General features: G+C 63.7%; 35 protein-coding genes (1 of these 35 only partly in view). 10 read left to right on the forward strand and 25 right to left on the reverse strand.

The window, feature by feature from the left end; genetic code table 11:
* The 6 genes from FJV80_RS04695 to cysG all read right to left on the reverse strand — a co-directional run.
* A protein-coding gene (locus tag FJV80_RS04695; RefSeq protein ID WP_142875663.1) for a GMC family oxidoreductase N-terminal domain-containing protein crosses the window boundary here: on the reverse strand, positions 1-1,425 show its 5' portion. It extends 183 nt beyond the left edge of the window; the window shows 1,425 of its 1,608 coding nt (coding positions 1-1,425); it begins with the start codon at positions 1,423-1,425; the stop codon falls past the left edge of the window.
* A gap of 96 nt (positions 1,426-1,521) precedes the next feature.
* On the reverse strand, positions 1,522-2,052 hold the full coding sequence (locus FJV80_RS04700; protein ID WP_142875664.1) for a DUF934 domain-containing protein: 531 nt from the start codon (positions 2,050-2,052) through the stop codon (positions 1,522-1,524).
* Between the two features lie 109 nt (positions 2,053-2,161).
* Positions 2,162-2,932, reverse strand: a complete 771-nt coding sequence (locus tag FJV80_RS04705; RefSeq protein ID WP_142875665.1) for a phosphoadenylyl-sulfate reductase — start codon at positions 2,930-2,932, stop codon at positions 2,162-2,164.
* A complete protein-coding gene (locus FJV80_RS04710; RefSeq protein ID WP_142875666.1) occupies positions 2,907-4,577 on the reverse strand; it encodes a nitrite/sulfite reductase in 1,671 nt (556 codons plus the stop codon). The genes FJV80_RS04705 and FJV80_RS04710 overlap by 26 nt, the downstream gene beginning before the upstream one ends.
* A gap of 44 nt (positions 4,578-4,621) precedes the next feature.
* On the reverse strand, positions 4,622-4,915 hold the full coding sequence (locus FJV80_RS04715; RefSeq protein ID WP_095772463.1) for a DUF2849 domain-containing protein: 294 nt from the start codon (positions 4,913-4,915) through the stop codon (positions 4,622-4,624).
* Positions 4,912-6,366, reverse strand: a complete 1,455-nt coding sequence (gene cysG / locus FJV80_RS04720) for a siroheme synthase CysG (RefSeq protein WP_142875667.1) — start codon at positions 6,364-6,366, stop codon at positions 4,912-4,914. Before cysG ends, FJV80_RS04715 begins: the two co-directional genes overlap by 4 nt.
* Before the next feature lie 382 nt (positions 6,367-6,748).
* On the opposite strand from cysG, the gene FJV80_RS04725 reads away from it, so the two are divergent.
* Both FJV80_RS04725 and FJV80_RS04730 read left to right on the forward strand, forming a co-directional pair.
* Complete coding sequence (locus FJV80_RS04725) at positions 6,749-7,198, forward strand: host attachment protein (RefSeq protein ID WP_095772461.1); 450 nt, start codon at positions 6,749-6,751, stop codon at positions 7,196-7,198.
* Positions 7,199-7,411: 213 nt separating this feature from the next.
* The gene (locus FJV80_RS04730) at positions 7,412-9,196 is read left to right on the forward strand and encodes a cation:proton antiporter (RefSeq protein WP_142875668.1); all 1,785 of its coding nucleotides are present in this window, start codon (positions 7,412-7,414) and stop codon (positions 9,194-9,196) included.
* Here the strand turns inward: FJV80_RS04730 and FJV80_RS04735 are convergent, their stop codons facing one another.
* The gene (locus tag FJV80_RS04735) at positions 9,197-10,003 is read right to left on the reverse strand and encodes a helix-turn-helix transcriptional regulator (RefSeq protein ID WP_142875669.1); all 807 of its coding nucleotides are present in this window, start codon (positions 10,001-10,003) and stop codon (positions 9,197-9,199) included. It abuts the gene before it with no gap.
* A 102-nt stretch (positions 10,004-10,105) separates the two neighbouring features.
* Between FJV80_RS04735 and FJV80_RS04740 the strand changes: the two genes are divergently transcribed.
* Positions 10,106-10,801: a zinc-binding dehydrogenase gene (locus FJV80_RS04740; protein WP_142875670.1), complete on the forward strand. Its 696-nt coding sequence runs from the start codon at positions 10,106-10,108 to the stop codon at positions 10,799-10,801.
* Positions 10,802-10,826: 25 nt separating this feature from the next.
* Here FJV80_RS04740 and FJV80_RS04745 read toward each other — a convergent pair whose 3' ends face one another.
* The 9 genes from FJV80_RS04745 to FJV80_RS04785 all read right to left on the reverse strand — a co-directional run bounded on the left by FJV80_RS04745 (position 10,827) and on the right by FJV80_RS04785 (position 18,147).
* Entirely contained in the window at positions 10,827-11,579 is a 753-nt protein-coding gene (locus FJV80_RS04745) for an SDR family oxidoreductase (protein ID WP_019861229.1), read from the reverse strand.
* 90 nt (positions 11,580-11,669) lie between these two features.
* Complete coding sequence (locus tag FJV80_RS04750) at positions 11,670-13,925, reverse strand: transglycosylase domain-containing protein (protein ID WP_142875671.1); 2,256 nt, start codon at positions 13,923-13,925, stop codon at positions 11,670-11,672.
* Positions 13,926-14,279: 354 nt separating this feature from the next.
* The gene (locus FJV80_RS04755) at positions 14,280-14,660 is read right to left on the reverse strand and encodes a hypothetical protein (RefSeq protein WP_095772457.1); all 381 of its coding nucleotides are present in this window, start codon (positions 14,658-14,660) and stop codon (positions 14,280-14,282) included.
* A gap of 113 nt (positions 14,661-14,773) precedes the next feature.
* Positions 14,774-14,974 (reverse strand): hypothetical protein, encoded by a 201-nt coding sequence (locus FJV80_RS04760; RefSeq protein ID WP_185975135.1) that lies wholly within the window; start codon positions 14,972-14,974, stop codon positions 14,774-14,776.
* A gap of 187 nt (positions 14,975-15,161) precedes the next feature.
* The gene (locus FJV80_RS04765; RefSeq protein WP_019861232.1) at positions 15,162-15,308 is read right to left on the reverse strand and encodes a hypothetical protein; all 147 of its coding nucleotides are present in this window, start codon (positions 15,306-15,308) and stop codon (positions 15,162-15,164) included.
* A 25-nt stretch (positions 15,309-15,333) separates the two neighbouring features.
* Positions 15,334-15,588 (reverse strand): GlsB/YeaQ/YmgE family stress response membrane protein, encoded by a 255-nt coding sequence (locus tag FJV80_RS04770; RefSeq protein ID WP_142875673.1) that lies wholly within the window; start codon positions 15,586-15,588, stop codon positions 15,334-15,336.
* Between the two features lie 192 nt (positions 15,589-15,780).
* The gene (locus FJV80_RS04775) at positions 15,781-15,978 is read right to left on the reverse strand and encodes a hypothetical protein (protein WP_142875674.1); all 198 of its coding nucleotides are present in this window, start codon (positions 15,976-15,978) and stop codon (positions 15,781-15,783) included.
* An 85-nt stretch (positions 15,979-16,063) separates the two neighbouring features.
* Positions 16,064-16,684 carry a ribonuclease D gene (locus FJV80_RS04780; RefSeq protein ID WP_095787082.1) on the reverse strand — a complete coding sequence of 207 codons (621 nt, stop codon included), beginning with the start codon at positions 16,682-16,684 and terminating at the stop codon, positions 16,064-16,066.
* A gap of 77 nt (positions 16,685-16,761) precedes the next feature.
* Positions 16,762-18,147 carry a M20/M25/M40 family metallo-hydrolase gene (locus FJV80_RS04785; RefSeq protein ID WP_142875675.1) on the reverse strand — a complete coding sequence of 462 codons (1,386 nt, stop codon included), beginning with the start codon at positions 18,145-18,147 and terminating at the stop codon, positions 16,762-16,764.
* A gap of 420 nt (positions 18,148-18,567) precedes the next feature.
* Here FJV80_RS04785 and polA point away from each other — a divergent pair, with 420 nt between their 5' ends.
* Positions 18,568-21,531, forward strand: a complete 2,964-nt coding sequence (gene polA / locus FJV80_RS04790; protein ID WP_185975136.1) for a DNA polymerase I — start codon at positions 18,568-18,570, stop codon at positions 21,529-21,531.
* A gap of 31 nt (positions 21,532-21,562) precedes the next feature.
* Here polA and FJV80_RS04795 read toward each other — a convergent pair whose 3' ends face one another.
* Complete coding sequence (locus FJV80_RS04795; RefSeq protein WP_032931728.1) at positions 21,563-21,967, reverse strand: Fur family transcriptional regulator; 405 nt, start codon at positions 21,965-21,967, stop codon at positions 21,563-21,565.
* Positions 21,968-22,211: 244 nt separating this feature from the next.
* Between FJV80_RS04795 and FJV80_RS04800 the strand changes: the two genes are divergently transcribed.
* From FJV80_RS04800 to amrB, 5 genes are all read left to right on the forward strand, one after another.
* Positions 22,212-24,413 carry a caspase family protein gene (locus tag FJV80_RS04800; RefSeq protein ID WP_246688901.1) on the forward strand — a complete coding sequence of 734 codons (2,202 nt, stop codon included), beginning with the start codon at positions 22,212-22,214 and terminating at the stop codon, positions 24,411-24,413.
* A 119-nt stretch (positions 24,414-24,532) separates the two neighbouring features.
* Positions 24,533-24,913: a hypothetical protein gene (locus FJV80_RS04805; protein WP_142875677.1), complete on the forward strand. Its 381-nt coding sequence runs from the start codon at positions 24,533-24,535 to the stop codon at positions 24,911-24,913.
* Positions 24,910-25,617 carry a hypothetical protein gene (locus tag FJV80_RS04810; protein ID WP_142875678.1) on the forward strand — a complete coding sequence of 236 codons (708 nt, stop codon included), beginning with the start codon at positions 24,910-24,912 and terminating at the stop codon, positions 25,615-25,617. Before FJV80_RS04805 ends, FJV80_RS04810 begins: the two co-directional genes overlap by 4 nt.
* A 56-nt stretch (positions 25,618-25,673) precedes the next feature.
* Positions 25,674-28,652, forward strand: coding sequence for a caspase family protein (locus FJV80_RS04815; protein WP_246688902.1), 2,979 nt, complete (start codon positions 25,674-25,676; stop codon positions 28,650-28,652).
* Positions 28,649-30,334, forward strand: a complete 1,686-nt coding sequence (gene amrB / locus FJV80_RS04820; RefSeq protein WP_142875679.1) for an AmmeMemoRadiSam system protein B — start codon at positions 28,649-28,651, stop codon at positions 30,332-30,334. Before FJV80_RS04815 ends, amrB begins: the two co-directional genes overlap by 4 nt.
* A gap of 85 nt (positions 30,335-30,419) precedes the next feature.
* Here amrB and FJV80_RS04825 read toward each other — a convergent pair whose 3' ends face one another.
* Together FJV80_RS04825 and FJV80_RS04830 are read right to left on the reverse strand one after the other, a co-directional pair.
* Positions 30,420-32,228, reverse strand: a complete 1,809-nt coding sequence (locus FJV80_RS04825; RefSeq protein ID WP_246688903.1) for a hypothetical protein — start codon at positions 32,226-32,228, stop codon at positions 30,420-30,422.
* 166 nt (positions 32,229-32,394) lie between these two features.
* On the reverse strand, positions 32,395-33,489 hold the full coding sequence (locus FJV80_RS04830) for a serine protease (RefSeq protein WP_142875681.1): 1,095 nt from the start codon (positions 33,487-33,489) through the stop codon (positions 32,395-32,397).
* Between the two features lie 401 nt (positions 33,490-33,890).
* On the opposite strand from FJV80_RS04830, the gene FJV80_RS04835 reads away from it, so the two are divergent.
* Entirely contained in the window at positions 33,891-34,988 is a 1,098-nt protein-coding gene (locus FJV80_RS04835; protein ID WP_142875682.1) for a trypsin-like serine protease, read from the forward strand.
* Between the two features lie 108 nt (positions 34,989-35,096).
* Here the strand turns inward: FJV80_RS04835 and mgrA are convergent, their stop codons facing one another.
* From mgrA to FJV80_RS04865, 6 genes are all read right to left on the reverse strand, one after another.
* On the reverse strand, positions 35,097-36,143 hold the full coding sequence (gene mgrA, locus FJV80_RS04840; protein WP_142875683.1) for an L-glyceraldehyde 3-phosphate reductase: 1,047 nt from the start codon (positions 36,141-36,143) through the stop codon (positions 35,097-35,099).
* A gap of 133 nt (positions 36,144-36,276) precedes the next feature.
* Positions 36,277-37,416, reverse strand: coding sequence for a Gfo/Idh/MocA family oxidoreductase (locus FJV80_RS04845; protein WP_142875684.1), 1,140 nt, complete (start codon positions 37,414-37,416; stop codon positions 36,277-36,279).
* Between the two features lie 11 nt (positions 37,417-37,427).
* Positions 37,428-38,174 (reverse strand): sugar phosphate isomerase/epimerase, encoded by a 747-nt coding sequence (locus FJV80_RS04850; protein ID WP_095787094.1) that lies wholly within the window; start codon positions 38,172-38,174, stop codon positions 37,428-37,430.
* Positions 38,175-38,228: 54 nt separating this feature from the next.
* Positions 38,229-39,332 carry a sn-glycerol-3-phosphate ABC transporter ATP-binding protein UgpC gene (ugpC, locus tag FJV80_RS04855; RefSeq protein WP_095772717.1) on the reverse strand — a complete coding sequence of 368 codons (1,104 nt, stop codon included), beginning with the start codon at positions 39,330-39,332 and terminating at the stop codon, positions 38,229-38,231.
* 2 nt (positions 39,333-39,334) lie between these two features.
* Positions 39,335-40,270 carry a carbohydrate ABC transporter permease gene (locus FJV80_RS04860; RefSeq protein ID WP_095772441.1) on the reverse strand — a complete coding sequence of 312 codons (936 nt, stop codon included), beginning with the start codon at positions 40,268-40,270 and terminating at the stop codon, positions 39,335-39,337.
* Complete coding sequence (locus tag FJV80_RS04865) at positions 40,263-41,156, reverse strand: sugar ABC transporter permease (RefSeq protein ID WP_027047408.1); 894 nt, start codon at positions 41,154-41,156, stop codon at positions 40,263-40,265. Before FJV80_RS04865 ends, FJV80_RS04860 begins: the two co-directional genes overlap by 8 nt.
* Positions 41,157-41,187 lie beyond the last annotated feature (31 nt).

Below are 41,187 nucleotides of genomic sequence, written 5' to 3' on the forward strand. Positions count from 1 at the left end.
GGCCGGGTGATAGATCGTGTCGGCGCGGGCACGGATGTGGGACATCAACTCCGCGTCGCTCGAAACACCGGCGGTGTAGATTTCCTTGTGGCGATATCTGGCCAGCGCCGGCGCCTCCAGGATACCGCGCATCATCCTGACACCCTGGAGCAAAAGCCCGGCGTCGCGTTCGTCCGAAAGAAAGCGCGGATCGATGCGCGGTGGTGCCATGGGATCATGAGTCGACAGCCCGACCTCGCCGCGCGAATGTGGCCGCAGCACGCAGACATGGCAGGAAAAGCCATATCCCATATGCAGCTTGCGGCCATGATCATCCACGATCGCGATGCAGAAATGCAGTTGCAGGTCGGGCCGTTCCATCGCCGGATCGGATTTGAGGAAGGCACCGCCTTCGGCATAGGGCGTGGCGATCATACCGCCGCCATCTTTCCGCCAGCGCAGCATGTGCCGCAGCAGGCCAGGTAGGCCGCGCAGACCGATGCCCATCATGTCGGCATCCCTTGACGTCCAGCCCATGATGAAATCGAGGTGGTCTTGCAGGTTCTTGCCAACACCGGGCAGTTCATGAATGACCGGAATGCCATGCATGGCAAGCTCGGCGGCCGGGCCAATGCCCGACAGCAACAGGAGCTGAGGCGAACCGAAGGCGCCACCACAGACGATCACCTCGCGCCTGGCTTTCGCGACGGCTTCGCCCTTCCCCGCGCGATACCGCACGCCGGTGGCGCGCTTGCCATCGAGGATGACCGCCGTGGCATGCGCACCAGTGATGACGGTAAGGTTCGACCTGTTCATGGCCGGTCGCAGATAGGCAGCGGCCGCCGAGCAGCGCTCGCCATTACGACGTTCGCCCCAGAATTGCGTCACCTGGTAAAGTCCGGCACCTTCCTGTTCGACGCCGTTGAAATCATCGTTGCGGCGGATCTGGTTTTCGCCGCAGGCCTCGACAAAGGCCCGGGAGAGCGGACGTGGCTCTTGCTGCTCGGCAACCCGCAGCGGCCCCTCACCGCCATGCAGGGCATCAGCGCCGCGTTGATTGCCTTCAGCCCGCCGGAAATACGGCAGCACCTCGTCCCATGACCAGCCGTCGCAGCCGAGTTCGGCCCATTCGTCGTAATCGCCGCGGTGCCCGCGCGTATAGAGCATGGCGTTGATGGCGCTGGATCCGCCCAGCGCCTTGCCGCGCGGCTGGTAACCCTTGCGGCCGCCAAGGCCCTGCTGCGGCACCGTCTCGAACGCCCAGTTGTTGATCTTTGGCCGGCCCGGCAACAATGCAATGATGCCTGCCGGCGCGCGGATAAGCAGGTTGCTGCCCGCGCCGCCGGCTTCGATCAGGCAGACCGTTTTCGATGGATCTTCGGACAGCCGCGCGGCAAGCGTGCACCCGGCGGACCCGCCGCCGGCGATGACATAGTCGAAATCCATGACTTCCTCCCTCGCACCCGGCGGATGTTTCCGTCCGGATGACCAAGAGAAGGCTCGATTACGGCCTATGTAAAGATGGGTGGAATTACCCCAACGTCAGCTGCGAACGCGCCGCCAGGAATATTTCGGGCCCTTGGGCTCCGGCACGGCGGCTGGCTGGTAGTAAAGCCCCAAGCCGCCGGTGCGTTCCTCTTGCAGGCGCTTCAGCAGCACCGGGTTGGAAATCTCGAACTCGTCGAAGCCGAGACGCAGCATATGCGGCAACGGATCGACCAGCACTTGGCCGGTGGCGCGAACGGCACCCTCGAAGTGGTAGCGGCCGCGCAGCAGTTCGGCCTTGGAGAAGGAGCGCCCATCGCTGAAGGCCGGGAAGACCAGCGCCACCAGCGACAGCTGGTCAAGCAGGTCGGCTATCTTCTCGAGCTGATCGCCGGGCTGCAGCACCACGCCGAGCCGCTCCTTGGCGGACCGGCGCACCTCCGGATCAAGGTCGAGGAACGCCTGCAGCGGCAGGATGAAGCGGCCATTGCCCGAAAGCGCGTCGGCACTTTCGGCATGGGCCCACTCGTCCTCGCGAAAACCCTGCGGGGTCCAGAGCCGGGTCTCCGGTGTCGCCGTTTCGGTCATCAAAATTCCTAAAGTCCCAAGATCCAGGTCCGCTGAGAGCCCCTCCCGCACAAAACCGGCGGCCTCCGGGGAGGTCGCCGTTCGCAGGCCGGCTGGATATCAGCATACCCTATAGTGATGCGTCGGTCAGCGACTTCTCCAGTCCCGACAGGTGAATGCCGCACTCGGTCTTGGCATGACCGGCCCAGCGGCCGCTGCGCGCATCCTCGCCCGGCTGCACCGGTTGCGTGCACGGAAAGCAGCCGATCGACAGATAGCCATAAGCGACCAGCGGATTCTCGCGCAGCGCATGCGCCCGCATGTAGTCTGCCTGGTCCGAGGTCGTCCAGTGGGCCAGCGGATTGATGCGGATGCGCGGGCCGACCGCCTCGAACACCGGCAGCGCTGCCCGCGTCGAGGCCTGAAAACGCTTGCGGCCGGTGAACCAGGCGCGGAAGGGTGCCACGCCACGCGCCAGCGGCTCGACCTTGCGCACGTCGCAGCAGGCATCGGTGTTGCTCTGGTGCAGATTGCCCGTCGGGTCGATCCGCGCGAGCGCCGCCTCCTCGGGCTTGATGACCTGGATGTTGGTCAGCCCGAAATCGGCGACGAGCGCGTCGCGGTAGCCGAGCGTCTCTTCGAAATGCTTGCCGGTGTCGAGGAAGATGACCGGCAGCGTGCGGTCGATCTCGGCGATCATGTGCAGCAGCACGGCCGAATCCGCTCCGAAGGACGACACGGCTGATATCTCGTCGTGAAACAGTTCGCGGGCCGAGCGCTCGATGATCTCGAGCGGCTTCAGGTGGCCGTAGAGCGCGTCAAGTCCCGCCGCCTTGGCGGGGGGGCCCACGCCGTCATCGGCGTCGGCTATATGGTCAAGCGGCCTTGGTTTCGCCAGCATAGAGCGCCTCCTTGAACGGCGCGGGACCGACACGGCGGTAGGCGTCGATGAATTTTTCCTGAGGGTTGAGCCGAAGGCCGAGATAGGTCTCGACGATCTGCTCGATGGCGTCGGTGATCTCTTCCGACGAGAAGCCGCGGCCGATGATTTCGCCGACCGACGTGTTCTCGTCGGCCGACCCGCCCAGCGTCACCTGATAGAGCTCGGAGCCCTTCTTCTCGACGCCGAGGATGCCGATATGGCCGACATGGTGATGGCCGCAGGCATTGATGCAGCCGGAGATCTTCAGCTTCAGTTCGCCGATCTCGCGCTGCCGCTCCAGCGAGGCGAAACGTTGCGAGATTTCCTGCGCGATCGGGATCGAGCGTGCGGTGGCCAGCGCGCAATAGTCTAGGCCGGGGCACGAGATGATGTCCGATATCAAATTGGAGTTGGCCGTCGCCAGCCCGATATCGACCAGCGCGTCATAGACCGCCTTGAGGTCGGCGCGCGCCACATGCGGCAGGATCAGGTTCTGCTCATGGCTTACGCGCAGCTCGTCGAAGGCGTATTTTTCGGCGATGTCGGCGACTGCTTCCATCTGGCTGTCCGAAGCATCACCCGGCACCTCGCCGATGCCCTTGAGCGAGATCGTCACCGCCGCGTAGTCGGGATGGCGATGCGTCACCACATTCTGGTCGAGCCACTCCGAAAAGCCTTTGGAATCAAGACGCGCCAGCTTGACCGCCTGGTCGCCTTCCGGCCGATCGGTGAGCGCCGGCGGCGCGAAATAGGCTTGGATGGCGCGGATATCGGCATCCGGCAGCCTCAGCTCGGCGTCCTTCAACGCCTGCCACTCGGTCTCGACCTGGCGGGTGATTTCCTCGACGCCGGTCTCGTGCACCAGGATCTTGATGCGTGCCTTGTACTTGTTGTCGCGGCGGCCATAGAGGTTGTAAACGCGCAGGATCGCCGTGCAGTAGGACAGAAGATCGGCTTCCGGCAGGAAGTCGCGAATTTTCCTTGCCACCATCGGCGTGCGGCCCTGGCCGCCACCGACATAGACGGCGAAGCCAAGCTCGCCGGCGGCGTTCTTCTTCAGGTGCAGGCCGATATCATGCGTCTGGATGGCGGCTCGGTCGCGCTCTGCCCCGGTCACCGCGATCTTGAATTTCCTGGGCAGGAACGAGAATTCCGGATGCACCGAGGACCATTGCCGCAGGATCTCCGCATAGGGACGCGGATCGGCGACCTCGTCGGCGGCGGCGCCGGCGAAGTGGTCGGCGGTAACGTTGCGGATGCAGTTGCCGCTGGTCTGGATGGCGTGCATCTCGACGCTCGCCAGATCGGCCAGGATCGCCGGAATGTCCGACAGCGCCGGCCAGTTGAACTGGATGTTCTGGCGCGTGGTGAAATGGCCGTAGCCCTTGTCGTATTTGCGGGCGATGTGACCGAGCATGCGCAGCTGCTTGCCGTTCAGCGTGCCATAGGGCACCGCGATACGCAGCATATAGGCGTGCAGCTGCAGGTAGACGCCGTTCATCAGCCTTAGCGGCCGGAACTGGTCCTCTGATATCTCGCCGGACAGCCGGCGCTGGACCTGGTCGCTGAACTCGGCGACGCGGGCCTGGACAAAATCGTGGTCGAACTCATCGTAACGGTACATGCTTCGTCTTTCAGGGCGCGTCCGCCCGTTTCACTCAAACCTGGCTATGCCGCACGCTCGGCCTGCTTGCCGAGATCGCCGCGGATGGTCGGGCCGGCGGCGCGGATCTTTTCACGCAGCCGCACCGGCTCGACGACACCGTCGACGACTTCCGCGTCGATCAGATTGACGTCGACCACTTCATTGTCGGCATGAGCCTTGGCGCCGATCGCCTCGAGGCGATCCTCGGCCGCCTTGTCATGCGCAAGATCGGCCTGGCCCACCGTCTCGGCCCAGCCGCCATCGGCGTACCAGACGGCGATGCCATCCGTCAGGCGGTTGGCGGTCAGTATCTTCATGGCTGAACTCTCTCGCTGGTGGCTTTGGCCGCGCCTTCATTCCTGTGTGCTGCCGCAAGCGGTTCGGACCGTTCGAAGTTGGCGCCGGCGACCGCATCGCCAATGATGGTCATGACCGGCCCGGAAAGATCGCCACGCGCTTCCAGCGATGGCAGGTCGGCCAACGTGCCGTGGAAACGGCGCCGGTTAGCAAGGCTGGCATTCTCGACCACGGCCACCGCCGTGTCCGGCGACAGGCCGGCTTCGATAAGCCGGCCGGCAACCTCGGCAGCGACGGAGCGGCCCATATAGACGGCGACGGTGGCGCCGGAAATCGCGAGCTTGGCCCAGTCGGGCAACGAATTGCCCTTGAGGTCGTGGCCGGTGGTGAAGACCATGGACGAGGAGACGCCGCGCAAGGTCAGCGGCAGTTCGAAATCGGCGGCGGCGGCAAAGGCAGCGGTGACGCCTGGAACCACCTCATAGGCGATACCGGCATCGCGCAGTGCCGCCATTTCCTCGCCGGCGCGGCCGAACACCAGCGGATCGCCCGACTTCAGCCGCACCACGCGCTTGCCCTGCCGGCCAAGCTCCACCAGCAGCGCGTTGATTTCGGCCTGGCTCTTGCTGTGGCAACCCTTGCGCTTGCCGACCGGCAGGCGCTCGGCATCGCGGCGGCCCATGGCGACGACCGCGTCCGGCACAAGCGCGTCATGGACGATGACATCGGCTTCCATCAGCAGACGATGGGCACGCAACGTCAGCAGATCCTCGGCGCCCGGACCAGCGCCAACCAGCGCGATGTGGCCCGAAGCGGGTGCGTTCGATAGCAGAAGATCCACCGCCGCGTCATGCGCCTGCGACAGCTGGCCGGCTTCCATGGCATGGGCAGGCGCACCCTGGAAAAAGCTGTTCCAGAAGCGGCGGCGGGCATTGCCTTTCGGCAGCAATTTCTCGGCTGCCCCACGCAGGGAGGCGGCGAGCGTCGCCAGCGAACCGAGCGATGGCGACAGCATCTGATCGATGCGGCTGCGCAGCATCTGGGCCAGCACCGGGCCGGCGCCTTCCGTTCCGATGGCGATGGCGACCGGCGCACGGTTGACCAGCGCCGGAGTGAAGAAGTCGCAGAGTTCCGGCCGGTCGACGGCATTGACCGGAATGCCCAGTTCGCGCGCATCGGCTGCGACACGGCGGTCGAGCGCCTCGTCGCCGCTGGCGGCAAATACCATGACCGCGCCTTCCAGCTGCGAGGCGTCATAAGCTGCCGCGACATGGTTGGCGCCGGACTGGGCAACAAAGGCAAGCAGCTCCGGCTCGGCATTTTCGGCGATGATGCGTAGCACCGCGCTCGACTGTCCAATCAGCCGCGCTTTGGCGAGGGCTTCCTCGCCGGCGCCGACGATGGCCACGGCTTCGCCCTCGACCCGCACGAAGACGGGGAAGGCATTGAGCTTGGCATTGGCCTGCGGCATGGGAAAAGCAATCCAGGAACAGTGTCGCAGTTTTACGCCGGGGCGCGAAAAACCAGAAGCAAAGCACTCGCGCATCCTGTGATGGCAGGCAATCGCTTTTTCGCAACTGCGAAAGACAGGAGAAAAATATTCCACATCCGCGGTGCGGGCGGATTCACGTCCCTGAAGCGATCCTTGATTTCAGGTCTTTTTAGCCACCTGCCCTCTATCTGGCAAAACAGTTTTTTCTAATTTCTACCAATTCAGTAGATTAAAGTCGCCCACTCACGGATCGCCTGTTCAACCGTTGGCGGCACCGCCGTCGCTTCGCCGTAGGGGGGTGGAACGTTGCCGGGTTGATACGCGTTCCGAAGCGTAGCCATTCATCAAAAGGAGCGCTTTCATGGACACGATCAAACTGAGGCACGGCATCTGGGTCCTGGTGGCCGACGGTGAAAAAGCGCTCCTGCTCAAGAATGCCGGCGACAACAAGTTTCCAAATCTCGAAGTCGTGCAGGTGATGGAACAGGACAACCCGCCCACCCGCGAACAGGGAAGCGACAGCCCGGGCCGGTACAATGACGGCCCGTCCGTACACCGCAGCGCCGTCGAGGATACCGACTGGCACCGTATCGGCAAGGAACGCTTCGCGGAAGAGATCGCGGCCCGGCTCTACAAGCTCGCCCATGGTGGTGAGTTCGACAGCATCGTGCTTGTCGCCCCGCCGGTGATGCTCGGCGCCATGCGCAAGAAGCTGCACAAAGCGGTCGGTGACAAGGTGACGGCTGAAATTCCAAAAACCATGACCAACCACGCCATCTCCGAGATCGAGGCCATGCTGCAAGCAGCCTGACCGCAGGCGATGGATCCCAAAGCCAACGCAACAGTGAGTGCAAAAACGGACCGGCGGCCTCTCGGCCGCCGGTCGAGCATTTTGCCGCCGCACAGTCGATTTTCGCACCTGCGGGTTGCATCACCGTCACCCCTTCCACCATATTGCAAAACAGGCGGCGGCTTAGGGCGGCGCACATCCGACATCGCAAACTTGAAAGGCGCTCCATAGACAATGCCGCATGACACGCCCCTTATCGCCACCATCGTCGCCGGTCTGGGGCTGGCTTTCGTCTTCGGGGCTCTGGCCAACCGTTTCCGCATTCCGCCGCTGGTCGGCTATCTCGTAGCCGGCGTCCTGGTCGGGCCGAATACGCCCGGTTTCGTCGCCGATGCCGGCCTTGCCAACGAACTGGCCGAGATCGGCGTCATCCTCTTGATGTTCGGCGTCGGCCTGCATTTCTCGCTGAAGGATCTGTTGTCGGTCCGCGCCATCGCCGTGCCCGGCGCCATCGTCCAGATCGGCTTTGCCACGGCACTCGGCGCCGGACTGTCCTGGATGCTCGGCTGGTCGATGGGCGCGGGGCTGGTGTTCGGCCTGGCACTGTCGGTCGCCTCGACCGTGGTGCTGCTGCGCGCGCTTCAGGAACGCCGGCTGATCGAGACCGAACGCGGCCGCATCGCCGTCGGCTGGCTGATCGTCGAGGATTTGGCCATGGTTCTGGCGCTGGTGCTGCTGCCGGCCCTTGCCGGCGTGCTCGGTGGCCAGGAACAGGCGGATGTGCACTCGAGCGGCCTGCTGTCACTGCCGGCCAGCTACGGCATCTGGGGCGTCGTCGGCATCACGCTCGCCAAAGTCGCCGCTTTCGTCGTCGTCATGCTGGTGGTCGGCCGCCGGGTGATCCCCTGGATTCTGCACTACGTCGCCCATACCGGGTCACGCGAATTGTTTCGTCTCTCGGTGCTCGCCATTGCGCTCGGCGTCGCCTTCGGCGCGGCGAAACTGTTCGGCGTCTCGCTGGCGCTCGGCGCCTTCTTCGCCGGCATGATCATGAGCGAATCCGAGCTTAGCCACCGCGCGGCCGAAGAATCGCTGCCGCTGCGCGACGCCTTCTCGGTGCTGTTCTTCGTCTCGGTCGGCATGCTGTTCGACCCGTTCAGCCTGCTCAGCAACGGCCTGCCGATCCTGGCGACACTGGCCATTATCGTCATCGGCAAGTCGCTGGCGGCGTTCGTCATCGTCGTCGCCTTCGGCTATCCCCTGGCGACAGCCCTTATGATTTCGGCGAGCCTTGCCCAGATCGGCGAATTCTCCTTCATCCTGGCCGAACTCGGCGTCGGGCTGAAACTCTTGCCCGAACAGGGCCGCGACCTGATCCTGGCCGGCGCCATCCTGTCGATCGTGCTCAACCCGCTGATGTTCCTGGTCATCGACTGGATGAAGCCGTGGCTGGAGGCCCGCGCCGCCAGGACGGCGCCACCGCTGGACGCCAAGGCGGTCGGTCCGGCGACCGAGCCGGGCCAGGTCGCCTCGGTCGTCGCAACAGCCCAACAGGAAGGCGGCCCGCCGCCAAAGACGGCGCTTACCGGCCATGCCATCCTGATCGGTTATGGCCGTGTCGGCGGCCTTGTCGGCGCGGCGCTGAAAGAAGCAGCGCTGCCCTTCCTCGTCATCGAGGACGCCGACAAGACACTGGCCAAGCTGAAGGCCGATGGCGTCGAGAGCGTCGCCGGCAATGCCGCCAACGCCGAAGTGTTCGCCGCCGCCAATCCCGAAGGCGCCAGCCGGCTGATCCTCGCCATCCCCAATGCGTTCGAAGCCGGCCAGATCGTGCTCAGGGCGCGCGCCGCCAACCCCGGCGTCAACGTCGTCGCCCGGGCCCATTCCGATGCCGAGGTCGAGCATCTCAAGGGGCTCGGCGCCGACACGGTGATCATGGGCGAGCGCGAAATCGCGCGCGGCATCGTCGAAGAGGTGCTCGGTCACAAGCCATCTGCGACCGAACCGTCCGCCGCCTGATCACCGCACGAATGCGGACCCGCCATTGCGTGCGATGCTGCTGAGATACTGTGCGGGAGGCTTGCCGAGCGCCTTCTTGAACATGGTGATGAAGGCTGTGACGGACTCATAGCCGAGATCGCCCGAAACCCGCTGAACGCTGGCGCCCGAAGCCAGTTCCCTGATCGCAACGATCAGGTGCAATTGCTGGCGCCAGCGGCCAAAGCTCAAGCCTGTCTCCTTGACGACAAGACGAGCAAGGCTGCTCTCGCTGAGCGCGACACGCTTGGCCCATTCGGCCAGCGTGCTGCGATCGGCAGGATCGTTCGCCAGTGCTTCCGCGATCCGCTTCAGGCGCGGCTCGGAGGATAACGGCAGATGCAGTTGCTGGACAGGCATATCGGGCAGTTCGGCCAGCACGACGCTTCCCAGGAAAGCGCACCGCGCGTCATCAGGCGCGCAGTCCGACAGTTCGATGATCAGTTCGCGCAGCAGCGGCGAGATCGAAAGCGTGCAGCACCGATCCGGCAGCACAGCCGCGCCTGGCTCGATATAGACGAAGAAAATCCGCGCATTGGCCGTCGCGATGTTGCTGTGCTGCATGCGGCTTGGCACCCACACGCCGCAGTGCGGCGGCACCATCCAGAGGCCACTGGGCACGCGGCAGGTGACGCCGCCGCCAAGCGCGAAGACGAGTTGCCCTTTGCGATGCCAATGATCCGACACCTCGGCCTTGGTCTCGGTGACGTCGACGCGCACGGCGATCGCCGGAGCAAGGACGTCATCGACGTCGAAATCGAGCCATGGGTAGCGAAGCGGCTGTCTCATCATTGACGGTTTTTAGCGATGAATTGCCCTTACATCCAGATTGTTCGTCAGCACAAATCGATAGGCTTGGGTCGTTCTCGCCAATCGGCAAAGGTGTACCCCATGCTCGCCCTCACCATCTCTTCCGACAATGCCGTCAGACTGAAACTCGCCGAGGTGGACGAGCCACAGCCTTGCGTCCTGCCGGATGAGGTCAGCTACGTTTCCGCGGCCACGCTCCCCGTGGCGGGCACGACAGCGCTGAGGACCTTGCGCCATGGCGGTGATCTGGCCGGCCAACGGGTGCTGATCACCGGCGCGAGCGGTGCGGTCGGCCGTTTCCAGATCCAGATCGCCCGCGAACAAGGCGCCTCGGCGACGGCAATCGCCGCCGCCCGGCATGCCGGCGATCTCCGCGATCTCGGCGCCGAGCAGGTGGTCGAGGCGATCGAGCTGGCCGAGGGACCATTTTCGCTGATCACCGAGTCGGTCGGCGGCGAAAGCCTCGCCCGCGCGATCGAACGCGTCGCGCCCGGCGGGACCATCGTCATGCTCGGTTCAAGCAGTGGCGAGCTCACGCCCATCGGCTTCCGCCAGTTCGTTCCGGGCCATGAGGGGGCGCGGCTTCAGACCTTCGCCTACTACACGTCCGGCTCAGGCATTGGCGCCGATATCGCCGCGCTGCTCGCCCTGGCCGCGGCCGGCCGGCTGGAGACCCGCATCGCCTTGACCGTGCCGTGGACCGATATTGCCCAGGCCCTTGAAGCCCTGCGGCAGCGCAGCTTCAGCGGCAAAGCTGTTCTCACCATGGCCGGATGAGCAACCCCAGCCGAAGTCGGCTTGCTCACACGTGCTGGCCGCCATTGATGTGGATTTCCGAGCCCGTCACATAGGACGCCTGCTGCGAGCATAGGAAGAAGATGATGTCGGCGACCTCGGCCGTGGTGCCCAGCCTTCTGAGCGGGATCGTCTCGACGATCTTTTCCGTGCCTGGCGACAGGATCGCCGTGTCGATCTCGCCGGGTGCAATGGCGTTCACGCGGATGCCGTGCGGGCCAAAGTCATGCGCCATCTCGCGCGTCAGCGAGCCGAGAGCCGCCTTCGATGTCGCATAGGCGGTGCCGGCGAAGGGATGCACGCGGGTGCCGGCGATCGAGGTGACATTGACGATCGAGCCCTTGGCCGTCGCCAGCTCCTTGAACAGGCCGCGCGCCAGCATGATCGGCGCGAAGAAATTGACCTGGAACACGTCGCGCCAGACATGCATCGGCGTGTCGATCGAGTTCATGCGGCTGTTGCCGTCCTTCAGCTTGGGCGAAATGCCGGCATTGTTGACCAGAGCATTGAGCTGGCCGCCATGTGCTTCCAGCCGATGGCGGATTTCCGAGACGGCGATGCCGACATCTTCCTGATCGGCAAGGTCGACCTTGATGTGGTCCTCGGGACCTGCCGGCCACGGGCAATCCTCGGCGAAAGCCTGACGCGAACAGGTGATGACGCGCCAGCCCTCGCGCGAAAAGCGCTTGACCGTGGCATGGCCGATGCCACGGCTGGCGCCGGTCAGCACGATGGTTTTTCTGGTGTCGAGTTCGGCCATGTCACGGTCTCCGGCCGGAGGTGTAGCCGAACACCGTGGCGCTGGCGAGAGGCGGATTGACGCCGCTGCGAACCGCCGGGGCGATCGCCGTCAGCCGCCGCCCAGAATATCCAGGATCGAGGTCTGCTTCCTCTTCTTCAACGGACCGCCAACATTGCCCGGCGGCACCGGATGGCCGACCGAAGCAGTGGTGCCATCATCCGCTGGCATGTTGAAGCCATCCGCGTCGACGGTCTGGGCAGGCCGCGCCACCCGGGCCGGCGCCGGCGCCTGGGTTGCCTGTGCGGCTGGCGCCTGCTGGCCAACCGAGGCTGACGGAACCGGCGCTGGCTGGTTGTTGTCGGCCGACGGTATGTCGTCGGGCACTATCGTATCGGCCGGCGTCGACTTCCAGGTGCCGGGCAGCGGCCGCACCGGTACGCCTTCATGTGCGGCAACCATGAATTCGTGCCAGGCCTGCGCCGGCAGCGCGCCGCCGGTGACCTTCTTCATCGCCGTGCCATCATCATTGCCGAACCACACACCGGTGGTGAGATTGGCGGTATAGCCGACGAACCAGGCATCGCGCGAATTCTGGCTGGTGCCCGTCTTGCCGGCCGACGGCCAGGCGAAGGCCGCCTTCTTGGCCGTGCCGACCTCGACGGTGCCGGTCATCATCGAATTCATCATGCCGACGATCTCGGGTTTCACCACACGCGGTGCGCTGCCGCCGGCGCTGTCGTAGAGCACCTTGCCCTCGGCGGTCGTGATGCGGCGGATGAAGTGGATGTCGGGCTTGTAGCCGCCATTGGCGAACGGCACATAGGCCGACGTCAGCTCCAGCGGCGTCACTTCCGAGGTGCCGAGCGCGATCGAGGTGTTGGCCTGCAGTTCGGACTGGATGCCCATGCGGTGCGCCGCTTCCAGCACCGCGTTCGGCCCGACCTCCATGGTCAGCTGCGCGGCGACCGAGTTCAGCGACTTGGCCAGTGCCGTCGCCAGCGTGACCTTGCCAAAATACTTGCCGCCGTAATTGTCCGGCGTCCAGTTGCCGATCTTGATCGGCGCGTCGTTGCGGATGCTGTCGGGCGTGCGGCCGGCTTCCAGTGCCGCCATGTAGACGAACGGCTTGAACGCCGAGCCGGGCTGCCGCCGCGCCTCGGAGGCACGGTCGAACTGGCTGGTCGAATAGTCGTAGCCGCCGACCATGGCGCGCACCGCGCCGGAATCGTCGATCGACACCAGCGCGCCCTGGGTGACGTTGAGCTTCTTGCCGCTTTCGTCGATCAGCCGGCGGATCGACTGCTCGGCGAGTTTCTGCAGGTTCAGGTCGACGGTGGAGTCGATGACGATGTCGCCGCGCACGTCGCCGATCAGGTCGGGCAGTTCTTCCATGATGGTGTCGGCGACATAGTTTTCCGAGCCGGTCCAATAGGACGGCGCGCGCGTCGCCGGCGCGCTGAGCGCCGTCTTCAGCTCCTTGTCGCTGATCTTGCCCTCTTCACGCATGGCCGCGAGCACGAGCTGCGAACGCTCCTCCGCGGCCTTCGGATCGCGCGCCGGCGACAGCCGCGACGGCGCTTTCAGCAAGCCCGCAAGCAGCGCCGCTTCCGAGAGCGTGACGTCACGCGCGCTCTTGCCGAAATAACGCCGCGAAGCCGCCTCGACACCAAAGGCGCCGGAGCCGAAATAGACCCGGTTGAGGTACATTTCGAGGATCTGGTCCTTGGTGTGCTTGTGCTCCAGCCACAGCGCCAGCAGCACCTCCTGCACCTTGCGCTCCAGCGTGCGGTCGGGCTTCAGGAACAGATTCTTGGCCAATTGCTGCGTCAGCGTCGAACCGCCCTGCGAGAAATGCCCACCCATGAGGTTGGTCACCATGGCGCGCGACAGGCCGATCGGATCGACGCCGAAATGCGAATAGAACCGGCGGTCCTCGATGGCGATGACGGCTTCGGGAATGTAAGGCGACATTTCGTGCAGGCCGACGGCTTCGCCGCCGCTCATGCCCCTGTTGGCGAGCAACTGGCCATCGGCCGAGACGATCTTGATGTTGGGGGCACGGTCGGGGATCGACCAGGTGGTGGCCGCCGGCATCTTGGCGCCGTAATAGACGACGACGCCCGCCACCGCGATGCCGCCCCAGATGGCAAGCACGAAGCACCAGTAGAACAGACGGCCGAGCACGCCGAACAGGCCGCGCCGGCTCCTGCCGCGCCCACCGCGCGACGATTTGCGTTTTGCGGAGGCTTTGCGGTTGCTCGGCACGACGCGGTCCTCCTCGCTCACCGAAAGACCCGGCTGGGATCGCGCCTGCGGCGGTCCCTCGAAACTGGGCTCGATGCGGCTGTCTCTGCGGTTCGCCATGCGCTGCGCTTGCTGTCCCCGGTGCCAATGGCGCTCCGGTTGCAGAGTAGATGCGGCGATTTAAGGGCGGGTTAAGTCGGAAAAATTCGAGGCGATTGATAATCAAATGCCTTGGGCCTGCGGTCATCGCGTTGTTCGAGCCCCTGATTTTGGTGCTGGCAAACGATCGCGCCCGCCGCGATGGAACAATCCTCGCCGTGGCATTTTGTCCGGGCGCCAAGGCCCGAACCATTCTCAGCCGTGACCCAGGCGGTCGCGGACATGTTCCATGTTGGGGCGCGATCGCAAATGGTCGCGGCTACGCGTTCGACCGCACCCCAAATCACCCGTCACCAGGCAATCACCTGGTGGACATCAGCCGATCGCCGCACGAACCGAGAGCGCTGCCCTCGACGATTGCATAACCTCGCCGACATGGCAGTAGCAGACGATCTCGTGCAGTTGGTGGTCGGTCAGCTCGAAGAATCGCTTGGCTTCGCCATAACTGTCGTCTTTCAGACCCTCGTCGTGCAATATGGGGTCAGTGAAGGCAACCGCTATCGGCGAGCTATCGGCTCGCATGACATCGCGTTCCGCCGGCGCGCGGTATTCGGTCCCGGCAAGCGCCATCAGGAGCCGGCTGGGCTCACGTTCAAGAAGCTCGGCCCAACGTATGAGACGTTGGGTTCGGCTCATTACCAGCTGTGTGTTGACCTCGGCCACTGCATGCAGTTGGTCTAGTGTTTGGTGTTTCATGGCAACCTCCTAGCAATAGGTTGGTTGATCCCAAACGCCCTGTATCCGCATTATAGCGCCAGAGCGCCGATCCGTCATTCTAATTCCATGCCGGGATAATGGCGCTTCCGGGACTACGCCGATGCAATGGCCCCGTCTTGCCGGCAGTTTTCAACTCCTCCGCGTATCGACGACAGCGCGAAAAGGGCCAGCGTCTGCTCCTCGCAGGTCATCGCCACGACGCTGTTCGACCGGTCGATATCAAGGCCTTTCGGGCGGCCTTCCTCGGGGCTGGCCCTGCCGCGCAGGAAGGCGTCCTCGTCGAGCATGGTCACCTAGCGCGCCGGCGTGCGATGCCCGCTCCAGTCACCGTCGCCGTCATAGACATCCACCATCCGGCTGCCGGCGACGGCGATGTGCCGATCATGGCCTGTAAAGCGCACGCCATGCGGATGGCCGGCGTGCTGCAGGACGCCGGCGCGCCCGGTGTCGGGCCTGACGCCGCGCCCCGTCGACGGGAACTCAGTTCTGCTGGATCGAAATGCCCTTGTCGTCGATCTTGAGTTCGACGCCCTTCGGCTTGGTCTGCTCGCGGTAGACATAGACGCCGAGCGCGATGACCACGACGACGAGCGCGCCAATGATGAGGTAGAGCGTATTCTGCTTCATGGCGCGCCCTTTGTCGTTTCGAGCCTCAGGCTCGTTTCAGGACCTTGACCAGCACCAGAAGGATAATGGCGCCGATCGTGGCGTAGATGATGGAAGCGATGATGCCGCCGCCGATGGAGAAGCCGATCCGCGGTAACAGCCAGCCGGCGATGAACGCGCCGACGATGCCGACGATGATGTTGCCAATGAGGCCGAAGCCGAAACCGGAAACGATGAGACCGGCAAGCCAGCCGGCGATGGCACCGATGATGATGAAGACGAGAAGGCTTTCTACGCCCATGGCGATTTCCTCCGAGCAAGGGGGCGAGCGCGGAGCGAAAGGCTCCGAATCGGCCCCGATATCAACGGCTTCAGGCTATTCGAAAGCAGCTGGCCCCGCCAGCGGCGCTCGCTGGAGCAATTCCAGGAAAAGGGTAAAGCGGTTTTTCCCGGGAAAAGCGCGCAGCGCTTTCCCTCGGGGATTGCGTCAAAGCTAATCGTCGTCGCTGGAAGCGGGCCGCCAGCTGGTCGGCTCGACCTTCTTTTGCGTGTGGCTGTCGGTGTAGACCCACCAGCCATCATCGCGATATTGCCCGATGGAATCGTTGATGACGCCGTCGCCGTCCTTCCAGGTGACTGTGACCTTGGAGCCATCGGTCGGCGCGGTTGCAATCGGCTTTCTGTCGGCCATATCATCCCCTTTTCCAGCCCACAGAAACGCGACGGCTGGCATCTGGTTCCCAACCGGCCGTCGGGCGCGGATGTCGCGAAGGCGGTCAGCTGTGCGCGAAGATATCCTCTTCGCCCCAACCCATCAGGTCAAGCTTGGCCCGCGTCGGCAGGAAGCGGAAGCAGGCGTCGGCCTCCTTTGTCCGCCCCTCGCGCGCCAGCCGCCCGGCCAGCACATCCCGCAGCCGGTGCAGATAGAGCACGTCGGAGGCGGCATATTCGAGCTGCTCGGGCGACAGCGTTTCGGCCGCCCAGTCCGAAGATTGCTGCGCCTTGGACAGGCCGACGCCGAGAAGCTCGAAGCAGATGTCCTTCAGCCCGTGCCGGTCGGTATAGGTGCGGGTCAGCCGCGAGGCGATCTTGGTGCAGAACACCGGTTCGGGCATCACCCCGAAGGCATTGTAGAGCACGGCAAGATCGAAGCGTCCAAAATGGAACAGCTTCGTCACGCCGCGGTTCTTCAGCAGGCTGACGAGGTTCGGCGCCTTCTTCTGGCCGGGTGCGATCTGGATGACGTCGGCGCTGCCGTCGCCAGGCGATATCTGCACCACGCACAACCGGTCGCGATGCGGGTTCAGACCCAGCGTCTCGGTGTCGATGGCCACCGCCCCGACATTGTAATGCGAAAGGTCGGGCAAATCATGCTTGTGGAAACGGATGTCGGCCATGGTCTTCTCCGGTCGCAGCGTTCCCCGTCCTCGCCGCGATCCGGTGAAAAATCAACAGGAAAACGTCTTTTCGCCGCTCAGCGCGTCAGAGCATCGAGAATACGGGCCCAGGAGCGCTGGCCCTTGTGGAAGGATGAGAGCTCATATTTCTCGTTGGGCGAGTGGATGCGGTCATCGTCGAGGCCGAAGCCGACCAGCAACGATTCCATGCCGAGATAGGTCTGGAAGTCGCCCACCACGGGGATCGAGCCACCGCTGCCGGTCGTCACCGCGGGCTTGGGCCATTCGTCGGACAGCGCGGTCTTGGCCTTGGCCAGGAATGGCGAGTCGTAGGAAAGCTGGATCGCCGGCGAGCCGCCATGCGGATGGAATTCGACCGAGCAGTCGGCCGGAATGCGCTCCTTGACGAATTTCTGGAAGGCGGCGCGGATCTTGGCTGGATCCTGTTTGTGAACGAGGCGGAACGACACTTTTGCCGAAGCTTCCGCCGCGATCACCGTCTTGAAGCCCTTGCCGGTATAGCCGCCGATGATGCCGTTGAACTCGGCGGTCGGCCGCGCCCATGTCAATTCCAGCACCGAGCGGCCTTTTTCGCCCGACGGGATGGACAGGCCGACAGGCCCGAGGAAGGTCTCGGCCGTTTCGCCGAGCGTCTCCCAGGATTTCAGCACCTGCGTCGGCGTTTCCTCGACGCCGTCATAGAAGCCCGGAACGGTAATGTGGCCATCCTTGTCGTGGATATCGGCCAGCACCCTGGCCAGGATGCGGATCGGGTTGGCGGCGGCCCCGCCATAGAGGCCCGAATGCAGGTCGCGGTCGGCGGCCTTAACCGTGATCTCCTCGCCGACCAGCCCGCGCAGCGCCACGCAGATCGAGGGCGTGTCGCGATCCCACATCCCGGTATCGCAAACCAGCGCGAAATCGGCCTTGAGCTCCTCGGCATTGGCCTCGAGGAACGGTTTCAGCGACGGCGAGCCGGATTCCTCCTCGCCCTCGAACAGGATGGTGACGCGGCACGGCAGATTGCCATGCACCTGCTTCCAGGCGCGGCAAGCCTCGACGAAGGTCATCAGCTGGCCCTTGTCGTCGGCCGCGCCGCGCCCGGTGATCACCTTGTGGTCGGGTCCGAGCTGCTTGATGGCAGGCGCGAACGGATCGCTTTCCCACAATTCGATCGGGTCGACCGGCTGCACGTCGTAATGGCCATAGAACAGCACATGCGGCGAACCGGCCGGCCCCTCGTGATGCGCAACCACCATCGGGTGTCCCGGTGTGTCGCGAACGCTGGCGTCGAAGCCGACCAGCTTGAGCTCCGCCACCAGCCATTCCGCCGCCTTGCGGCAGTCGGCGGCATAGGCCGGATCGGTGGAGATCGACTTGATCCTGAGCAGGCCGAACAGGCGTTCCAGGCTCTGGTCGAGATTCTGGTCGAGACGGTCGAGGACGGGGGAAACTGCGGACATGTGTGAAGCCTTTCGATTCAGTGCCGGAACCGTAAAGGCAGAGTGGGGAAACGAAAAGCCCGGGACGATTGGACCACGGCGCGAGTCGGCTGCCGCAGGCCAAAAAAGACCGCCGTGGTGGAGGGGGAACCACGGCGGCCTCATACTCGAAACGATGCGGCAGCCCGGAGAGGGGGGATAGGCTGCCGCAGTTGTCCGGGATAGGCGGGGGACGGGCCTTGCTCCGGACTTCGGCGAAAACTGCCGATGAGGTCTATTTGGGTCTCTGAACGTGGCGATTCAAGGGCACCAACGTTACACTTTTGTAACGTGCCCGTGATCGGGCCTGCATCCCCCGGTCTGTCAGGGTGTTGACGGAACCGATACCTGGCAATGTGTTTGGCATGGACCAAGCCACCGCGCCGCGCTATCCCTGCCGGCATGAAAAAAGGCGATCATCTCTTCCTTATCGACGGCTCCGGCTACATCTTCCGGGCCTACCACGCACTGCCGCCGCTGACCCGCAAGTCTGACGGCCTGCCGGTCGGAGCCGTTTCCGGTTTCTGCAACATGCTGTGGAAGCTGATGCAGGATGCCCGCAACACCGATGTAGGCATCGTGCCGACGCATTTCGCGGTCATCTTCGACTATTCCTCGAAAACCTTCCGCAACGATCTCTATCCCGAATACAAGGCCAACCGTTCGGCGCCGCCTGAAGACCTGATCCCGCAATTCGGCCTGATCCGCCAGGCGACCAAGGCGTTCAACCTGCCTTGCATCGAGATGGAAGGCTTCGAGGCCGACGATCTCATCGCCACCTATTGCCGGCTGGCCTGCGAGGCCGGCGGCGACACCACCATCATCTCCTCCGACAAGGACCTGATGCAGCTGGTCGGCGATACGGTCGGCATGTACGACCCGATGAAGGACCGCCAGATCGGCATCCCTGAGGTCATCGAGAAGTGGGGCGTGCCGCCGGAGAAGATGGTCGATCTGCAGGCGCTGACCGGCGATTCCGTCGACAATGTGCCCGGCGTGCCCGGCATCGGCCCGAAAACCGCGGCGCAGCTGCTTGAGCAGTTCGGCGACCTCGACGCACTGCTCGCCCGCGCCGGCGAGATCAAGCAGGATAAGAGGCGCGAATCGATCATTGCCAACACCGAAAAGGCGCTGATCTCGCGCCAGCTGGTAACGCTGAAGAACGACGTGCCGGTGGCCGAGGGGTTGGACGACTTCATCCTGCACGCGCCGGATGGGCCAAAGCTGATCGGCTTCCTCAAGACCATGGAATTCACCTCGCTGACCCGCCGCGTGGCCGAAGCGACCGGCACCGAGGCCGGCGACGTCCAGGCCGTCGCGGTGACCGTCGAGCGCGCCGACAACGCCCACGGCCCCGATGTCGGCGCCGGAGCGCCGGCTGTGGCCCGCGGCAGTGCCGAGACGGGCCAGGCCAACGGCGAGGCAACCGCCGCACCGACGGCGGACAAGGCCAAGCAAGGCGATACTCCTTCCCTGCTCTCAGCCTTGCGGCTGGAGCGCGCGGCAACCAGCAAGATCGACACGGCGGCCTATCCCTGCATTCGCGATATCGCGACCTTGAAAGCCTGGGTCGCCGAGGCGACGGAGGCCGGCATTGTCGCCTTTGACGTCAGGGCCACCTCGTCCGATCCGATGCAGGCCGAACTGATCGGCCTGGCTATGGCCACGGCGCCCGGCCGCGCCGCCTACATTCCCTTCGCCCACAAGAGCGGCAATGGTGACCTGCTCGGCGGCGGCGCGCTCGAAAACCAGATACCTCTCCGCGAGGCGCTGGCGGTGCTGAAACCGCTGCTCGAGGACAGGTCGGTCCTCAAGATCGCGCAGAACCTGAAATACGATCTCGTCATCATGAGCCGTTACGGCATCGATGTCGCGCCGTTTGACGACACCATGCTGATCTCCTACGTGCTCGATGCCGGTACCCCGCACGGTCACGGTATGGACCAGCTTGCCGAGAAATGGCTTGGCCACACCCCGCTCCGGCTCAAGGACGTGACCGGCTCCGGCAAGAGTTCGGTCGGTTTCGACCAGGTCGACATCGACAAAGCGACGGCGCACGCCGCAGAGGACGCCGATGTCACGCTGCGGCTCTGGCTGGTGTTGAAGCCCCGGCTTGCGGCCAAGGGCCTGGTGTCGGTCTATGAGCGGCTGGAACGGCCGCTGGTGCCGGTTCTGGCGCGCATGGAACAGCGCGGCATTTCGGTCGACCGGCAGATACTGTCCAGGCTGTCAGGCGAACTGGCGCAGGGTGCTGCCCGGCTGGAAGAAGAAATCTACCAGCTCGTCGGCGAGCGCATCAACATCGGCTCGCCCAAGCAGCTCGGCGATATATTGTTCGGCCGCATGGGCCTGCCCGGCGGCTCCAAAACAAAGACCGGCCAATGGTCGACCTCGGCGCAGCTGCTCGAAGACCTTGCAGCCGAGGGCCACGAACTGCCGCGCAAGATCGTCGACTGGCGCCAGCTGACCAAACTGAAATCGACCTATACCGATGCGCTGCCCGGTTTCATCCATCCCGACACCAGGCGCGTCCACACCTCATATGCGCTGGCCGCGACGACGACAGGCCGGCTGTCGTCCTCCGATCCGAACCTGCAGAACATTCCGGTGCGCACCGCCGAAGGCCGCAAGATCAGGACCGCCTTCATCGCCGACAAGGGCAACCGGCTCGTCTCGGCCGACTACAGCCAGATCGAACTGCGCGTGCTCGCCCATGTCGCCGAAATCCCGCAATTGCGGCAGGCTTTCGCCGACGGCGCCGACATCCACGCCATCACCGCGTCGGAAATGTTCAACGTGCCCGTCGAGGGCATGCCTTCGGAAGTCCGCCGTCGCGCCAAGGCGATCAATTTCGGCATCATCTACGGCATCTCGGCCTTCGGCCTCGCCAACCAGCTGTCCATTCCGCGCGAGGAGGCCAGCAACTACATCAAGAAATATTTCGAGCGTTTCCCCGGCATCCGCGACTATATCGAGGAGACCAAGGCCTATGCCCGCGAGCACGGCTTTGTCGAAACCATCTTCGGCCGGCGCATCCATTATCCCGACATCAGGTCGTCCAACCCTTCGATCCGCGCGTTCAACGAACGCGCCTCGATCAACGCCCGCCTGCAAGGCACCGCCGCCGACATCATCCGCCGCGCCATGGTGCGCATGGAGGAAGCGCTGGACAAGGCCAAGCTGTCGGCCCGCATGCTCCTGCAGGTGCATGACGAGCTGATCTTCGAGACGGTCGAGGCCGAAGTCGAGGCGACGATCCCGGTCGTGCGCCATGTCATGGAAAACGCGGCGATGCCGGCGGTGTCTATGTCGGTGCCACTGCATGTTGATGCGCGGGCGGCGAACAACTGGGACGAGGCGCATTAGCGCCACCGCTTCGTCCTACGAAGAGAAGACCTTAAGCCGCCTCGGCCCGGCACTTCGCGCACGTCCCGCGAAACTCGATCACCGCCTTCTTGGCGGCGAAGCCGGTCGAATGGACCCATTCGTTCAGCCGGTGGTCGACGTCGTGGTCCGACATCTCGGTCACTTGCCCGCACGTGTCGCAGATGGCGAAGGCGGTCATCGAATGGCTGTGATCATGCGGTTCGGCACAGGCGACGAAGGAATTGATGCTTTCCAGCCGGTGCACGAAGCCGGATTTCACCAGCGTGTCCAGCGCGCGATAGACCTGCAGCGGCGCGCGAAAACCGCGTTCGCGCAACTGGTCGAGCAAGGTGTAGGCGCTGAGCGGCCCGCTGGCGGTCTCGAGCTTCTCGAGCACGCACAACTGGTTCTTCGTCAGCACATCCCTTGCCGCCATGGTCCGGTTCCAACTTGTCCTGCGCCATCTCCAGGCTGCTTGCCCGCGAAAACCGCCTGATCCCATTCAGATAGCGACGAACCGTCGTCTTTGCTACTCTTCTGTTGTTGTCCCGGACCGATCGATAACGTGCCGGCGCATTGACGACGGCAGGCTTGATGGCGCAGCGACATTCAAAATACTGACAAAATCCTCGACGAGGGTGGTTTCGCTTGGGAAATTCGATCGGGCTTGGGGAAGCAATATGATCAAATTGACACGCCGGACGCTGCTTGTCGGCACGTCCGCGCTGATGGCGGCCGGTACGCCCTCGTTTCGGGCGCTTGCGGCATCGCGCACCTATCACGCGCTGCTGGTCGCCTGCACCGAATATCCGGCCCTGCCACAAAGGAACTGGCTGATCGGGCCGAAGAACGATGCCGGCCTGGTGCATGAGTACCTGCTGAAGAACGTGCCCGACCCCGTGCGCTTCGCGCCCGAGAACGTCACGCTGCTTGCCAAGGACGTGCCCGGCGCCAAAGGCCTGCCGACCCATGCGGCGATCAAGGCGGCGCTCGCCGACCTGGCGGCCAAGGTTCAGCGCGACGATTTCGTCTATCTGCATCTGTCCGGCCACGGCGCCCAGCAGCCGGAAAGGGTCAAGGGCGACGAGACCGACGGGCTCGACGAGATCTTCCTGCCCGTCGACATCGAGAAATGGATCAATCGCGATGCCGGCGTGCCGAACGCGCTGGTCGACAATGAGATCGGCGATGCGCTCGACGCCATCCGCAACAAGGGCGCCTTTGTCTGGGCTGTCCTCGATTGCTGCCATTCCGGCACCGCGACACGCGCCGTCGAGGTCGATGACGAGTTGGAGCGCAAGGTCGAATTCGCCGACCTGGTCGGCGGCGACGAGGCCGCCAGGGCGGCCGCCGTCAAGGTCTATGAGGACACGGTCGCAAGCCCCTCGCGCGGCCTCGACGAGAATGGCGCGCGCAAGCCCGCCTTCAACCTGACGCCGACTGGCGGCGAAGCGATCACCAAGGGCAAGCTGGTTGCCTTCTATGCCGCGCAGACGGTGGAGACGACGCCGGAGATGCCGCTGCCCAAGGGAACGGCGGATGCGCCGCGCTTCGGCCTGTTCACCTTCACCATCCTGTCGAAGCTCGCTGAAAACCCCAACGTCACCTTTCGCCAGCTCGGCCAGGCCGTGCTGCAGCAATATTCGGCCGACAGCCGCACCCGGCCGACGCCGCTGTTCGAGGGCGAACTCGACGCGCGCGTCTTCGGCACCGACAAGACCGACGCCGTCATGCAGTGGCCAATCGTCGTCAAGGACGGTGAGGCGACGATCGGCGCCGGCCTGCTGCATCGCCTCACGCCTGGCAGCAAGCTTGCCATCCTGCCCTCGGCGCTGTCGTCGCTGTCCGATGCGGTCGGCTATCTCGAGGTGGAGTCGGCCAAGAACCTTGAAAGCCGCGTCAAGCCGGTCGAGTTCGAGAAGAAGCCGGCACTCAAACTGGCCGACATTCCTGCCAACGCCTATGCGCGGGTGGCGGAGATCGCCGTCGACTACAGGCTCACGGTCGCTCGGCCGGCCGCGACCAAGGGACTCGAAAAAGAAACCGAACTGGTCAATTCGGTTCTCGACGAGCTGGCCACGGCCAAGGAAACCGGCTTCTACATCGAACTGGTCGACCCGGGCAAGAGCGCCGAGCTGCGCTTCGCGGTGATGCGTGAGAATGCCATTGCGGGCGTCGGCAAGGACGCCAGCGACAAGCCGGCCCTGTGGTTCCTCCCGGCGTCGGGCGACGTGACGCTGAAGGACGGCAGCAGGCCGTCGCTGATTATCATCCACCCGGACGACCGCCAGAAGCTGGCCGACGCCACGACCAGGAATTTGCGCACCATCTACCGCGCCACCGGGCTGTCGCGGCTGGCGGCCGCCTCCGACTACAAGCCCGCGGATGTCGACGTGCAGTTCCAGGTCAAGCGCCGTGACAAGGACGGGCTCGAACCCTTGCAGGCTTCCGCAGTGCCGCGCGTCTCGCCGGGCGACGAGGTGCATGTGCTGGCCAAGAACAGCTCGGACCAGCTGGTCGACATCAACGTGCTCTATGTCGGCAGCGACTATTCGATCACCCACATCGTCGCCGAACGCCTGGCCCCGCAGGCCACGCTGGAGGAAGGGCTGCTCGCCTTCACCGACACCAGCTTCGGCATGGAACGGATGATCGCGGTGCTGACCGAGGCGCCGCCGGAAAGCGAGAAGGAAGATCTGAGCTTCCTGGCGCAGGACGGCGTCGCGGCGATGACGCGCGGCCTCGGCCCTGCCAGCTTCTCCGACATGCTCGCCGATATCGGCATGGCGCCGCCGACCCGTTCGGTGATGCGGCTTGCCGGCAAGAGCGGCCCGAAGGGGGCAGTGATGATCTTCCCGATGGAGACGGTGCCGCGCGCCTGAGCTTCGGCCCCAAGGCCTCACGGCCTGGTATATCAGGCTCTTGCGCGATCGGCGCGATATGAGAACATCCCCAGCCGCGGCCAAGGGCTCAGCGGCCGACGAAGCAGATAGGATCGATTGTGAAGAAGTCTTTTTTCTCCTGGCGCGCAACGCTTGCCGGACTTGTCGGCGGCCTGTTGCTGGTCGCCAATGCCTCGGCACAGGACAGCTGCGGCCTTTGCGCCAAACAGGTGGTCATTAATTCGGAACTGGCGACGTGCTTCCTCGATCAGTACGACCAGTTCGCCAAAACCAGCAGTGACGCGGTGGTGGTCGATCTCTCGAGCTGCGCCTCGCGCGGCGTCGTCGAAGCCTTGCCCTCGCCCAACAAGGCACCGGCGGAGCCGGACATGCAGTTCATAGTTTCGCGTCTGCAGCTGGCATGCCTGAAAAAGCAGCTTGAAGCGCCGGGCATAGTGCTTGATCCCTCCGCCACCATCGAACTGGACAGCTGCAAATGAAGAAGCCGGGGGGCACGACAAAGCAGACACCGGTGGCCGCGCCCGCAAAGGCGCCGGCGGCGAAGGAGACGCTGCCGGAAACCACCGAAGGTTTTCCCTGGCCGAGCAGCCATGAGATCAAGAAGGAGAGCAATCCCTTCACCGATCGCGACTGGCGCATGCTGGTCTATGCCTGGTCGGGCATGCTGGTGCGTTTCGCCATCATCTTCACCCTGGCATTCTCGGTCTACCAGTTCCTGGCCAACCAGGAGCAGAAGCGCGTCGAGCAGACGATGTCGCTGGTCGAGCTCTGGGAAACCAAGGACTACCAGCAGGCACAACGGGCGTTGAAGGATCGCCTTGCCGCCCTCAACTCCAAATACGACAATCTGCTCAGCGCCAACCCTTCGCCGACCGAGGAGCAGGTGTTCCGCCAGCGCATCGGCATCGAGGCGATGAGCGTTTCAGGCGGCGACATGCCGCTCGCCGACTTCAGCGAGAATTTCGACCGCATCGTCTATTTCCTCAACCGGCTGTCCTTCTGCGTCGAAGGCGACCTGTGCTCACGCAAGGTGACCGATGCCTATTTCCGCGACTACGCCGTCTCGTTCTGGAGTTATTTTGCCGGCTATGTCGACAAGCAGCGCAAGGCGGGTTCGCCGACTTTTGCCACGGCGATCGAAGCCTATGTTCGCAACGGGCAACCCGCCGCCGAAGCCAAATAGCGATGGGGAAACCCGGAACCACCTTGCGCCTCATGCATGCCTGCTGGTGGCTGGCCATGGCTGGAGTTTTGGTCACGGCCTCGGCCGCCCGCGCCGAGGACGCCCCGGATTTCCACCTCGACATCGACACCGGCGGCCATACCGCCCGGATTGCCGATCTTGCCTTCACACCCGACGGCGAGGACGTTGTCTCGGCATCCGATGACAAGACCATCCGCATCTGGGGCTGGCAGAGCGGCGTGACGCTGCGCACCATTCGCGGCTATCTCGGCAATGGCAGCGACGGCAAGATTTTCGCCATCGCGGTCTCGCCGGATGGCAGGACGATCGCCGCCGGCGGCTATTTCGGCGCCGGTCTCGGCGACAAACCGCCCTATGGCGACATCAGGCTGTTCGACTTCGCCACCGGCAAGATGAAGGCCGTGCTCAAGGCCGCCGACTATGCGACCTATGACCTCGCCTTCTCCCCCGACGGCAAGACTCTGGCAGCCGGCGGCGGCGACGGCACGGTCTATCTCTGGCGGCTCGACGACAAATCAGCGACGGGCTGGACGCTGGACAAGAAGCTCGACGCCGATTCCTGGCACATCGACAAGCTGGCCTTCGCCGCCGCGGGAACCAGGCTGGCGGCAGCGACGACCGACAATGGCATCCGGCTCTGGGATGTCGCCAAGGGCGAGGAAATCGCCTTGCCGGCAGAGACCGAGCCTTTGCGGGACGTCAGCGTCCTGGCGCTGGCGATCTCGCAGGACGGCAGCCTGTTTGCCACCGGCAGCAAGGACGGGCAGGTCCAGCTCTGGCGCGCCGCCGACGGCACGCTGGTGCGCGCCATGCCGAAGCAGGATTTTCTTATCGGCTCGCTGACCTTCGCCAAGGGATCGCGGCTGGTCGCCTCCTGCGCCTATCGCTGCGCCGACAAGCACCGCTCCATCGTCTGGAACACCGACACCGGCGAGAAGCTGCTCGACTACAGCGGCCATGACGGCACGGTCTATGCCAGCGCCGCCAATGCCGACGGCTCGCTGGTGGCGACCGCCGGCGGCACCCGCAACGCCATCCAGGTCTGGGATCCGGCGACCGGCGAACGCAAGGCCCTGCTCCAAGGGGTGGGCGCACCGGTGACCGCGATCGGCATCGACGCGGCGAACGGCATCATCGCCTGGGGCAATGCGAACCCCTGCCCCGAGCGCGTGGCTTGCCCCGAACGGCTGGGCGCGCTGGACAAGAGGCTGGAACTGCCCACCGCCGAGCGGTTCTTCGACGACCCGCAGCCGCTGACCGAGCTCGGCTCGTTTGCCCGCGCCGCGCTGACCGATGGGAAGTGGTCGCTGCACGCCACAGTGGGCGGCAAGGACGCGCTGGAAAACGCGGTGCTGGAGATCGCCAATGGCGGCAAGGTGGTGCGCTCGATCGAGAACGATGCCACCAACGGCTTTGTCCATTCGGCTTTCACGCTGATCGACAATGGGCTTGGCCTGATCACCGGCGGCAGTGACGGCACGCTGCTGGAATACAAGGCCGCGACCGCCAGGGTCTCCGGCGAATTCACCGGCCACACCGGCGAAATCAACGCCATGGCCGCCTCGGAGAAAGCCGGCCTGCTGGTCACCGGCAGCGCCGACCAGACCGTGAGGCTGTGGAACCTGAAGACGCACGAGCTGATCGTGTCGATGTTCTTTGCCGGTTCGCAATGGATCGCCTGGATGCCGCAGGGCTACTATTATTCCTCCGACGAGGGCGACAAGCTGATCGGCTGGCACGTCAACCAGGGCCGCGACCATGAAGGCCGCTTCATCCGCGCCGGCCAGTTGAAGAAGTACCTCTGGAGCCCGGAAATGGTGCGCCGCGCCATCATCCTGCGCAGCGCCAAACAGGCAGTCCAGGAGATGCGGCCGGGCGTGGACAACGAGTTGCAGAAGCTCTTGCAGCGCAAGCCACCGGAATTCGGTATTCGCCTCGCCGACGACCAGAGCAAGGTCCGCGACGGTTATGTCGCCGTCGAGATCACGGGCGCCAAGGAAGCCGGCACCGATGTCGCCGGCTTCTCGATCCTGTCGAACAGCCGCAATGTCGGCGACATCGCCACGCGTTCGGTCGACGGCAACAAGACAACAGTCGAGGTACCGGTCGAGGATGGCCAGAACATCATCCGCATCACCGGCACCAACGAATTCGGCTATCTGACCGAGCGCAGCGTGACGGCGCTGGCGAGGAAGACCGAGAAGGCCGAGGCCAAGGGCAAGCTCTATGTCGCTGTGATCGGCGTCGACAAATATCCGTTCCTGACCGATGCCTGTTCCGGCCATGCCTGCGATTTGCGCTACCCCGTCGACGACGCCACCGAATTCCTCAAGGTGGTTGCGCAGAAGTCGGCGCCCTTGTTCTCATCGATGGAGACGCTGGTTCTGGTCAATCGCGAGGCGCTCGACGAGAGCCCAGACAAGGCGCAACAGACCTACACCGTCGCCGGCGCCGACAACATCATGGAGCCGGACTCGCACACGATCGACGACCAGCTTGCCGATTTCCTCGACAGGCCTGGCGAGCACGACACCACCATCGTCTTCGTCGCCGGCCATGGCATCAACATCGACGAGGACTACTATTTCATCCCGACGGACGGCCGCAAACAGGATGCCGATCGCTGGAAGCGCTCTTCGCTCGTCGACTGGGGTGACATCCAGAAATCGGTCGAGCGGGCGAAGGGAATGCGCTTCATGCTGCTCGACACCTGCCACGCCGCCAACGCCTTCAATCCGCGCCTGGAAAAGGACGCGCAGGACGCGCGCATCGTCGTGTTTTCGGCGACCGCGGCCAACAACACCGCCGCCGAATTGCCGGAGCTCGGCCACGGCGTCTTCACCTATTCGGTCCTCGAAGGCCTGCGCGGCAAGGCGAAGACCTCGGATGGCGGCGTCACGCTGTTCGGGCTCGCCGATTTCATCTCGCACGAAGTGGTTCGGCTGACCGCATCGAAGCAGAAACCGTTCTATTATGTCGGCGGCGTGGAGAACATCGTGTTGGCCGAGCCGTGATAGCCCGCCTGCTGACGGTCATCATATTCTCCCTGGTTCTCGGCGGCACGGCACAGGCCGCCCCGACCGTCTGCCCGCCCGGCACCGAAAACTTCCCGCCGTTTTACCACGACGCCACGCTGTTCAAGGACGCCATCGCCAGCGTCGCCACTGTCCAGCCCTCCAACCAGCGGCTGACCGGCATCACGGTGCCGCATCACCTGCTGGCCGCCGACCTCGTGGCACTCGGCTTCAGGGCAGCGTCGGGTTTCCGCTACAAGCGCATCGTCATCCTGTCTCCGGACCATTTCCACAAGACGAACAAGCTCTACGCCACCACGGCGCACGGCTTCGACACCGTGCTTGGCCCGGTGGCGGCCGACAGCGATGCCGTGCGCCTTCTCGAAGCCCACGGCGACATGGTCGAGGAATCCTGCCTGTTCGACAAGGAACATGGCGTGCGCGCCATGCTGCCCTTCCTGCACCACTATTTCCCAGGGGCGAAGATCGTGCCGATGGCGATGTCGGTGAAGGCGAATCGCGGCGACTGGGACAGGCTGGCCGAGGCGCTGAAACCGATTGTCGACCATGACACGCTGATCGTCGAATCCACCGACTTCTCGCACTATCTGCCGCAGCATGATTCCAGGCGCTTCGACCAGCAGACGCTGAATATGCTGGCCGCCGGCTCCCTCGACGGCATCGCAGCCCTTCGCCAGCCCGATCATGCCGATTCCGTCGGCGCGCTCTACATCCAGACCCGGCTGCAGCGCGAACTGTTCGGCGCCCAGCCGCTGGTCGTAGCCAACGAGAACTCGCAGGAACACAGCTCCGACTATGTCGAGCGCACCACCAGCTATGTCGTGGCGCTGTTCGGCGCCTTCGGTCCCGGTTTCAACAACCCCGCGCGGCCAAAGGACCGGATCTACTATCTCGCCGGCGACGTGAATTTCGGTCGCGCCATAAAGAAGATCCTGGTCCGCGACGGCGTGGCCGACAAGATCGTCGACAGCATCGTTTCACTGACCGGAGCGCGGCCGCTGATCGTCAATCTCGAAGGCGTCATCCTGCCCAACGTACCGGAAGCGATCGACGACATGACGCTGGCCATGCCGGAAGACCTCGCCGCCAGCATGCTGAAACGGCTGCACGTCGCCGGCGTCAGCCTCGCCAACAACCACGCTTATGATCTCGGCTCGTCCGGCTATGCCGAGACGGTGCGCGCACTCGACGAAGCCGGCATCCCACATTTCGCCCATGGTGAGACGCTGGCGCTTGCCGATCTCGACCTTGTCGGCCTGACCGACATCGACACCAACGGTTCGAAGAACACCGACCTGCTCACCCCCGCCTTGCTCGACCGGCTGCTGCACGAGAATGCGCAGCGCCCGGTGGTCGCCTTCGTCCATTGGGGCCGCGAGTACAAGACCGAACCGTCGGCGCGCGAAGAGATGCTTGCCGATGAGATGCGATTGCGCGGCGTCTCGGCCATTGTCGGCGGCCATCCGCATGTGTCGAGCGAGGCGATCGTCCCGCTCGCCGGCGGCGACGTGGCGGAAGTCTACTCGCTCGGCAATTTCCTGTTCGACCAGAATGCGCAACGCTCCTCAGGTTCGATGCTGGAACTGCGTGTCTTTCCCCAGGGCACGATCTTCATCAGGCTCATCCCATTGCCCAACTATTTCGAGATTGGTCGAAAGTAGGCAACTGCCGTTTTTCGACGGGAAGGTGTGTTGAGATTCAGGTCAGGCCCAGTCGAAAACGGCCTCACCTGAATATTGACATGCCTTAGCCGCAGCCGGTCATCTGGCGCGGCAGGTAGCACGCCGCCGGCTCGGTCCTGGTCTCGAACAGCGACTGCTTCGGCCGGAAATAGAAGAAGGTCACCGGCTTGCTCTCGCGCACGCTGCCGTCGGCAAAATGCGCGGCGATGCTGAAACTGTGGATCGACGACATCGCCGACCACATCTTCAGCCGCGCCGTATAGGCGCTGACATTCTTGTTGCCGCGCACCGGCATGGCGATCGAGTAGTCGTGCTTGCCGATCGGGAATTCTATGTTCTGGTAGCGCATCGCTTCCGGGCTGCCGCCACCGCCATCGCCGCATTCGGCCATCGATTCCGGAGTCTCGAAGACCGCCATGGTCATCTGGGCGCGGAACGGCTCGCTCTGCTGGTAGACATTGCCCTGATCGTCCGCCCATGAATAGTCAAACTTGCCGATCGCGTTCAGCGTCATCGCCTGGTTGAAATTGCCGAGATAGTCGCCGACCTCGCCGAACTTGATCTTGTTGGTGAACTGGCTGCGGCAGACATTGAGGCTGTCAACCGAGGGACAGGGGAAACGCCCGGTCTCAAGGCTCGCGGTATCGACGCCGGCCTCGTCCAGCACGCTCTTGATCGACACGTCGACGCCATCGCCGAAACCGCCGATATCCTTGGTGAACATGCGGCTTGGTTGGCCGGTCGGATTGCCTTCGTCGTCCACCGTGGTGAACTGGATCGACATCTTCATGCCCTTGGCGTCGCCCCAGCCATTGTTGACGATCGAGAAATCGGGCCGAAAGCCGATGCAGCCGAAATGCTCCGAGATCGACAGCATCGGTTTGCGGTAGGCGTCGCTGGCGGCGACTTTCATTTCCAGCCTGTCGAGCTTGACCCTGGACTCGTCCGTCGTCTTCAGGTCGACCTCGGCAAAGGCCGGCGTCTCCTCCCAGTCCGCACCTTCATAGACATTTGTGGTGTTGACCGTGCCGGTGCCGTTCCAGGCGTCGTTGTAGAGGCTGTCTTCCGGATAGATCGCGATGTCCTCGTCGCGCACCAGGTGCTGGTATTTCATGTCGGCCTGCTGGGTCATGCGCTGGTCGACGATGACGCCGATCTCGACCTTGTCGGCATCGCCGCCGCCGGACTGCGCCTTGAGCAGGCCTCCGACCCTGGCATCGGCCAGAACGTCGGGACGCGTGCCGCCGACCTCCTTGCCCATCACCCATTGCGATTCATAGACCGTGCCGCCGGTGAGCCGCGTGGTGCCCTTGCCATTCTTCAATCCGCCGACAAAAGAGCCGGCAAAGATCTCGCCTGCCTTCGACAGCAACCGGCCCTCGCCATTCGCAATACCGTCAACGAACTGCCCCTCATAGCGGTTGCCGTCGGCATCGATATGGATACCCTTGCCGTTGAGTTCTCCGCCAAGCCAATGCCCCTCGAAAACCTCGCCCGAGCGCAGTTCGAGCCTGCCTTGCCCGTCGGGCCGGCCGTTCCTGACATCGCCGAAATAGCTGGAGTAGACCGTCTTCGGATCATAGCTGGCGGAGCCGCGCACCCGCCACACCAGCCTGCCCTTGCCGTTGACGGTGCCGTCCTCGGCGATCGTCTTGTCGGGCGACTGGCCCACCGCCGGCTCCCAGACGAAGTCGAGGTTCTTCTCGGGATGGAAATCCCAGACACGCACGGCCCTGCGCAGCACCGAGCGTGTGTCGGCCTGATAGAGGATCTGCACGCGCTCCGCCCAGGCGCCGCCGACAGGGGCGGGATCGGCAAAAGCCGGTGAAAGCATCATCGCGCCCAGCATCGCTGCGGCCGCGATCCCGAACACTGCCCTTGTCCGCCCCATCCCTTGAGCCCCCTGGACGCCTCGCCCCTGGCAAGCCAAGCGTAGTCGGGGCGCCGGCCTCGTGCAAGGGAAGCCATGCGGAAGAAACGGCACGAAAAAGGCGGCAGGATTGACCCGCCGCCTTGTCTTCACTGCGAGGGCGCAGCGCCTATTTGTACAGGCTGTTGATCCACTGGACGTTGGCGGCGTTCAGGCGCACGGCGGTGTTCGAGTCGGGGCTTTCCGCCACGTTGACGCCGGTGATGATGCGCTGCTTGGACTTGGTGTCGTAGGCATAGACCGAGCTGCCGCTCGATCCCGGGAACGTATCGCAGTCATACTGGAAATATTCCGGAGCGATGTTCTCGGCATGCACTTCGCAGTTGGCCTTCCACATCGTGCCCATCGGCTTGTCGCCGGGATAGCCGACGAGGTTGGCGGTGAAGTCGCCGAGATCGTCATAATTGGCGTAACCCAGCCAGCCGAGGTTGGTGCCGACATCCTGCTTCAGCGTGATGATGCCGAGATCCCACGGGATCACCGAGCCGTAATAGCCCTGGTAGTTGTCGATGAAGCCCTGCAGCACATAGGCGCTTTCATAGGTGAAGGCGCCGAACGGTGCGTCGTCGGCAGTGCTGCCGTTGAGGCCTGGCACGAACAGATACTCGGAGAGCCAGTCCTTGTCCTCATGGCTGTAGAGGCAATGCGCCGCGGTGAGCACCGTGCGCGGGCCGATCAGCGTTGCAGAACAGCTGCCATAGCTGCCCGTCTTCGTCGATTTGGCTTCCAGATAGCCAATGGCCGAGAACGGGTAGGTCTTGGTGTTCTTGACCTGCTCGCGATCATCGGGGCCGAAAACCTGGCGCCCGGCCTCACCTTCGCCGAGCCCGGGGTCCTCGGTCTTGCGCTCAGCCCCGTCCGCGCCATTGGCCGGCGCGTTCAGTTCCTTGATGATGAGCTCGCGCAGCGCTTCGCTTGGTTCGATCTTGATCTCCTTGCCATCGGCGGAACGCCCGACGATGCCATAGGATTTGACGGCCGCCTTCTCGTCGGTGAGCGGCGCGGCGCGGCTGTCTTCATCAGTAAGCTGTGGTGTCGTGATCGGTTTTGCTCGGCCCGCCTTGAAGTCGCCCGAAGTAACGTCCCGCATGCTTTCGCCATTGCCGGCACTGGCGGACCCAGGGTCGGCGGCGAAAACCGGGACCGTCCACATTGCGGTGGAAAGCAAAGCGAACGCAAAGATAGTGTTTGTCAGTTTTGTCATGGTGAGACTCTCCCAAAAGTCAGCAAGGACTGGATCAAAATACAGAAATATTGTCGAGATCGTGGTGACGCCGAAAAATGAGTCTACCCGCCGGCATTCCCCGCGAGCGTTGTTCTAGGCTGTCATTTTCAAGGCCCCCGCCAAAAAAACTCTGCAACGGTATACTGCCTAAAATAATCCAAGATTGGCAATGACAAATCGCTTCCACGTAGCCCGTGGGGGGCTATAGGATTTTGTGCGGGTTCTGCTCGCTGGCACGGTTAGCAAAAGTGGGATTCGGTTTCGTGACCGATCGCGCGCCGTTTTCGAAACGGCACGCGTGCGGATCGCTGAACCGGCAACACCTCCTTGCACAATGCCCGGCGTCGATCCGCACGGGAGAATTGTCTGAGGAGGTTCAGGTGCACATCACAAATCGGTTCGGGCCAATCGTTGCCGCATCGCTGCTTGGCATTGCCGCTGCCTTCGTATCGATCAACCAAGGCCGGGCGGATGAAAGCACCGCAAGGCCCGAAGCGGCGGTCTCGCCGATGCAGCGGGTGACCGAGGCCAGGGCCAAGGCGGTCGCCGAGAATCCTGACGGCGCCGACCGGGTCTATGGCGGCAACCAGGCCGAAAAGGGCGCCTATCCGTTCCAGGTCGCGCTGCTCACCACCGCGAGGCTGGACGAGAACCCAGCGTCGCAGGCCAATGCGCAATTCTGCGGCGGCAGCCTGATCGCCCCGCAATGGGTGCTGACGGCGGCGCACTGCCTCAACGACAAGGGCCGGCCGATCTCACCGGATTCAGTGACCGTGCTGACCGGCGCCACCGACCTCAGCGAAGGCAAGCGCCATAAGGTGGTGGAGGTCATCGTCAACGAAGGCTACAGCGAGCAGACGCTCGACAACGACCTCGGCCTGCTGCGGCTTGCCGAGCCGGCCGATGCGCCGACCATCAAGCTTACCCGCGAGGCGACACCCGACACCGGCAAGACCACCGTCACCGGCTGGGGCAAGATGCAGGACGGAACGTTCCCGACAACGCTGATGGTCGCCGACCTCGATCTGCAGCCGAACAGCGCCTGCAACACCGGCATCAAGGCCATCTATGCGCATGATTTGAAGGCGGCACTAGGCGATCTGTCCCACCGCATGCGCTATTCGGAAAAGGGCATCGATGCGGCCGCCAATGCGATTGCCGCCGATATGACCGACCCGCTGACCGGCAACATGATCTGCGCCGGCACCACCAGCGGTGTGCGCGATGCCTGCAATGGCGACAGCGGCGGCCCGCTGTTCATGACCGGCGCCGACGGCCCGGTTCAGGTCGGCGTCGTCAGCTGGGGCGAAGGTCCCGCCGACGGCAGTGCGGCCTGCGGCCACAAGGACGCCTATGGCATCTACACGCGGCTGGCCAACTACGGCGGCTGGATCGAGACGAAGATGAAGACCCTTGCTCCCGCGCCGGAAAAGCCGAAAGCCGGGCTGGGCACCGCGCAGAAGCCGAAGACGCCCTGAAGGCCTGGCCATTTTGCCCGACATTTTGCTTGTCGTGAAAACGGCGGGAGAGATTCCCGCCGTTTTCATTTGCCGGGCCGTTTTCATTTGCCGGTTTGTCCGACAGCTCTATCTCCTCGGCGGGCCTTTGCGCTCGGCGGAGGCTGCCCACAGATTGATGTCGGATTCGCGCGCGTAGCTATCGATTTCGGCCAATTCGGCATCGCTGAAGTCGAGCACTTTCAGGGCGCCGACGCAGTCCTCGACCTGCTCCGGCCGGCTGGCGCCGATCAGCGCCGACGTCACCTTGCCCTTGCGCAGCACCCAGGCCAGCGCCATCTGCGCCAGCGTCTGGCCGCGCTTGCCGGCGATGGCGTTGAGCGCCTTGATGTTGGCGATGGTGCGGTCGTTGATGAAGGCCGACTTCAGCGACTTGCCCTGCGAGGCGCGGCTGCCTTCGGGAATGCCGCCGAGATATTTGTCGGTGAGCATGCCCTGGGCCAGCGGCGAGAACACGATCGAGCCGACGCCGAGCCCCTCCAGCGTGTCGAGCAGGCCGTCTTCCTCGACCCAGCGGTTCAGCATCGAATAGCTCGGCTGGTGGATGATGCAGGGCGTGCCGAGCCGCTTGAGGATGTCGGCGGCTTCGCGGGTGCGCTGCGAGTTGTAGGACGAGATGCCGGCATAGAGCGCCTTGCCCGAGCGCACCGCATGGTCGAGCGCCCCCATGGTTTCCTCCAGCGGCGTCTCGGGATCGAAGCGGTGCGAGTAGAAGATGTCGACATAGTCGAGCCCCATCCGCCTCAGGCTCTGATCGAGGCTGGCCAGCATGTATTTGCGCCCGCCCCATTCACCGTAAGGGCCGGCCCACATTTCGTAGCCGGCCTTGGTCGAGATGATCAGCTCGTCGCGATAGGCGGAAAAATCGGTGCGCAGGATCTCGCCGAAAGCGGTCTCGGCTGAGCCGGGCGGCGGTCCGTAATTGTTGGCGAGGTCGAAATGGGTGATGCCGAGATCGAACGCCTTGCGCACGATCGCCTGCTTGGTCTTGTGCGGCGTGTCATCGCCGAAATTGTGCCACAGGCCGAGCGAGATCGCCGGCAGCTTGAGGCCGGAGCGCCCGCAGCGGTTGTAGATCATTTTTTCGTAGCGATTTTCGGCGGCGACATAGGGCATGGGAAAAGATCCTCGAAACTGAACAGACCGGGCAGCTTCATCGCAAAGGCGGTGAGACGGCCCGGCGCCCTTTTACCCTCTCCCCGGCCGAACGGGGAGAGGGACAACTCAAAATTATCGATAATCCTTGCGCCTACTTCTTCGCCAGCAGTTCCTTGGCCGCCTTGACGCCAAGTGCCGCCGGCCGCTCGCAAGTGGTCTGCATGGCCACGAACTTGCCAGTTTCGCCGGAACGCAGGATGCCGGTCATGACATCGACGGCATGCAGCGCCAGCTCCATCGAGCAACGATGCGGCCGCCCCTCGACTATTGCCAATGCCATGTCGGCGAGACCCGCCGTGCGGTAGTTGGCCATCATGCCCTGGCCGTGCATTTCGTTGGGCACGCCAAGCGGGTGCTTCCATTTCGGCAGCTTCTTGACCGGCTTGCCGTCTTCGGTGAAGCGCACGTCGCCGCCGAAGAAATTCGGATCCGGCACGAACACCGTGCCGGCTTCGCCATAGAGTTCCATCGGCGCGTGGCCGTGAGCCCAGACGTCCCAGCTGGTGTTCAACGTCACCACGGCGCCATTCTCGAATTCCAGCAGGCCATGGATCGTCGTCGGCGTGTTGACCGGGATTTTTTCGCCCGCGCGCGGTTTCGATGAAATCGTCCGCTCCTTGGCCGGGGTTGTCGCAAAGGCCGCCACCTGTTTGACCGGCCCGATCAGCTGGATCAGATTGGTGATGTAATACGGTCCGATATCGAGCACCGGTCCGGCGCCCGGCTGGAAGAAGAAATCCGGATTGGGGTGCCAATGCTCCATGCCGTGACCCATGACATGGCAGGTGCCGCTGGTGATCTTGCCGAGCTTGCCCTCATCGATCAGCTCACGCACCAGCTGGTGCGCGCCGCCGAGGAACGTGTCGGGCGCCGAGCCGATGCGCAGCCCCTTCTTTTCAGCCCGCGCCTTGAGGTCCTGGCCCTCTTCGAGCGAGAGCACGAACGGCTTTTCCGAATAGACGTGCTTGCCGGCATCGAGCACGCGTTTCGACACCTCGTAATGCACCGCCGGTATCGTCAGGTTGACGATGATGTCGATGTCGTCGGCCTTGAGCAGATCCTCGACGACTTCGGCGCGCAGGTTGAACTCCTTCGCCCGCGCCCTGGCCGCGTCCATGTTGATGTCGGCGCAAGCGCGCATCTCGATGCCGCGAAACAGCGGCGCCAGCGAGAAATACGCCTTCGAGATGTTGCCGCAGCCGATGACGCCAATACCCAGTTTCTTTGCCATGATGATTGTTCCTAGTAAGCCTTGACGGATGCGATCGAGCGGCTGGCGAAGCGCTCGATGTCGTTGGGGTTGTCCTGCTCCATGACAAAGTATTTTGCAGCGCTCTTGGCCCGCAACACCTTGATCAGGTTGGCCCAGTCGATCGTGCCGTGGCCGACGTCCGACCAACCATCCTCGTCCAGCCCTTCGCCCGGCCTGGCGATATCCTTTACATGCACGGCGACGATGCGCTTGCCGTGCCTTTCGATCCAGGGCAGCGGATCGGCGCCGCCGCGCACCACCCAGGCAAGGTCCATCTCCCAGCCGATATCGGGAGCGGAAGACAGGATGTGATCCTGCGGCACCGAACCGTCGGCGAGGGCCTTGAACTCGAAATCATGGTTGTGCCAGGCAAAGCCGTAGCCGGCTTTCGAGGCGACCTCGCCGACCTTGGCCAGGCGCTCGCCAAAACCGCGCCAGCCGGCGGCGTCGGACGGCCTGTCCTCGGCCATCAGATAGGGGCAGATCAGAAGTTTGATGCCCAGCGCTTCGGCCGTTTTGCGCACGCCGTCGAAATCCTTCTCCAGCGCATCGATGGAGAAATGCCCGGTCGGCATCGAAAGCCCGTTCTTGTCGAGTTCCGCGCGGAAGGCCTTGGGATTTTCATAGACGCCACCGAAGCCTTCGACTTGCGCGTAGCCGAGCTTGCCGAGCGTCGCGAGCACGCCCTCCCAGGGTTGAAAATTGCGGGCGCTGTAAAGTTGGAATGACCAGTTCATCGTCTCTGTCCGTTCTGCTGGTAGGGTGGGGTTCTTGGGAGGAGGGCTTGGGGGCTATAGGCGGTTGCCGGATGGGGTGTCGAACAGCGAGGCGCGGGCGGGGTCAAAGCCGATCCGGATTGGATCGCCGGTGCGCAGCGTCTTTTCCGCCTCGACGCGGAAGGAAAAATTGCGGCCGCCGAGCTTGGTCCACACCAGCGTGTCGGAGCCCATCGGCTCGACGATCTCGACGGATGACTCGGCGGTGAACGGCATGGCCTTGGCCGCATCTCCAAAGGCGACGTGCTCGGGCCTGATGCCGAACACACAGGGCTTGCCCGCGCTGCCGCGATCCTTGTCGAACTCATAGCGGTCGAGCGGTATCGAAACCCCGTCGGCGGTGAACGCCGCGGCATCGCCGGCTGCAAGTTGACCCTCGACGAAATTCATTGCCGGCGAACCGAGGAATCCGGCGACAAAGCGATTGACCGGACGGTTGTAGATCGTTTGCGGCGCGTCGAGCTGTTGGATGACCCCGCCCTTCATCACCGCGATCCGGTCGGCCAGCGTCATCGCCTCGATCTGGTCGTGGGTGACGTAGATCATTGTGTTCTGCAATCTGCGATGCAGCAGCTTGATTTCGACGCGCAATTCGGATCGCAGCTTGGCGTCAAGATTGGACAGCGGTTCGTCGAACAGGAACACATCGACATCGCGCACCAGCGCCCGCCCGATCGCCACGCGCTGCCGCTGGCCGCCGGACAGCGCGGAGGGCTTGCGTTGCAGCAGCGGTTCGATCTGCAAGATCTCCGCGGCGCGCGCGATGCGCTTGGCGATTTCGTCCTTGGGCAGGCCCGCGACGCGCAGGCCGAAGGACAGGTTCTTCTCCACCGTCATCTGCGGATAGAGCGCATAGGACTGGAATACCATGCCGATGCCGCGATCCTTGGGCTCTTCCCAGGTGACGTTCTTGCCCTTGATGAAGATGCGGCCCTTCGAAATGTCGAGCAGCCCGGCAATGCAGTTGAGCAAGGTCGACTTGCCACAGCCGGAGGGTCCCAGGAGCACGATGAACTCGCCCTCGGCGATATCGAGATCGAGTGTCTGCAGGACCGACACCGCACCATAGTTCAGCGACAGGTTCTGGATCGATACGCTGGGGTTCGCGATTTCAGCCATCATCACCCTTTCACCGCGCCGGCAGCAATGCCACGCACGAAAAGCCTGCCGGAAATGAAATAGATAACGAGCGGCACCAGCCCGGTCAGGATGGTCGCCGCCATATTGACGTTGTATTCCTTCACGCCCTGCACGGAGTTGACGATGTTGTTGAGCTGAACCGTCATCGGATAGGTGTCGGGACGCGTGTAGACGACGCCGAACAGGAAGTCGTTCCAGATGCCTGTCACCTGCAGGATGACGGCGACGACGAAGATCGGCAGCGACATCGGCAGCATGATGCGCAGATAGATGCCCCAGAAACCGGCCCCGTCGACACGCGCTGCCCGGAACAATTCCTCCGGCATGGAGGTGAAATAGTTGCGGAACAGCAATGTCAGGATCGGCATGCCGAAAATGGAATGGACGATCACCAGGCCGCTCAGGCTGCCATAGAGGCCGATCTCGCGCAGGATGATGACGATCGGGTAGATCATCACCTGATAGGGGATGAAGGCACCGACGATCAGGATGATGAAGAACGTGTCGGCGCCCTTGAAGCGCCAGTTGGCCAGCGCATAGCCGTTTACCGAGGCGATCGCGATCGACAGGATCACCGAAGGTACGGTGATACGAACGGAGTTCCAGAAGCCACGCGAAAGTCCGTCGCAGTTAAGGCCGGTGCAGGCCGTCGACCATGCCTTGACCCAGGGCTCGAAAGTGATCTCGAGCGGGGGCGAGAAGATGTTGCCGAGGCGGATTTCCGGCATGCCCTTGAGCGAGGTGACGATCATCACATAGAGCGGCAGGAGGTAGTAGAGCGCCGCCACGATGAGCGTGCCATAGAGGAAGATGTTGCGGCGCGAGAAGATGTGACGCGGCTTCGGTCCGCTCGGTCCCGAGGCATCGGCTTGGACGGCGCCGGACGGCGCGGACAGGGAAACGGCTTGGTCAGACACGCTTCCTGCCTCCGAATTCGAGATAGGCCCACGGCACGATGACGATCATCACCGAGAGCAGCATCATGGTCGAGGCTGCGAAACCCTGGCCGAGATTCTGGGCGAAAAACATGTAGTCGTAGACATACTTTGCCGGCACTTCGGAGGCGATGCCGGGTCCGCCGCTGGTCTGGGCGACGACAAGGTCGTAGACCTTGACGATGCCGGACGCGATGATGACGAGCGTGGTGATGAAGACCGGTCGCATCATCGGGATGATGATGAACAGATAGGTCTTCCACATCGGAATCCCGTCCACCCGCGCGGCCTTCCAGATATCCTCGTCTATGCCGCGCAGGCCGGCCAGCATCAGGCACATGATCAGCCCGGTGCCCTGCCAGAGCGCGGCGATCGATATGCCGTAGATGACGATGCTGGAATTGTAGAGCGGATCGAAAGCGAAGCTCGTCCAGCCGAGGTTTCGTATCACGCCCTGGATGCCGAAGTCAGGATTGAGCAGCCATTGCCAGACAAGGCCGGTGACGATGAAGGAGAGCGCGAAGGGATAGAGAAAGATGGTGCGGAACGTATCCTCGAAACGGATCTTCTGGTCGAGCAGGGCAGCGAGGATGAAACCGATCACCAGCGAGAAAACCAGCGAGATCACACCGTAGATCAGCAGGTTCTCGATCGAGATCAGCCAGCGCGGGGTCGCCCACAACCGGTAATACTGGTCGAGGCCGACGAAATTCAGCCGCGGCAACAGCTTCGAATTGGTGAAGGAATAGAGCACCGTCCACGCCGTGCCGCCGACGAATACCACCAGCGCGGTGAGGATCATGGGGATCGACGCGACCTTCGCATTGAGATTGCGAAACAGTCGGCTCGGGCGTTCGCTCTTGCTCATCGGTGCAGCCATGCTGGATCGGGTACGAGCC

This window comes from Mesorhizobium sp. WSM4310 (assembly GCF_007003935.1).
In the GTDB taxonomy this organism is placed as follows: domain Bacteria; phylum Pseudomonadota; class Alphaproteobacteria; order Rhizobiales; family Rhizobiaceae; genus Mesorhizobium.

What these genes read in the sequence shown, in the direction of transcription:
- FJV80_RS04750 (WP_142875671.1), bottom strand. Translation starts at nt 13,925, where the DNA reads ATGGCGAACCGCAGAGACAGCCGCATCGAGCCCAGTTTCGAGGGACCG.
- FJV80_RS04865 (WP_027047408.1), bottom strand. Translation starts at nt 41,156, where the DNA reads ATGAGCAAGAGCGAACGCCCGAGCCGACTGTTTCGCAATCTCAATGCG.
- cysG (WP_142875667.1), bottom strand. Translation starts at nt 6,366, where the DNA reads ATGCCGCAGGCCAATGCCAAGCTCAATGCCTTCCCCGTCTTCGTGCGG.
- FJV80_RS04700 (WP_142875664.1), bottom strand. Translation starts at nt 2,052, where the DNA reads ATGACCGAAACGGCGACACCGGAGACCCGGCTCTGGACCCCGCAGGGT.
- FJV80_RS04740 (WP_142875670.1), top strand. Translation starts at nt 10,106, where the DNA reads ATGCTCGCCCTCACCATCTCTTCCGACAATGCCGTCAGACTGAAACTC.
- FJV80_RS04710 (WP_142875666.1), bottom strand. Translation starts at nt 4,577, where the DNA reads ATGTACCGTTACGATGAGTTCGACCACGATTTTGTCCAGGCCCGCGTC.
- FJV80_RS04705 (WP_142875665.1), bottom strand. Translation starts at nt 2,932, where the DNA reads ATGCTGGCGAAACCAAGGCCGCTTGACCATATAGCCGACGCCGATGAC.
- FJV80_RS04810 (WP_142875678.1), top strand. Translation starts at nt 24,910, where the DNA reads ATGAAGAAGCCGGGGGGCACGACAAAGCAGACACCGGTGGCCGCGCCC.
- ugpC (WP_095772717.1), bottom strand. Translation starts at nt 39,332, where the DNA reads ATGGCTGAAATCGCGAACCCCAGCGTATCGATCCAGAACCTGTCGCTG.
- FJV80_RS04715 (WP_095772463.1), bottom strand. Translation starts at nt 4,915, where the DNA reads ATGAAGATACTGACCGCCAACCGCCTGACGGATGGCATCGCCGTCTGG.
- FJV80_RS04780 (WP_095787082.1), bottom strand. Translation starts at nt 16,684, where the DNA reads ATGGCCGACATCCGTTTCCACAAGCATGATTTGCCCGACCTTTCGCAT.
- FJV80_RS04775 (WP_142875674.1), bottom strand. Translation starts at nt 15,978, where the DNA reads ATGGCCGACAGAAAGCCGATTGCAACCGCGCCGACCGATGGCTCCAAG.
- FJV80_RS04830 (WP_142875681.1), bottom strand. Translation starts at nt 33,489, where the DNA reads ATGACAAAACTGACAAACACTATCTTTGCGTTCGCTTTGCTTTCCACC.
- FJV80_RS04795 (WP_032931728.1), bottom strand. Translation starts at nt 21,967, where the DNA reads ATGGCGGCAAGGGATGTGCTGACGAAGAACCAGTTGTGCGTGCTCGAG.
- FJV80_RS04845 (WP_142875684.1), bottom strand. Translation starts at nt 37,416, where the DNA reads ATGGCAAAGAAACTGGGTATTGGCGTCATCGGCTGCGGCAACATCTCG.
- FJV80_RS04765 (WP_019861232.1), bottom strand. Translation starts at nt 15,308, where the DNA reads ATGAAGCAGAATACGCTCTACCTCATCATTGGCGCGCTCGTCGTCGTG.
- FJV80_RS04785 (WP_142875675.1), bottom strand. Translation starts at nt 18,147, where the DNA reads ATGTCCGCAGTTTCCCCCGTCCTCGACCGTCTCGACCAGAATCTCGAC.
- FJV80_RS04725 (WP_095772461.1), top strand. Translation starts at nt 6,749, where the DNA reads ATGGACACGATCAAACTGAGGCACGGCATCTGGGTCCTGGTGGCCGAC.
- polA (WP_185975136.1), top strand. Translation starts at nt 18,568, where the DNA reads ATGAAAAAAGGCGATCATCTCTTCCTTATCGACGGCTCCGGCTACATC.
- FJV80_RS04745 (WP_019861229.1), bottom strand. Translation starts at nt 11,579, where the DNA reads ATGGCCGAACTCGACACCAGAAAAACCATCGTGCTGACCGGCGCCAGC.
- FJV80_RS04730 (WP_142875668.1), top strand. Translation starts at nt 7,412, where the DNA reads ATGCCGCATGACACGCCCCTTATCGCCACCATCGTCGCCGGTCTGGGG.
- mgrA (WP_142875683.1), bottom strand. Translation starts at nt 36,143, where the DNA reads ATGCCCTATGTCGCCGCCGAAAATCGCTACGAAAAAATGATCTACAAC.
- FJV80_RS04755 (WP_095772457.1), bottom strand. Translation starts at nt 14,660, where the DNA reads ATGAAACACCAAACACTAGACCAACTGCATGCAGTGGCCGAGGTCAAC.
- FJV80_RS04770 (WP_142875673.1), bottom strand. Translation starts at nt 15,588, where the DNA reads ATGGGCGTAGAAAGCCTTCTCGTCTTCATCATCATCGGTGCCATCGCC.
- FJV80_RS04800 (WP_246688901.1), top strand. Translation starts at nt 22,212, where the DNA reads ATGATCAAATTGACACGCCGGACGCTGCTTGTCGGCACGTCCGCGCTG.
- FJV80_RS04735 (WP_142875669.1), bottom strand. Translation starts at nt 10,003, where the DNA reads ATGAGACAGCCGCTTCGCTACCCATGGCTCGATTTCGACGTCGATGAC.
- FJV80_RS04850 (WP_095787094.1), bottom strand. Translation starts at nt 38,174, where the DNA reads ATGAACTGGTCATTCCAACTTTACAGCGCCCGCAATTTTCAACCCTGG.
- FJV80_RS04815 (WP_246688902.1), top strand. Translation starts at nt 25,674, where the DNA reads ATGGCTGGAGTTTTGGTCACGGCCTCGGCCGCCCGCGCCGAGGACGCC.